Source organism: Roseiflexus sp. (assembly GCF_057785375.1).
Map to the genome: position 1 here is coordinate 1 of NZ_JBYNRX010000107.1, position 57,485 is coordinate 57,485.

Here is a 57,485-nt window from a genome sequence, read left to right on the forward strand (position 1 = left end):
CAGATCAACATCGCTATCGGGCGTCGGGTTGCCATACGCATATGAGCCGAAGAGAATAATCTTCTCCGGGTTGACCTCGCGGACGAGCCTTTCGATGGCGGCAGGCAACGTCTCCGCCACCGGCGGCAGACCGCGTGGCGCGACATTGACAGGGAGTGAGAACGCAACGCGCATCGGAGGTCTCCTCGATCACAAGAGATCAGCGAAATTGTAACAGAAAAGAGTCAATATTTCGTTCATTCACGTGGTAGACTGAAAAAGGCATCTGTCACATAGATGAAGTATGAACGCAACCATACCGTTGATTGGCGCAACCATCGGCAATTACGAAATCCAGGCGCTGATCGGCAGCGGTGGAATGGCGACCGTCTACCGTGGCTTCGATCACAACCTGGGGCGCGCCGTGGCGATCAAAATCCTGTCGGAGGAGGCGCGCGCTCACCCCGGCTTTGTTGACCGTTTTCGCCAGGAGGCGCGCATCATCGCCAACCTGCGCCATCCCAACATCGTGCATGTCTATGATTTTGGCGTCCACAACGGGATGCCGTACATGGTCCAGGAACTCCTGCCCGGACCAACGCTTGAACAGCGGATCATGGGCGCCGTGCGCAACGGCAGTCCTCTGCCGCCCGACGAGGTCGTAGCGATAACCCGTCAGTTTGCGGCGGCGCTCGACGCTGCCCACGCCGCAGGGGTCATCCACCGTGACGTAAAGCCCGCCAATGCGATGTGGAACGCCCTCGGATCGCTGGTGCTGACCGACTTCGGCATTGCGCGCAATACGCTGGCGCCGGGCAACCAGACGCAGGTCGGGATGGTGGTGGGGACGCCGGGCTACCTTTCGCCCGAACAGGCGCAGGGATTGCCGGTGACGCCTGCCAGCGACATCTATAGCCTGGGGGTGGTCGTGTTCGAGATGCTCGCCGGTCGTCTCCCGTTCGATGGTGATACGCCGATGAGCATCGCCATCCAGCACATTCAGACACCGCCGCCGCCGTTGCGCACCCTGCGTCCCGAGATTCCGCCTGCTGTCGAGGCGGTTGTGCTGCGGGCGCTCGCCAAAGACCCGACGGCGCGATTCGAGCGGGCGGAACAGTTCGCTGCTGCGCTGGAGCGCGCATATCTGACCAGTACGCCGGGCATTGCTGCAACCGCCATTCATCAGCAGGCGACGGCGATCTGGCAATAGGGGGGCGGAATGGTCAAACCGGCGTCTCCGTCGCCTCCCGATGCGACGCCCTCGACGCCTGCCGCCAGGACGCCTGTCGGAGCGAAGGGTGAACGCCGCGCCTCGCTGCTGCCGCTGCTTGGCGGCGCGTTTGCCCTGCTGCTGATCGTTGGCACGGTTCTGGCGATGCGCAGCGGTGCATCAACGGCGGGGCAGAGCAGCGCCGCTGCGCCGACTGTGCCCGCTGCGACAACAGCGCCGACCGTCGAGATCGCTGCCACTCCTGTGCCTGAGGTCGTTCTTCCGCCGTCTGATACGCCTGTTGCGCCGACTGCCGCTCCCTCGCCAACTCCTGTCCCACCTGCCACACCGGAGGCGTCCCCCACTCCACCGGTCGCCACCGGGAATGCGCTTGCTGACCTGCGTGCGCTGCTGACATCGGCCGCGTCTGAGGGACGATCGAGCAGAGATGCGCAGAAATGGCTTAAAACCCTGGAGGAGTTCGAGCGTGAGATCAGCAAAGGCGACACCCGGAGGGCGGGCGATAAACTGCGCGAACTCCAGCGCGAGTTGACGCAGGCGCAAAGGGCTGGCAAACTATCGGCGGATGCTGCCGGTCAGGCGTTGCAACATGTCCAGACGATTGCAAATGCCTATGGAATTGACCTGGGTCGATAAATCATCACAATGGCAACGATTGCCCGTCTGCGTGCGCGCCTCGGCGGTCGCACGCTCGAACTCGAACTGCTGATCACTGCTTTCCTTTTCATCGCGATCTGCCTGGCGGCATTGATCGCGGGCGCCAGTGGGCGCGTGCGCTGGGTCGATCTGACGATCATCGGCGCCTTTGCCGGTCTGTTCCTTACGATCAGTCTGGCGCTGGCGCTGCGTGATTGGGGCGAGGAGCAGATGGTGTTGCCGATCGCGGCGTTACTGGCAGGCATTGGTATGATCATGGCGCGCCGCCTCGAGCCGGATCTCGTGCAACGCTACGGCGAGGTGTACAGCGGGATTGCGCTCAAACAGGTGATCTGGATCTTTGGCGGCGCCGTGCTCCTCGCGCTGGTGAGTTTCGTCCCATGGCGTCTGCAATGGCTCAAACACTACCGCTACACCTGGCTGCTCCTGGGGCTGGCGCTGGTCGGCGCCACGGCGGTGTTCGGCGTCGAGCGCAACGGGGCGCGCCTCTGGCTTAGCCTGGGGTTCTTTCAACTTCAGCCGGTGGAAATGCTGAAGGTGTTGCTGGTGATCTACCTGGCCACCTACCTCGATGACCACCGTGCCTTGATCGGGCGCGGCGTCTACTGGCTCGGTCCGCTGAAACTGCCGCCGCTGCCATACCTGGCGCCAATCGTGATTATGTGGGGGGCGACGATCGGGTTGATTATCGTGCAGAAAGACCTTGGCGCTGCGTTGCTTTTCTTTGTCATCTTCCTGGCGATGCTGTACGTCGTCAGCGGTCGGGCGCGCTATGCCGCCGCCGGGTTATTCGCATTCGCGCTGGGTGCAGCGGCGCTCTACCCGCTCTTCGGTCACGTGCGGGTGCGCCTGAATGCCTGGCTCGATCCGTGGTCCGATCCATTCGGCATCGGCTTTCAGATGGTGCGGGCATTGCACGCGCTGGCGGCCGGCGGATGGGCGGGCGCCGGCATCGGCGCCGGCGATCCTACGACGGTGCCCGAAAGCCATACCGATTTTGTCTTCGTCGCAATCGGCGAGGAATTGGGTCTGGCGGGCACACTGGCGCTGACAGCGTGCTACGCGCTGTTTGCGCTCAAGGGGTATCTGATCGCCATACGCGCGTGCGACGGGTTTCAGCAGTTGCTTGCCGCCGGTCTGACGACCGCGATTGCAGCGCAGGCATTCATCATCATGGCAGGGACGACGCACCTCATTCCGCTCACCGGTATCACCCTGCCGTTCATCAGTTACGGCGGCTCGTCGACGCTGATCAACTTTGCGATGGTCGGGCTGCTGCTGCGGGTTTCGGCGGCGCGAAAACCGCCGCGGACGCTGTAACGGGCGTTGAACGTTGTACGTTGCACGCGGGAAGGTGACATGTAGGGGCGCGCCCGCGAAGGTGGAAACGTCCCCGACCTTTGAGGTCTGCGCCATGAAAGGCGCTGCGCCGGAGAGCGCCGCGGGCGGGCGGGAGTTGCGCCGCGGGGGGTGAACCGCGCCGCGACCTCAAAGGTCTTGGCTGTTGACAGGAAACCCACATGCCTGATCGGATTCGAGCACGGATCGCCTGGTTTGCCGGCGCGCTCGGCATACTCATCCTGAGCAGCGGGTTGATGATTGCCAGCGTTATCCAGTGGCGATTGCACCTGCTCGCCGGTCTCTGGCTGCTCTCACTCCCAGCGCGGCGTCTGATCGGTCAGCATGGAACAACGGCCGATCACAGCGTGCGCGGGTTGATGCTCGTGGCGACCCTCGGGTTTGCTGCCATTGGTCTGCAACTGGCGCGCAACCAGGTGACGCAATCAGAGGCGACGCTGCGCGCCGTGGCATCGCTGGCGCAACCGGTCGCCGTCGAACAACCGCAGCCGATCTTCCCCGAAACCGATCCCGCCGAACGAACGTCGCTTGGCAGCGCGCGCACCTATCCCGTTGTCATCAACGTCGGCACACGCGGGCGCATCGTGGACCGCAACGGCGTCGTGCTGGCTGAAACGGTCGATGGCCGGCGCACCTATCCCAACCCTGCGCTCGGACATCTGATCGGGTTTCAGAGCCGCCTCTACGGAACCACTGGACTGGAAGCGCGCTTCGATGCCCAACTCTCCGGCGTGGCGACCCTGTCGCCGACGACCATTCTCGAAGCGCGCCTGTTAGGATCGGCGGTCGAACAGGTTCCCGCCGATCTGACCCTCACGCTGGACAGTCGTCTGCAAGCAGCGGCGCAACAGGCGCTCGGCGAGCGTGCGGGAGCGGTGGTGCTCCTCGATGTGCCGATCGGCGCAATCCTTGCGATGGTCACCTACCCGCGCTTCGATCCCAATCAACTGGTGTTGCCGGAACCGGCGACGCAGGCGGACGTGGACCGGGTGCAGGCGGCGTGGGCGGAACTGAACGCACGCAGCGACGCGCCGCTGCTCAACCGTGCCACGCAGGGGCGCTACCCGCCCGGATCGGTGATCAAAACGCTGACTGCCGCCGCTGCACTTGATAGCGGGGTGCTGGCAGACCCTTCAGCGACCGTCACCTGCCCGAACCTGCTGCCAACCGAAGCCGGCGCGCCACCGGTGCGCAACGCGGTCGATAACCTGTTCCGTCGCACCGGCGACCCCTCGGACCTGGTGCGCGTCTATGCCTTCTCGTGCAATACCGCATTTGCGCAAATTGGTTTATCGCTGGGCGCCGACCGCTTTCTTGAGTACGCGCGCCGCTTCGGGTTGCAGATGACCGACACCCGCTCAGGACCGCCTGATCTGCGCGACATTCCGGCAGAAGTCGGCACGATTGCCAATGAAGCGTCTTTCCTCCAGCGTCCTGCGGCGCTGGCGGATACCGCATTCGGGCAGGGGCAGGCGCTGGTCACGCCGCTCGACATGGCGCAGATGGCGGCGTCGGTCGCCAACGAAGGGCGCCTGATGCGTCCCTACCTGGTTGCCGAAGCGCGCGCCGGTGAGCGTGTCATCTATCGGGCGCAACCGGAGACGTTGCGGCAGGTGGTATTGCCGGAGACCTCGCGGCGCATGCTCGACATCATGCGCACATCGGTCGAGATCGGGTATGCGCAGCCGATTGCACTGCCAGGGATCAACATTGGCGCAAAGACCGGCACCGCCGAGACGCCGCGCGGTGTGCCGCACTCCTGGATTGTTGCGGTTGCGCCGGTGGAACAACCGCGCTATGCAATCGCCGTGATTGTGGAATACGGCGGAGAAGGGAGCCGTTCCGCATTGCCGGTTGCGCGCGAGGTGCTGGCGGCGGCGCTGGAGGTGACGCCATGAAACGTGGCGCCATTGAGCGACGATGGCAGGGACTGGCGCTGATTGCGCCACTCATCATCCTGGCGGCATGCACCGAGCCGCTGGTCGAACCGCGCGCGCCGCGCACGCCGACCGCAGTTATCGACCGGTACAACGCAATCGTGGCGACTGCCGAAGCGGGCGATGATCTGCTGGAACGCGCCAAAGCCTACTATGATCGCGGGAATATCTGGTTCGATCAGCAGAACTACACCGAAGCCATCGCCGACTACGATCGCGCGCTTGCGCTCGACCCCTCGATGTCGCGCGCCTTTCACAACCGTGGTCTGGCGTATGCGATGCTGAAGGAGTATGACGCTGCGCTGCGCGATTATGCCCTGGCCATTCGTCTCGACCCCGCCTACCGTCGCGCCTACGAGAACCGGGTGCGGCTTTTGGAGCAACTCACCGCCAGTACGCCGGACGAAACCCTTCTCCAGCAACTCGCAGACGACTATGGCAGCCTTGCGCAACTGATCCCGGAAGCGGAAGCGCCTTACCGATACCGACAGGGGGTGATTCTGGCGCGGTTGGGAGACCGAACGGCGGCGCGTGAGGCGTTCGACGCTGCGCTCCGCGCCCGACCGCAGCACGTTGATGCGCTCTACGAACGCGCGCTGCTGCACTATGCCGGCGGCGATCTAAACGCAGCCCTTGCCGATCTCGATGCCGCGCTGCGCCTGAGTCCACGCGCCGCCAACGCCTACTATGTGCGCGGGTTGATCCGCCGCGCGCAGGGCGATACCCGCAGCGCCATCGCCGATTTCGGGCAGGCGCTGTTGCTCCAGCCGGCGTACCCTGAAGCGCTGATTGCCCGTGCTACGGCCTATGCAGAGCAGGGGAACACGACCGCCGCGCAGGCGGATCTTCAGCGTCTCGACAACCTGCAACTCGACCCGACGCTCCAGCAGGCGCGCGAGGCGTTGCGCGCGCGCCTGGGCGCACCCTGACTCTTGTTGGAATAGTCGTGAGTTGACGGAAGAACTGCAACGACGGGGCGTTACGGAATATAGATGCGGCCGACACCACGGTAGTTATCGAGATACATCCCGATTTCAATCAGACGATCAGCACAGGCTTCACGATAACTTCGTTCAATTATGCGGTCAGGACGTGCGATCGTGATAACCGGTAATGCTGCCGGGTGGTTTTCCTCGCGGATGGTTTGTTCGAGCGAGTCTGCGCCGTCCATATTGCGATTCCCCGTGAGCAAGAGCATGCCCTGCTCCTGGACGAAGCGCCATACCGCACGGTCGGTGCTTGCAAACGGAAGTCCAGTATCCGCGAAGGTCATCAGGCGCACGAGGTCGAAATCGAGCCAGCCGCTTGTCGCCAGGGCGCTCCAGAGGAGGAGCGCCTGCCCCTCGATATTGTGATCCGCGAGCACCAGAATCATTGCGTGCCACGCGCGGCTCTTCGCGCCTGGAGCCTGGCATACACGGCTTCATAGCCTGGTTTGGGGGGCAGCTTCGCAATTTGCTCAAATCGTTCGCGGTTTCGTTCTTCCCAGTAGTGTCGGTTTGCTTCAGCATGTTCCAAGACCAGTTGATACTCAGCCTCAACTGTATCGCGATGTGCGGTGATGTATGCCAGCGCATCAGCAATCTGCTGCTCGGTCAGATTGAGCCAATGCTGAATGAGGCGAGGCGGCCAACCAGCCTCGAGGTACTCCATGATATCGTAGAGGGTAATACGTGTCCCTGCCAGGGAAAGACCACGCTCAGTGCGAACAATGAGCGATGAGTCTGTCAATTTCTCAGCCATATGCCTGTTTCCCGCTATGTCTCCTATGTATTGTACCACACAGCGCCAGGCTGAACGTGGAAGGCGATTTATTCAGTCTCGTAGCATCGCAGCAATCTATGTCGCACAGCGAGATAGTTGCGGGGAGCCGGCTGCGAGCGAAGCGCGGGTGTCGCAGTGACCGACGTGGTCTTCTTATGACGTGGGGAGATGGCTTCGCTTCGCTCGCAATGACACCGCCTCACCCGTTATTCGGCAAGGCTCTTCGCTCCTACCGCTGATCGATCGGCACATAATCGCGCCGCTCGTATCCAAGATAAATCTGGCGCGGGCGCGTAATCTTCTGCTCTGGATCGTCGAGCATTTCGAGCCACTGCGCCAGCCACCCCGAAGCGCGCGGAATGGCGAACAGGAACGGGAAGTACTCCATTGGGAAGCGCAGCGCCTGATAGATCAAGCCGCTGTAGAAGTCCACATTCGGGTACAACTTGCGCGAGATGAAGTACTCGTCCTCCAGCGCCACGCGCTCGAGTTCTATGGCGACATCGAGGAGCGGATTCGTCGTCGTTGCGGCAAACACCTCGTGTGCGATCCGGCGAATAATCTTGGCGCGCGGGTCGTAGTTCTTGTACACGCGATGCCCAAACCCCATCAGGCGCATCTCGCCCTTCTTCACCCGCTCGACGAACCCTGGCACATTCTTTGGATGCCCGATCTGCTGGAGCATGCGCAGCACCGCCTCGTTTGCGCCGCCGTGCAGCGGACCGTACAGCGCCGCTGCCGCCGCCGAGAGGGCGCTGTAGGGATCGGCGTGGCTCGAACCAACGCTGCGCATCACCGAGGTCGAACAGTTCTGCTCGTGGTCGGCGTGGAGAACGAAGAGCACATCGAGCGCCTTCGCCAGCACCGGATTGACCTCATAATCGCGATGGTTCATGTAGTCCATCATGTAAAGCAGGTTGGCGGTGTAGCTGAGCGAGCTGTCGGGCAGGTTGAAGGGCCGCCCGATGCGGTGGCGGTAGGCAAAAGCGGCGATGGTCGGGATCTGCCCGATAATGCGCCAGATCTGCTTCTCACGAACGACCGGGTCCTGGATATTTTTCGCTTCTGGATAGAGGGTGGACATTGCAGCGACCGAGCTGATCAGAATGCCCATCGGGTGCGCGTCGTAGCGAAATGCCTGGATCAGTTCGACCAGGCTGTTGTGGAGGAACAGGTGGCGGCTGATACGATACTCCCACCACTCCAGGCGCTCTTTTGACGGCAACTCGCCGTACAGCAACAGATACGCGACTTCCAGGTAGGAACTCTGTTCGGCGAGCTGCTCGATGGGATAGCCGCGGTACTCCAGAATGCCCTTGTCGCCGTCGATGTACGTGATCCGGCTGATGCATGACGCAGTGTTCATAAATGCCGGGTCGTAGGACATCAAGCCAAAATCGTCCGGGTCGGTCTTGATCTGACGCAGGTCGGTGGCGCGGATGGCGCCGTGCTCGATGGGGATCTCGTAGGTCTTCCCGGTGCGGTTGTCGGTAATGGTCAGGGTGTTCTTCGTCATGGCAGTGCTCTTTCTTCATTGACCCGACCGGCATACTCATCAGTTGAGCCGAAGCCGACCGTGAGCTGAACGGCGCGGTGCAATCACCCGCCGACAACTCCCAAACGCCTCGACGTTGAGGCGGAGTTGCGCACAATTTGATGACTGTATTGTACCAAATGTTGTTACATCCGGCACAGATTTTCGCTTCGGTTCTTATAATCAAACTTTAGCGAAATTTTAAGAATCCGATATCATAGTGTTAATGTGGGCGCGATATTATAAATGTGTGTTTAGATACATGCAACATGCCCTATGCAGCCGTATCCTGGAGTCTATCCAGGCGCTATTCACTGCCGTTTGCAGCCGGTGGAGCGCTTGTCGCAAGCACCTCGTCGCAAGCGCAGCACGGTGAAGTGTGGTGATGGCTAATGCAATCTTCGGTTAGCCGAGGATTGCTTCGCAATGACACTCGACCATCACGGACGTGGAGCGGCTGATGTTGGCTGAGCCTGTCGCAGCCAACGTCAGCCGCAAGACGGTCAACACAGGCATGATTGTGCACCATCTGATTGTTCGCTCTACTGGTTCGGCTTGTGCCGCGAGTTGTCGCAGCAAGTCGTACCATTCACTCGTGTGTAGCAGATTATCCTGAGACTCCCGACGTGTGCTTGCATAGAGCATTGTCTGTCACGTACAGACATGAAACAGCGTGTATCTGAACGGGGAGATTGCATAGACATAATAGGAGATCAAGGTATGCGGCAGCAGGTTATCCGAGTAGTTTCCGTTCTGGTGGCGCTAATAATCGTAGCATCAGCAGTTGCAGTTGCTACGCCGACACAGGCTCAGACGCAGCCAACTGCCACCCCGCGTCCGCAGGCTACGCCGACTCAGCGTTCGCAAGCCACCCCGACGCCGCGCCCGCGTCGCACTCCGACGCCCCGCCCGCAGGCTGCCACGCCAACGCTAGTCCCTACCGCTCCGCGCGCCTGGGCGCCGCGCCAGATTAGCGGCGTTTCGTTGCAGGGATCGGGGGCAACCTTCCCTAATCCCCTCTATCAGGCATGGATCAGCGTGTACAAGAATATCGTTCCAGGCGTTACGATCAGTTACCAGGCCGTCGGTTCCGGTCAAGGGCAGCGCGACTTTATCCGCTATCTGACCGACTTTGGCGGAACGGACTCGGTGATTCCTGATGAGCGCATTCGTACAGATGCGCCGGATACGCTGCATGTGCCAATGGTGATCGGCGCCGTTGTGCCGACCTACAACCTGCCGGGCTTGCCTGCCGGCACTGTGTTGCGCTTCTCGCCGGACTCGCTGGCGGGCATTTATCTGGGTGAGATTACCCGCTGGAATGATCCGCGCATTGTGGCTGACAATACCGGCGTCGCTCTGCCGGACTTGCCGATTACGGTCGTCTATCGCTCAGATAGCTCCGGCACCACCTCGATCTGGACGGATTATTTGTCAAAGGTGAACGAGCGCTGGCGCACAACCGTTGGCGCTGGTACGACCGTTCGCTGGCCTGTTGGAATCGGCGCTCCGGGTAACGCTGGCGTTGCAGGAACAGTGGTTCGCACCGAAGGCGCGATAGGCTATGTCGAACAGGCATTCGCTATTGGCAACCGGTTGCCTGTTCCAGCAGTGAGGAACCGGTCCGGCAACTATGTGCTGCCTACGCCGGAGACAGTGTCGGCAGCTGCGGCTGGCGTACCGATCCCGGACGACCTGCGCTATTCGATTACCAATCCGGGCGGTCCAAACTCCTACCCGATCGCTGGTCTCACCTGGATCCTGATCCATGAGCAGACGTATACCGATGTTCCAAAGGCGCAGGCGCTCACCGATTTCCTCTACTGGGCGCTGACTGAGGGTCAGGGCGCTGCTATTCGCCTGGGGTACGTTCAGTTGCCGACGGAATTGCGCATCAAGGCAATGCGGCAGTTGAACAAGGTCCGTGTGGGCGGCCAGCAGGTCTTCACTGAACCGCCGCGCTAAATAAGGTCTGCGCCGGTTGCGCCGATCCGTACTGACATGAACTGACGATCAAAGCAGGGCCTCTTTGCTCCCCTCGCTTCGTCGAAGCGAGGGGAGAAGCCTTCAATAGCGCCAATCACACCTTATGGATATTTTTGGGCAAGGAGAGAAGAAGCCTTATGGCAGGAGCGAAAGCGCAAACGACAACCAATTTCCGAGAACGACTCGCGCAGCGCACACAGCACGGCGATAGCATTTTCTGGGCGGTCACGCTCTTTTTCGCTCTGGCGGTTATTGCGCTCGTGGTCGCCATTGGGTGGGTAACATGGAATGACTCGGCGCTTGCGCGAGAAAGGTTTGGCATTGGATTTTTTGACTCATCTGAATGGAATCCTGTTGAAACTGAGGTTTCACCTGAGAGTTTCGGCGCTGTACCGGCAATTGTCGGAACGCTGATCTCCTCACTCATTGCGTTGATCCTCGCCGCTCCCATTGCGATTGGCATTGGCATTTTCCTGGCTGAACTCTGCCCGCTATCACTGCGTACCCCGCTGTCGTTCATGGTCGAATTACTGGCGGCAATTCCAAGCGTCATCTACGGCGTGTGGGGCGTGATGGTGTTTGCGCCGTTCTTTACGCAAAATGTCGCAATGCCCCTCTCAGAAAGCATGCGAGAGATCATCCCCTGGCTTTCGAGTAGTCAGGTCGCTGCCGGTCGCGGCTTGCTCATCGCCGGCATCATTCTGGCGATTATGATTCTGCCGACCATTGCAGCGATTACGCGCGACGTGCTGACCCTCGTTCCCCACACGCAGCGTGAGGTGCTGCTGGCGCTTGGCGCCACGAAATGGGAAGTGATCTGGCTGGCGGTCGTCCCCTACGCGCGAGCTGGCATTGTCGGCGGCGTGATGCTGGGACTGGGGCGCGCTCTCGGCGAAACCATGGCGGCCACGATGCTGGTCGGCAACCGGCCGCAGGTGCCTGGGTCGCTGCTCGAACCGGCCACAACAGCGGCGGCGCTCATTGCCAGTGAACTGATCAATGCACAGAGTTTGCTGCACGAAAGTGCTCTGGTGCTGATTGCTCTGACACTCTTCGTGATTACGCTCCTGTTGAATCTGATCGCTCGTTTGCTGATCTGGTTTGTCAATCGTGGTCCAGTGGGGAGTGTGCGCGCATGAGCCTGAAATCGAGCCAAATGCCAAACTACCAGCGCCGTAAAGTGACAGATGCGATCATGCGCGGACTTGTGCTGTTCGCCACAGCATGCGCCATCGTGCCATTGGTTCTGATTATCGGGTATGTGGTCGTTGTTGGCGGCAGCGCGTTAAACTGGGAGTTTTTCACCGATGTCTATCAGCCGCCCATGACAGTGACGACGATGGACATGATCGGCGCTGCGCCAACAGGCGATGCCCCGTTTGACCCCAATGATCCTTTTGCCAACCTCGATCCCGAAGCTCTGATCGGCGCTGAAGCTGGCGATGAGAAGGGCGCCAATATTCTGGAAGCGCCGGCGCGCGGCGGCGTCTTCCACGCAATTGTTGGAACTCTGCTGGTCACATCGCTGGCAGTCCTTATTGCTATGCCGATCGGGATTCTGGCGGGCGTGTTTCTGTCGGAGTTTCCCGACAATTCTGTTGCGATAGTTGTGCGCTTTGCCTGTGATGTGCTCTCCGGAGCGCCATCCATTATCGTCGGCGTTACTGCGTATATCCTGGTTGTGAATGCTACTAACCCCAACACCGGTCAACCATACGGTTTTAGCGGCATCGCCGGCGCTATTGCTCTCACCTTCCTGATGGTGCCGACCATTACGCGCACAACGGAGGAAGTGCTGAAACTCGTGCCGGAGGCGACCCGCGAAGCAGCGCTGGCGATGGGCGCGACAACCTGGTACTCGACATTCACGGTTGTTATTCCAACGGCGCTCTCCGGCATCGTCACCGGCGTTATGCTCGCTTTTGCCCGCGGTGCGGGCGAAACCGCGCCCCTGATCCTGACAGTGCTGGGCAGCAATGTTCTGGTGACCAGTCTGCTGCAGCCAATCGCTGCATTGCCACTCGTCACCTATCGGTACACCGAGTCGCCGTTTCCCGGCGAAAATACGCTCGCCTGGGGCAGCGCGTTCGTGCTGATGATGCTGGTGTTGCTCGTCAATATCCTGGTGCGTATTGCTACCCGGAATCGGTTGCGAACGCATTGAACCACCCCGACTATAGGAGACCTCGGTTGCTATGACGATAACTTCGCTGCCGACAGAGGCGACAGTTGAGATCCGCAATCTTAAGCCCTATTATGGAAAGCGGCTGGCTGTCCGGTCCGTCAATATGACGATCGCCCCGAACAAGATCACAGCGATTATTGGACCATCCGGGTGCGGAAAGAGCACGGTGCTGCGTTGCATCAATCGTATGCACGAAACGATTCTTGGGGCGCGCGTCGAGGGTCAGGTGCTGCTTAATGGTGAAAACATCTATGCTTCCGACGTCGATCCGATGCTGGTTAGGCGAAAAATCGGCATGGTGTTCCAGCAGCCGATTGCGCTGCGCACCCGTTCGATTTTCGAGAATGTCGCTATCGGTTTGCGGCTGGCAGGCATCAATAATAAACGGGTGCTGGAGGAGCGCGTCGAGGCCAGTCTGCGTGCAGCGGTCTTATGGGACGAAGTGAAGGATAAGTTGAACCAGGCGGGTACGGCGCTTTCCGGCGGGCAACAACAGCGTTTGAGCATCGCACGCACGATTGCGGTAGAGCCGGAGGTTATTCTGTTCGATGAGCCTTGCTCAGCGCTCGATCCCATTTCGACGTTGAAGATTGAAGAATTGCTCCTCGATCTGCGCAAACAGTACACGATCGTGATCGTAACGCACAACATGCAGCAGGCGGCACGTATTTCCGATAATACCGCTGTCTTTATGGTCGATACCGATGATGGCGCACCAACCGGCGTACTGGTGGAGTATAATCCAACAGCAAAGATCTTTGCCCAACCCGACGATCCGCGCACCGAGGATTATATCAGCGGGCAAGTGGGATGATCGTATCTACATCTGTAGAGGAGCGCATGGAAGAAACAACCCAGGGATCATCACGATTGTTGAACGGATTCGCCGAAACAGTTTCACCTGCTGGGGAGCGCGTAGCGCACACGGCAACTGAAGCGAAAATTGAGGCGATTGGTTTCAACTTCTACTATGGGACGTTTCAGGCGCTCAGGAATATCAATATTCGCATTCCGCAAAACCGCGTGACTGCGATCATCGGTCCGTCGGGGTGCGGAAAATCAACGTTTCTTCGAGCGATCAACCGGATGCATGATCGCACGCCTGGCGCACGTGGCGAAGGACAGTTGTTGCTCGGCGGCGCCAATATCTACGGCGAGATTGATCCGGTCAAGCTGCGCCGGCGGGTCGGCATGGTCTTTCAGCGTCCCAATCCGTTTGTCAAATCGATCTACGAGAATGTTGCTTATGGCTTGCGCGTGCAGGGCGTGCGCGATCGGCGCGTGATCGATGAGAAAGTCGAACTGGCGCTCAATCGAGCTGCACTGTGGGACGAAGTGAAGGATCGTTTGCATAAGGCGTCTGGTACAGCGCTCTCCGGTGGGCAGCAGCAGCGTCTCTGCATTGCGCGCGCAATTGCGGTGGATCCGGAAGTGGTGCTGATGGACGAACCGTGCTCGGCGCTCGATCCGATTGCGACCATGAAGATCGAAGACCTCATTCACAAGCTGCGCGCTAACTTTACGATTGTCATCGTGACGCACAATATGCAGCAGGCCATGCGTGTTTCGGATATGACCGCCTTCATGCTTATGGATAGTGCAACACGTGCAGGCGAACTGATTGAGTTCAGTCCAACCGCTGAACTTTTTACCAATCCAAAAGATCAGCGCACCGAAGATTATGTGACAGGGCGGTTCGGATAACGATTGAACGTGCAGCAGTTCCGTTGCACGCAACGGAACGAATCTGTAAAACAAACAACGCCGCACTTTTCAGTGCGGCGTTGTTCCGATCATGTCCAATCCTATCAGGCCACCAGTTCTTCTTCCGGCGCGTACTCGCGGATCGCCGGCGCCTGCCGCGCCCGGCGGCGCGCCTTGTATTCGACCACCGCCAGCAGTTCGTCTGGCGTGACGGATGCTTCCGCTGCGGCAATATCCAGTGGCATCGCGTTCGATGCGCTGATGTGGTATGAGCGCAGAACATGGCGCGCCTCGGGTACCCGCTCGGCAACTTCTTTGACCGTCTGCTCTTCGTAGTTCTTGTTCATGGCATCCTCCTGGCTTGCTTTACCCCATTACTCGGAGGGCGTCGCCTGCGTCGCCGCTCCTGATCGTCTTCCGCATCGCTGCGGTTTCGTTGCTTTGAGTATAGCATACGGTATGGTTATTTTCAACAAGAAAACTCCCATTTTTATTGTATGTTTTGTACAAATTCAAACTGGTGTGCGCGATGTGGTATGATGAATACACGACGCGGTACGTCACACAAAGGAGGCACGGGTATGGATTTCGCGCTCAGTGAGCAGCATGAGATGTTGCGCCAGACGGTGCGCGCATTTGCTGAGCAGGAGGTGCGCCCCACGGCAGCGGCGCGCGATGAGGCGATGGAGTTTCCGGTTGAGCTGGTCAAGAAAATGGGGCAACTCGGCTTGATGGGCGTGGCGGTCAGCGAACAGTATGGCGGCGCCGGGCTTGATTATATTTCGTATGCGATTGTGATCGAAGAACTGTCGCGGGTGGATGCCTCGCTTGGCGTGATTGCATCGGTCAACAACTCACTTGTGTGTTATGGCATCGAAATATTTGGTACGGAAGAACAGAAGCGCGAATTGCTGACGCCGCTCGCCGAAGGGCGCATGCTCGGCGCGTTTTCGCTTTCTGAGCCAGGGGCGGGTTCGGATGCTGCGGCGCAGAAAACGACGGCGGTGCGCGATGGCGACTATTATGTCATCAATGGCATCAAAAACTGGGTGACGAATGGCGATTATGCCGACGTGATCATTCTGATGGCGATGACCGATCCGGCGAGGGGGCATCGCGGCATCACGGCATTCCTGGTCGATCCGCGCGATCCAGGGTGCAGCATCGTCAAGGTCGAGCACAAACTGGGCATCCGCAGCGCGCACTCGTGTCAGATGGCATATGACAATTATCGCCTGCCTGTGTGGCGACGACTCGGCGAAGAAGGTCAGGGGTTCAAGATTGCCATGACGATTCTGAACGCCGGACGGATCGGCATTGCGGCGCAGGCGGTCGGCATTGCGCAAGGGGCGTATGAAGCGGCGCTCGAATACGCCAAAATCCGCGAACAGTTCGGCAAGCCGATTATCGAAAATCAGGCGATCGGGTTTACCCTGGCGGATATGGCGACTCGCATCAAGGCGGCGCGCCTGCTGACCTATGAAGCCGCCTGGCGCAAGGATCACCACCTCGATTTTGTCAGCGCGGCGTCGATGGCGAAACTGTACGCTGCCGAAACTGCCATGTGGACGGCGACCAAAGCCGTGCAGGTGTTCGGCTCCAACGGCTACTCGAAGGAGTATCCGGTTGAGCGCTACTTCCGCGACGCCAAAATTACCGAGATTTACGAAGGCACCAGCGAAATCCAGCGCCTGGTCATTGCGCGTGAGATTGCGCGATAGTGCGGCATATGCGTTCTCTTGCCCGTCTCACCCGAATAAGCATGGCGCTGTGCGTCGTACTGGCGTGCGTACTGAGTCTCCAGTTGATGGGGCTGGCGTCGGTCGATCGGCCGCGCGGCTCGCAGTGGGTGGAAGCGCGCGCGCGTTGGAATGCGCAGGCGCTTGACTCGTATTACCTTGTGGTGCGGATTGAGGCGCTGGGGAATGTGTGCGTCCAGCGCCTCGAGGTTCGTGGCGTATGGGTGCGCCGCGTGATTGAGAATACCTGCGATACGCTGTGGGTCGAACCAATGACCGTGGATGAGTTGTTTGCGCTCGCCCGTGATATCGAGAATATTCCGGCATCACGCTGTACGCCGTCGCCGCACGACTGCCCGTGCCACCGCGTGTTCACCCTGCGCCGCATCGAGTATGATGCCGAGTACGGGTTCCCCGCCACCATTCTGGCGCGCTCGGAGGTGCGCTTCCATCCCACGGCGCGCGATTTCTGGGAATATCTCTGGGAGGAACGCAACCTGCCCGTATGTCAACCGGCGCGACGCCGCTTCACCGTGCAGGTGTTGTCGTTGACGCCGCTCACGCCTGTTGATCCGACACAGATATCCTCGGCAAGGCGAGTGAAGTAAGAACATGTTCGAAAAATCGCCGACCGAAGTGCGACGGGCAGGCGAAGGCATTGCCTTCGCCTGCCCAACGAGCTTTTCCGAATAGGGACCCTAAGATCGAATACCAATGCGCGGTCATTTGTCCCCTACTGCCGGGGCGATACGGGCTAAAGCCCTTGCTAAGCATATGAAAGCCCCGGCGGGGCTGCTGATGCCAGGGCGCAGTCTGCGTCCACGACACGAACTGCTGGTGCGCGTTGACGGTTGCGCCTTGCCCAACGAACGCGCGAATATCTGGTCTGACTGACCGCAAGTTAGTATTAGAAGGCGCCGCAGCGCAGCGCGCGGATGGTCGTATACGATTTTCCTATGCAGGCTCTTCGAGATGGGGCGAGTTTCACAAGCCCAGATGTCGTCTGGTTTCAGGCGCGATGGGCGAGAACGTTCGCTGCTGGACCACGGCGCGGGTGACGCCGCTATTCGTTCAGCAACTCGTGCGTTGCCGTGGCGAGGTAAATCGCCCGCTCGGCGATATTCGTCGCGCGGTCGGCGACCCGTTCGAGGGCGCGGGTGATTTCGATAGAGGCGACGGCTGCATCGAAGAGGGAAGCATCATTCAGCACTGCCTGACGAATGGCGGCAATGATCTCATGCCGGCGCGCATCGATTTGGTCATCGAGCGTGGCGATCGCTCGCGCCGCTGCGGCATCCTCGGCGAGAAATGCGGTAAGACTCGCGGAAAGAATGCGCTCAGTCGCTGCGCCTAACTCCAGCAGATCCGCCGTCATCATCAGGGGATGCTGTTCACTTCTGGCGCGATGCACGTGCGCCGCCACCTGTTTGGCATAGTCGCCGATGCGCTCGAGTTCGCCGGCGACGGCGAATATCGCCAGAACGCGCCGCAGGTCGCGCAGGACCGGTTGCCACTGAGTGATGAAGCGCGCGACGAGGTCTTCGATATCCTGCTGCAGCGCATTGATGTCGGGGTCGTCGTGGATAATCTGATCGGCGCCAATAGTGTCGGAGCGCCGCAGCGCCTGGAGACTATCATGCAATGCATGCTGCACCCGATGCGCCATTGCATCGAGGGTATGGCGTAAATATTCGTGATCGCGCGCCATACTGTGGAGTGCGCCTATTGCTTACCCGAAGCGTCCGCTGATGTAATCTTCGGTGCGTTTGTCGTGTGGTGAGGTGAAGATTTGCTCAGTCGGACCATATTCGACCAGCTGACCGGCGCGGTCGGAGTCCATCAGGAAGAAGGCGGTATAGTCCGACACACGGCTGGCCTGCTGCATGTTGTGAGTCACGATGATGATCGTGTAGTTGCGCCGCAATTCGAGCATCAACTCTTCAATCTTGAGGGTCGAAATCGGGTCGAGCGCCGAGCACGGCTCGTCCATAAGGATCACTTCGGGTTGCACTGCCAGGGCGCGCGCAATGCACAGGCGCTGCTGCTGGCCGCCAGAGAGCGCCGTGCCAGGCTGATTCAGCTTATCCTTGACCTCATCCCAGATCGCGGCGCCGCGCAATGATCGTTCAACCAACTCGTCCGCCTGCGCTTTAGTGCCGCGCCAGCCATTAATGCGCGGACCAAACAGGATGTTGTCGTAGATGCTCTTGGGGAAAGGGTTCGGCTTCTGGAACACCATCCCAATCCGTCGCCGCACCTCTACCGGATCCACATCGGGATCATAGATGTTCTTGCCGTGAAACAGGATTCGCCCATTGAGGCGCGAACCGGGGATCAGGTCGTTCATACGGTTGATGGCGCGCAGAACGGTACTCTTCCCGCATCCCGACGGTCCAATGAACGCTGTGATTTTCTGACGTTCTATCTGAAGACTAACATCCTTCACCGCGCGGAACGAGCCATAGTAGATGTGTGTATTCTCCAGTTCAACGGCATACTTGCCGTTGAACTGCGTCGGATTGACTGAAGAGAGGTTTGTTGTAACCGTCATCAGTAACTCCTCTTGAAACGATTACGCAGTAAGATCGCAGTAGCATTGAGCAGCAGTAGCGTGACGAGCAATACGATAATTGCGGCGGCGGCAATGCTGCGGAACTGTGCGCCGGGCTGCGAGGTCCAGTTATAAATCTGGATCGGAATGACGGTAAACTTATCGAACACGCTATCGGGGAAAAACACCACGAAGGTCGATGCACCGATCACGATGAGTGGCGCGGTTTCACCCATTGCGCGCGATACGCTCAGAATGGTGCCGGTCAAGATGCCGGGCAAGGCATTCGGCAGCACGTGGTGCCAGACCGTCTGCCATTTGGTTGCGCCCAGGCCATACGATGCCTGACGGAGCGACTGTGGCACGGCGCGAATCGCCTCACGCGCATTGATGATCATGAGCGGCAACACCAGCAACGCCATCGTCAGGCCGGCGGAAAGAATCGTGCGCCCATTCGAGTCGGTCACGCCAAATGCAGCGCCGCTGGTAAAGGCTTCGAGCGCGCGCACGAAGACAGCCAGACCCAGGATGCCATAGATGATCGAAGGCACGCCCGCCAGATTATTGATATTCGTCTCAATCAAACGATAGTACCAGGTGTCGCTGGCGTACTCTTCCAGGTACACGCCGCCCAGAATACCGATAGGAATAGCCAGCGCGATTGTGATGGCAATAACCCACAGGGACCCAAGGATCGCATTGCCGACGCCTGCCAGAATGGGAACGCTGCTCATTGGTCGGGTCAGAAACTCACGATTGATCCACGAATGGAACTCGAGTTCGGCGCGGGGAAAACGTTCACGCACTGTCGCCTCGATCCGTTCACGTTCCAGCAACGACTCAGTCAATTTGTAGGCAGCGACCACCTCACGACCAATCACGCGCTCCTCAATCAATTGAATGACGCTTTCCTTCGACCGTTCGCTAAACGGCTTATCGCGGTCGAATCGGCGAAAAAGACCTGCGGAAACATTAGCGCGCAGGATTTCGATCAGTTCTTCTTTCGACAACTCCTCGAGCGGACGATCCGACAGTTCTTCCGGATCAATCCTGGTTTGCACTGCAATGTATCCGAACGTGTCGTCAACGATGGTATAGAGCAATGTGGCGAGCGCCAGCAGACCGATGAGCAGCGATGAAAGGAAGATCGTCTGCCAGACTTTGCCGCGCAGACGGCGTGCTGCAATATTGCGATTGATATCGGCGCCTTCTGGCAGATAGCCGGTCGAACGCTCGCGCGGATCGATTGTCGTGCTCATTCGTAAACCTCCCGAAAACGTCGCACGACCCAGCCGCTCAACAGATTGAGCAGCAGCGTCATAAAGAAGAGAACCAGCGCGATGGCGAAAATACTGGTGTACTGAATGCTGGCGTAGCTGATATCGCCGCCGCTAATGCGGGCAATATGGCCGGTCATCGTTTCTGCCGCCTGCAACGGATTGAAGGTGAAACGGGGTCCGGCGCCGGCTGCCAGCGCCACGATCATCGTTTCGCCGACGGCGCGCGACATTGCCACGATCACCGCTGCCAGGATGCCGGACAACGCCGCCGGAACCACCACGCGCACCGATGTTTCGAGCCGCGTTGCACCGAGACCATACGAGCCTTCACGGAGCGACCGGGGCACGGCGCTCAAGGAGTCTTCGCTCATCGAGGCGACCAGCGGCAGAATCATGACACCCATTGTTATGCCTGCCGACAGCATGTTGTAAATCTCAACGTTTTCTTTGCCGAGCAATCCCTGGAGAATAACCGGCGTCACGAAAGTCAGCGCGAAGTAGCCGTAGACGACGGTCGGCACACCTGCCAGCACTTCGAGGATCGGCTTGAGGTAACCGCGCGCAGTTGGCGAGGCGTATTCACTCAGATAGATCGCAGCGCCCAACCCCAACGGAACTGCCACCAGCAGCGCAACGAAACTGGTAATCAGCGTCGACGTCATCAGGGGCCAGATGCCAAAGCGCCCGGTCTCCGGCTGCCATGTGGTGGTGCCGAAGAATTCTGTAAGGTCCACCTCGGGTGAGCCAAAGAACATCCATGCTTCTTGGAAGAGCACAATAACGATGGTAGTGGTGGTGAAAATCGATATAGCGCCACAAATGAATACAATCGTTTCGATGATATTTTCGCCAAACCTTGGTTTGCCACGCAGGCTGATTGTTTCAGCCGAGGTTGTAACCGGGCGTTCAACATTCACGCGCGCTTCCTGTTCCACAGGTTCACATCTCCTCAATTGCGATTTCTGGAAAAGATCGTTTGCGTGATCAATAGCCAGTATAGCATGCTTAACCACTGCCACGGCAAATGACTAAAATGCGAGATCATACCGCATCAAAACGAAGGCATGGACTGTGAAAGCAGTGCAATATCTTCTGGTATGTATGCCCGTCGTGAATTCATACGCGGATTGGGGCAGGAGCATTGCCCCTGCCCCCAATTGTTGACACTATGGTTTCATCGCCCCTAGCCAGTTCAGCTTGGCGACATTGATCGCCTGCGTTGACGCCGGGAAGTAGCCGACGCCGAGCACTTCCTCATTGACATAGGTCAGGTAGAAGTTGATGAACGCGGCGACCTGCGGCTTTTCCTTCATAATCTTGGCGTCGGAGTAGATGAACAGCGGGCGCGCCAGCGGGTACGTCCCGCTCTCCGCCGTCTGGTCATTCGGTTCGACCCCTTCGACCTTCACCGCCTTCAGGCGATCCTTCTCGGCAACGAAGTAGGCGTAGCCGAAGTAGCCAATCGCATTCGGGTCGCCCTCCACGCCCTGCACCAGCACGTTGTCGTTCTCGCTCAACTGGATGCCGGGCGCGTTCAGGATCGCCTCCTTGCCCTTCTTCTCGAACGCCGGGTCCATCACGACTTCGACGAAGAAGTCGAAGGTGCCGGAGTCCGAACCGGGGCTGAAGAGTTTGATCGGGTTGGCGGGCCAGGCCGGGTCCACATCTTTCCAGGTCTTGGCTTTGCCGGAGAAGATGTCCGCCAGTTGCGCCTTGGTGAGACTCTCGACGAAGGTGTTGGCGGGATTGACCACCACGGCGAGCGCGTCGGTGCCGACGCGGAACTCGATCGGTTCGCGTCCGATGGCGCGACAATTGCCGATCTCTGCCGGCTTGATGGGGCGGCTGGCGTTGGAGATGTCGGTCTCGCCCGCCTTGCAGAAGCGCTCAAAGCCTGCGCCGGTGCCGACGGAGTCGATCGTGATGCTGCCGGCGTACCCTTCGTCCTTGAAGCGCTCAGCCATACGCTGCGTCAACGGGAAGACGGTGGACGAGCCGGCCGTCACGATGTTGCCGGTCACGACGCCCGGGTCGACTTCGGGCAGACCATCATAATCGATCTCGGCTTCTGGCGCAGTGGTCGGCGCTGCGGGCGCGGCGGTCGGCGCTTCTGGCGCAGTGGTCGGCGCTGCGGGCGCGGCAGTCGGTTGAGTCGTCTGTCCGCCGCCACAGGCTGCGATGAGCGGTACGATCAGCGTCAGCATCAGCGCCATGGTGAAGAAACGTGTCTTTGTACCCTGCATACGTCTGATCCTCTCCTTCTTGACAATCTACAAAATGCCTCCGGAAACGCAGGCTTACCGCCATGCTTGATTGGCACAATAAGCCTTCACGTTTCCAAACCGGAACGCCATAGAGTATACCCGGATGAGGTTAAGGACAAAGAGTCGTTGTGTTAAGCCCGCGTTAACCATTGCCGTTTTGTTTGCATACCGATCAAAAACTGACACACTGGCCATCCGGTGAGAGTGGTACACTAGTGGAGCGATCACCCAAAACCTGGACAACCAAGGTGGGGCTGACGTTGACTGAGCCTGTCGAAGTCAACGTCAGCCGCAAGACGGTCAACACAGGCAATGATGGTGCAACACCGGATGATCGCTCTCTTCTACAAGAGGCGTGATTCTGGCAAACAGCGACGAAGACGCCGTGCTGCGCATCTGAACGATACATCGTTGTATTGCACTGAGTTGTGTATGAACATCACACTATCCACTCCCATCTCAGCCCGCAGTCTCTCGTTCACGCTTGCCCTGGCGCTGATCAGTCTGAGCGTCGTTGCATTGCTGGTGAGCAATTCCCTGCAAATGGCATCGAACTGGCAGGTGCATGCGCGTGCTCTGGCTCAAGAGCAGCAATCACACGCGCACGGCGCCGCCATTGAAGTGCGCACATTTCTTGAGATGCGCTGGAATACGCTGATGACCGCCAGCAAAGTGGCAAGCCTGGCGAATGCGTCGGCGGAGCAGCGTACCGAGACGCTGGAGCGACTGCTGGTCCTCGATCCGCTGCTCGAGCAACTGGTCATTCTTGACGACGAGCGGTTCGTTGTCGCAACAGCCAGCCAGAATCGTTCGAAGACGGTCAATTTCCTCGATCCGGCGCTTATCGACGATATCATGCAGCAAACGATGCTGCGCAATCGTTATGTGAGTTCGTTGCGCATCGACGCAGCCACCGGCGAGCCCGGCATTGTGCTGGCGCTGCCGCTGGTCGATGCGTTCGAGAACTATCATGGCGCACTGATTGCGACCATCAATGCCCGCCTGCTGTGGGAAACGATGAAGCGGCAGACGACGGATGCGGCAAGCCTGGCGTATATCGTTGATCGCCAGGGGAACCTGTTGGCCTGTTCCGATGTGACGCGCGTGTTGCGCGGCGAGAACGCCGCACACGTTGCGATTGTCCAGCAGTTTACCCGCGAGCGTTCCACATCGGTCCAGACGATGCACTACACCGGTCTCTCCGGCGTTGAGGTGGTCGGCAGTTACGAAGCGCTCAGCGATCCAGCCTGGGCAGTGGTGATCGAAACGCCGCGCGCCATCGCCTATGCTCCTGTGATTGCCGCTCTCGGCGTTTCCGGGCTGGTGCTCGTGGGTGCGATCATCGCGTCCGGTGGTATTGGCGTCTTTCTGGCGCGCTGGTTAATGGCGCCGCTGGTTGATCTCACCCGTGTGGCGGAGTGCATCGCAGCAGGTGAGCGTGATGTGCGGGTTGCTGTGGGCGGTCCGCGCGAAATTCAGGTGTTGGCGCGCGCCTTCAGCACAATGACGGCGCAACTCGAGGCGCACCTGGAAACGCTGGAGCAACGGGTCGCGCAGCGCACCGCCGATCTCCAGGCGGCGCTGGCTGAAGTGGAAACGAAAGCGCGTGAACAGGCGCGGCTGCTGGAGGAGATCGCGCAGCAGCGCCGGGTGATCCGTGAATTGAGCGTTCCGGTGCTGCCGGTCACCGATGATGCGCTGGTGATGCCGCTGATCGGCGCCATCGACACCGAGCGCCTGGCGGACATTCAGGATCGCGCATTGCACGCACTGCAACGTTCACGCGTGCGTTACCTGCTCGTCGATATTACCGGCGTGCCGGTGGTTGATAGTCAGGTGGCGCAGGGGCTGATCGCAATCGCCAGCATGTGTCGGCTGCTCGGCGCCGGGATGGTGTTGATCGGCATTCGACCGGAGGTGGCGCAAACGATCGTCGGCCTGGGGCTGAACCTGTCGGCGTTGCGCACGGCAGCGGACCTGCAAACGGTCCTGCGCGATCTTGCCGGACAGCACGATGATCGCGTCGGGCGCAATGGCGTAGCGAATGGACACAGGAGCAGTTTCGATCTATACTTTCGATAAGCAGACGAAAGAGTTTGCCCGTTCTAAAACCACCCGTGCGCGAATCGTTGCTTTCGTTACGAAACTGGTGAAAGGGTCGTCTTGTGACCGATCCTGACCGTGAAGGGCATATTCCCCACACAGCGCAACGTGGCAACCAACCATCGCGGGGCGGCGGGCGCCGATCGCGCATACTGATGGCGCTGGCGGGATTGCCGGTCATTCTAGCGTTCGGTTGCCTGGCGTTCGGTTTCGTCACTCTCTTTATATACCCGACGGGTCAATTGTTTTCCGCTATGAAAGCGGTGGATGTTGCGACGCCTATCCTGACGCCGCCTGTGGGTGCGCCCATCCTGCCGCCATCACGCGCGATCATTACTCCCGCAAATGCTGCCAGCGTGAGGTTGCTCGCTCACTTTGGCAAGAGCCCGATTGTCGCTCTTGCGTTTGGGTCAGACAGTCAAACACTGGCGGTCGCTTCCCCTATCGGCATCTCACTCTATTCCTCCTATAGTGGAATATTGCGCCGTCTCTCAACCAGCAGCGCCGTTTCCTGCCTGTCGTTCGCGCCGGATGGTCAGACGCTGGCGGTAGGAATGGGTGATGGAAAAGTGCGGTTGCTGCGGGTGGCCGACTTCACGCTGATCCGCGAACTGGCCGGGCACGATGATGGAGTGGCGAGTATGGCGTTTGCACCCAACGGATGGATGCTGGCGAGCGGGGCGCCTGATGGCACAGTGCGGCTGTGGCGGGTGACCGATGGGGCGCTCCTCTACGAACTGACGGGCGCACTGATGTGGTCACGAGTGTAGCGTTCTCTCCCGACGGGGAGATGCTCGCGTTCGGGTCACACGACCAGACCGTGCGCTTGTGGCGAACAGCCGACGGTGTGCTGATCCGCGAACTGACGGGGCACACTGATGTGGTCACGAGTGTAGCGTTCTCTCCCGACGGGCAGACGCTCGCGTCCGGGTTACACGACCAGACTGTGCGCTTGTGGCGAACAACCGACGGCGCACCGATTCGCATTCAAGAACTGTTCTACGATGATCGGGTGACCAGCGTGGCGTTCTCTCCCGACGGGCAGACGCTAGGCTATGGAACATTTCACGGGTTTTTGTGGCTGGCAGAGGACGTCAACGGCTCTGGATTTGCGATCGTCTCTGGAGTTGCAATATATGACTATGACATTATACATATGGCGATTTCACCCGATGGGCAGATGATTGCCTCGCTAACGAGTTTCAGTGGCAACATGCGATTGTGGCGGCTGGTTGACGGGATCTTGTTGCAAGAACGGGGGGAAGGGCATGTAGATGGAGTTGCGAGCCTGGCATTCTCTCCTGACAGCCAGATGCTCGCTTCAGGAGGATCGACAGATGACTGGACTATCCGGCTGCGGCAGGTGCCCAACGGTCCGCTCCTGCGCACGTTGATAGGGCATTTCGGTGAGATCAGCAGTGTAACGTTCTCTCCCGATGGGCAGACGCTGGCATCCGGGTCGGAGGATAAGACGGTGCGACTGTGGCGGGTGACCGATGGGGCGTTGCTCCACGAACTAAAACTAAATGGACACCTTGATTGGGTGACCAGCGTGGCATTCTCTCCTGACGGGCAGACGCTCGCTTCTGCGTCGAAGGACAAGGCAGTTCTGCTATGGCAGGTAACAGATGGACGGCTGCTGCGCGTACTGAGAGGGCACACTGATGAGGTTACGAGTGTGGCGTTTTCTCCCGACGGGCAGACGCTCGCTTTTGCGTCGAAGGACAAGGCGGTTCTGCTATGGCAGGTAACAGATGGACGGCTGCTGCGCGTACTGAGAGGGCACACTGATAAGGTTACGAGTGTAGCGTTTTCTCCCGACGGGCAGACGCTTGTCTCCGCATCGGACGGGGTGTTTTTGTGGGGTGTAACCCCATAAGCTCAGGAAGCGACGTTTCATAGCAGGAAACCATGGGGTGGCGACGATGGCGGAAAAACGTTCGCGTCAATCTTCCGCGCCGCGTGGCGCCATTGGGCGGCTCCGCGGCTCGGCAGGCGCCGCCGAGCAGTCGCTGCGTGGACGCACCGAGCGCATCAAGCGTCTGACCCCTCCGCCACCTCCGCTCCCCTCTACCCTCGAACGCGCCCTGAGCGTTGGCGGGTTGCCGTTTCTTTTGGTACGCCTCTTCTGGTACAATCTGCGCGAGGTGAGATTCTGGTGGCCTGTCGTGCTACCGCTGCTGGTCTGGACGGCATGGCGCACCTACCATCGTGAACGCGCAAAAAGCCAACGTAACGACGGTGCTGCGCAGATTCGCGCTTGACAACCCCTCTCCTCAATGTAAGAATACTGTGATATATGGCACAGTCGCATCCGGTGCACGGCTGTGTTCGTCCGGCTCAATCCGGCGTTTCCCAACCGGGGTGCGCTGCACAGCAGAAGTTGTATGAGCGCTTCCGTACAATCGGACATTCAGGCTGGTCTGAAGGCGCATATTCAGGAAATCGCGCTTCATCTTTGCGCTATGGCGGGCGCAAAAGCGTGCTATCTAACGATGCGCGAACGTCCGGTGGCGCCGCCCCGCTTTATTGGCGCCGTCGGTGTGCAGGGCGATCCTCCCGACTGGAATGAGATCGATGGCGCTCGCATGGTGCGTCGGATGGGTCATAAACGTGCAATGACCGTCACAGAACGGTCACTGCACGCGCTGTTGCTGGCGCTCCCGGCGAGCGGTCGAGACATTGGGGCGGCTATCCTCCTCTTTGACACTGAACCGCCGCCGGTATCGGATGCTATCGTCGCAGCGGCGCACCTGGCCGGTCTGTCGCTGGAGTCGGTCTGGCAGCTTGCTGCGCTGCATGATCAGGCAGAGCAGATTGCCGAACGCACCCGCCTGCGTGAGATTCAGTTGAGCCGTAACCTCATTCGTGGAGTGATCGACAGTGTGCCGATGGGTCTGGTGTTGATCGATCCCACAGGGTATGTGCTGGCAGCCAATCGCGCACTTGCAGGACGCTTCGGTCTCGAACCGGCAATGCTGGTGGGAGGGTTCTACGGCGATGTTCTGGGGGAGTGGAACGAGTCGGCAGCGGCGCACACCTTTGCCACCCGCCAGCCGCAACGATTGCGACGAACCCTGCAACGTCCCGGCGGTGGCGAGGCGCTGATCGAAATCGCCGGCATTCCGCTGTTCGATGTGTCCGGCGCGGCATATCAAGCCGTCGAGGTGTGGGAGGATATTACCGAGCGCGTGGCGCTGCAAACGCAACTCGTGCGCGCCGAGAAACTTGCGGCTATCGGGCACCTGGCAGCCAGCATCGCTCATGAAGTCGGTAATCCGCTTCAGGCAATCCAGGGATTTCTGGCGCTCTTCCTGGAACAATGTCCCCCGGAGACGCCCAATCAACATTTTCTCCAACTCGCGGAGGAGGAAATCGAGCGGATTGTGCGGGTGCTGGAGCGGTTGCGCGATCTCTGTCGCCCACGCGCCGATGTCTTCACCAGCGTTGGTGTCAATGAGTTGATCGAAAACGTGCTGCTGCTCACCGGCAAACAACTCGAACGTTCGCGCATCCGTGTGCTGCGCGAACTGGACCCCGCTCTCCCTCCTGTCCAGGGAGTCGCCGATCAACTGAAACAGGTGCTGCTCAATCTGGTGCTGAATGCGGCTGAGGCGATGCCGAACGGCGGCACGTTACAGGTGCAAACGTATCGCCACCATCTTGTGGAAGGGCATGAGACTGTGGCGATTGCAATCACCGATACCGGCATCGGCATCCCGCCCGATCAATTGACGCGAATCTTTGATGGATTGCATACCACAAAAGAGCGTGGCATGGGGTTAGGGTTGTATACCAGCAAGGCGATTATTGAGCGGCACCTGGGCCGCATCAGCGTCCAAAGCATTCCAGGCGAAGGCACCACCTTCGAGATCGTGTTACCGATCAGGCACGAGGAGATCCGTCATGAGACAACCGGCGAAAATCCTGGTCGTTGACGATGAACGCGCGGTGCGGCTCATGCTCGAAACAGCGCTGCGCGCGCATGGATACCGGGTCGAAACGGCTACCAGCGGCGCCGATGCTCGAATGCACATCGAGAATGAGGAGTTCGATCTGTTGCTGCTCGATCTGCAATTGGGCGATGTCGATGGCATCAATATCTTGCGCGAAGTTAAGGAACGGTGGCCGGTAACTGAGGTTATTCTCCTTACTGCTCACGGTTCGATCAATAGCGCCATTGCCGCCCTGCGCTATGGGGCATTCGATTATCTGCTCAAGCCTGCTCAGGTGACGGAAATCCGTGAGCGTGTCGAACGCGCCTTGAACAACCGCCGGATCAATCTTCAGCGCACGGAGTTGCTGCAACGCATCAGTGAAAGCGCTCGCGCGCTCGGCATGATCGAAAGCAGCGGAACTATCACTCCGTCGCCATCTGTGTCGAGCGACCATCTGACCGTCGGACCGCTGGTGCTCGATTTGCGGCGCCATGCCGCCTATCTTGGCGAGCATGTGCTGACGCTGACGCGCACAGAGTTTGCACTGCTGACGGTGCTGGCGCAGAATCCCGATACAGCGCTCAGTTATACGACCCTCTCCGAGGCGGTGTATGTCCGGGCGCAACCGGAAGACGAGGCGCGCTCGCTGCTGCGCCCGCATATCGCGCGGCTGCGCCAGAAACTCGATGCAACCAAAACGCCAGGCATCGCGCTGATCAGTATTCGGAGCATGGGGTACATGCTGCAAACCGAAAATGCGCCCGTACCCTGATCGGCGTGCTGTACGGGGAAGAGGCGGGCAGTGATACCGCCCGATCACAAGGAGGTGACGATGATTGCTGATCCCCGGTTGCCTGGTGCAGTGTCCATTCGCGAAGTTGGCCCGCGCGACGGTTTACAGAACGAAGACGTGATCCTCAGCACTGCGCAGAAAGTGCAGTTGATCGACCGCCTTGCCGATGCCGGTCTGACTCTTATCGAGGTTGGCGCTTTTGTGCGCCCTGCTAATGTGCCGCAAATGGCAGACACTGCGGAAGTCTTTGCCGCGCTCTCCCGTCGTCCCGGCGTTGTCTACAGCGCCATTGTGCCGAATGTGATCGGCGCGCGGCGCGCCGTCGCCGCGCGTGTCGATGCCGTTCAGGTGTTTCTCAGCGCCAGTGAAAGTCATAACCGCAGCAACGTCAACATGTCGATCGAGCAGTCACTGACACATGCAGCCGATATTGCAGCAGTCGCCCGTGAGGCCGGGGTGCGGTTCGAGGCAGTGGTGTCGGTGGCTTTCGGTTGCCCGTTCGAGGGGGATGTGCCGCTTGATCGCGTGATGGACCTGACAACGCGGCTGTTTGATCTGGGCGCTGAGCAGGTGACATTTGGCGACACGACCGGCATGGGGCATCCGGGTCTGGTGCGCGCCTTGATTCAGGCGTTCTATGCGCGCTTTCCGCAGGCGCGTCCGCGGTTGCACCTTCACAGCGCGCGTGGCGCGGGGTTGGCCAATGTGCTGATGGCGCTCCAACTTGGCGTTGATTGTTTCGATGCCAGCGTCGGCGGAATCGGCGGGTGCCCCTTCGCGCCCGGCGCTCCCGGCAATATCTGCACTGAAGACCTCGTGCATATGCTCCACGAAATGGGCATATCGACCGGCGTTCATCTTCCGGCGCTGCTCGATGTTGCGCGCATGCTCGAAGGCATGCTGGGGCGCACCGTGCCGGGGCAGACGATCAAAGCCGGCATCTGCAAGCATTTGCCCCTTGATGGCGGTCCGCGCCGATGAGCGCACGCAGTGTGGGAGGCGCAGAGCACCTGCGCCCGTCGCATCATGTCGAACGAAGAACTCGCTGGTGTTTTTGATACTAATGCGCGGTGATGCGACCACGATTGCCGGGGCGCGCGGCGTTGCGGGCTATCGGGTGGAGCCTGCGCAGGCAGACTTCGCCCCCGTAGCCTGCGGCTTCAGTCGCCGGGCGCAGATCTGCGCCCCAATGCCCCCTGCTCTCAAGTAGCGCGTTTTTTGGATGCGCAGCGCATTTTCGGCGTCTCGACGCCCTGGTTGCGTTCAGGAAAGAAATTGCAACAGGAGAAAAATCACCCCCCCGATGATTACCAGGGAGATGACGAACCGGATGATTCCGGTCAGGATTTTGAAGACGATATATACGGCAATGGCAGCGATAAGAATGACAATGAGCGACTCCATCGGGGAATTCTCCTTCTGATCCAGCGTTGCAGAGCACGTGAGAAGTATGATACAATACTAAGCGTCATGGCGTGCGAAGGCACGCCAATCATTTAGCCTGGAATGCTAGCACTCACCGGACGAGAGTGCTAAAGACAGGTCGGGCAGGTTCTGGAAGAAACGCGAGGCGGGAAGAGAGACGCAGAGACCAGGCCAGAGGAACAGTCTATGACGACCGATCTGACTGATCGCCGCCAACTGATCCTGAAACTGGCGATCCAGGAGTTTATCGAGAGTTCGCAGCCGGTCGCCTCTGAGCTGCTGGTGCGCAAATACAAACTCGCTGTATCGCCTGCGACCGTGCGAAATGAATTGGCGGCGCTGGAGGAGCTTGGCTATCTGACACACCTGCACACATCGGCCGGACGTGTGCCGACCGATGCCGGGTATCGCTATTTTGTGGAGAACCTGATGGATCGCACGCCGCTCTCGGCGACCGAGCAGCGCACCATCCGGCATCAGTTCTATCAGGTGCGCAGCGAGCTCGACCAGTGGATTCAACTGGCGGGCGCGGTGCTGGCGCGCACCGCGCAGAATGCCTCGGTGGTCACGCCGCCGCGTGCGCAGCAGGCGCGCCTGAAACATCTGGAATTGATCTCGATCCACGATACGACTGCACTCATGGTGCTGGTGCTGCACGATGGCACCATTCGCCAACAGACGCTCACGCTCGATGTGGCGCTGTCGCAGGAGGAATTGAGCCGCTGCGCAGCGCGTATCAACGAACGCTGCGCCGATGCGCCGGTCGAGCGGGTCGAAGAGTTCCTTAAGCACGAACGCGCCCAGGAATCTCCGGGCGGTGATGCCCTGGTCTGCCAGGTGCTCGACCTGGTCGTGAAGGCGATGCATCAGTTCAATGAGCAGCTCAACAGTGATATTCACAGTGATGGGCTGATCGAGATTTTGAACCAGCCGGAGTTCTCGCAGGTCGAACGGGTGCGCCGGATGGTCGAGATTTTGCAAAGCCGACGCGCGCTGGGGACGCTCATTCCGCGTGCGCTCTCCAGCAGCGGCGTGCAGGTGGTGATCGGCGGCGAGCATAGTTACGATGAAATGCGCGAATATAGCGTCGTGCTCTCACGGTACGGCGGCGGCGAGATTGTCGGCGTGCTCGGCGTGATCGGCCCGACACGCATGGCATATCCACGCGCCATCTCGGCAGTGCGCTATATCTCTGCTGTGATGAGCGACCTGCTGGCGGAATTGTACGGCATCGAAGGCGCAAGCCGGTGGGAAGCGGAGCCGTAAGAAGAAACATCCCTATGAGGGAGGGTGATGCCCATGTCTGAAGAATTGCAACCAGTGCCACATCCTGAGCAGCCGGAAACGCCCCCCGACGGGCAGGAGGTTGTTGCGACCGAGGCCGAGGCGCCGGTCGCAGAAGGCGCGGCGCCTCCCAGCGTCGAGGATCTCCAGGCGCGGATTGCTGAACTGGAGCGCGAGAAGGCCGAACTGCGGGACAACTGGCTGCGCGCGGTGGCGGATTATAAGAACTTCAAGCGCCGCACTGAACAGGAGCGCGCCGATCTGATCCGCAACGCCAGCGCTGCGCTTCTGCTCAAGTTGCTGCCGGTGATGGACGATCTCGAGCGCGCTATGGCCAGTGTGACGCCTGAAGTCGCCGAGACGCCATGGTATGGCGGGTTCAAACTGATCCCGCAGAAGTTGCAGACGATCCTCGAAAGTGAGGGGGTCAGCCAGATGCAAACCGTCGGAGAGGCGTTCGATCCGAATCGCCACGAAGCGATTATCTACGAGCCGTCAGAAGATGGTGAGGATGGGAAAGTGATCGCCGAACTCCAGCGCGGCTACATGCTGCGCGACCGCGTGCTGCGACCGGCGATGGTGAAGGTTAGCCAGGGGCGAAAGCAACCATCAACTTCTGAGACAACGAATGAGTAAAATCATCGGTATCGACCTTGGAACGACCAACTCCGTCGTCGCGGTGATGGAAGGCGGCGAACCGGTGGTGATTGCTAACGCCGAAGGGAGCCGCCTGACCCCCTCGGTTGTTGCGGTCAATAAGACCGGGGAACGGCTCGTCGGGCAGACTGCCAGGCGGCAGGCGACGGTGAACCCGGAGAACACCATCTTCTCGGTCAAGCGCTTCATCGGGCGCAAACTGTCCGACCCGGCAGTGCAGAAGAGTCGGGCGCTGGCGCCGTATCGCCTGGTCGAAGCGCCGAATGGCGACGCCTGGGTGCAGATGGGCGGGCGCGATTACAGTCCCCAGGAGATTTCGGCGTTCGTGCTGCAAAAACTCAAAGCCGACGCCGAGGCGTACCTGGGTGAACCGGTGACACGAGCGGTTATTACGGTTCCCGCCTATTTCAACGACAGTCAGCGTCAGGCGACGCGCGACGCCGGTCGAATCGCCGGGTTGGAGGTGGTGCGCATCATCAACGAGCCGACGGCTTCGGCGCTGGCGTATGGTCTCGACCAGAACACGCACAACCATCTGATCGCCGTCTACGACCTCGGCGGCGGCACGTTCGATATTTCGATCCTGGAACTTGGCGATGGAGTCTTCGAGGTGAAAGCCACCAATGGCGATACCCACCTCGGCGGCGATGATTTCGACCAGCGCATCATCGAATGGATGGCAGCCGCGTTCCAGAAGGAGCACGGCATCGACCTGCGCACTGATCGGGCGGCCCTGCAGCGGATGAAGGAGGCGGCTGAAAAAGCCAAACAGGAACTTTCAACCGTTGTGCAAACCGAAATCAGTCTGCCGTTCATCACCGCCGACTCCAGCGGTCCACTCCATCTGAATATGATGCTGACTCGCGCCAAACTTGAGCAACTGACCGCCGATCTGATTGAGCGCACGGTCGGTCCGATGCGCCAGGCGCTCGTCGATGCCGGCGTGCGCCCGAATGACATCGACGCCGTGATCCTGGTTGGCGGGCAGACGCGCATGCCGGCGGTGCAGGAGATGGTGCGACGGTTCTTCAACCGCGAACCGCATCGGGGGTTGAACCCGGATGAGGTTGTGGCGATTGGCGCGGCGATCCAGGCTGGCGTGCTCGCAGGGGAGGTGGGGAATGTGCTGCTGCTCGATGTAACACCGCTGACGCTGGGGATCGAAACGCTCGGCGGGGTGATGACGCCGCTCATTGAGCGCAATACGACGATTCCAACCCGGAAGGGCCAGGTTTTCTCCACTGCTTCGGATAACCAGAGCAGCGTCGAGATCCATGTGTTGCAGGGTGAGCGCGCCGAAGCGCGCGCCAACAAGTCGCTCGGTCGGTTCGTCCTCGATGGCATCCCGCCGGCGCCGCGCGGCGTACCTCAGATCGAAGTGACATTCGATATCGATGCGAACGGCATTTTGAACGTCTCGGCAACGGATAAGCGCACCGGCGCGGCGCAACACATTACGATCACGGCATCATCGGGTCTGTCTGAAGATGAAATCCAGCGCATGATCGCGGAGGCGGAGCAGTACGCCGAAGAGGATCGCCGGCGGCGTGAGTTGATAGCGGCGCGGAATGCGGCAGATAGTGCGATCTATAACGCTGAACGCCTGTTGCACGACACGGGGAATGCTGTTGACGAAACGCTGCAAACGCATGTGCGCGACCGAATCACAGCGGTGCGACTGGCGATTGAAGGCGACGATACGAATGAGATTCGGAATCGGACGGCGGAACTGACGGTTGCGGTGCAGCAGGTGATGCGCACAATCGACATGCGCGGCGCCGACGGCGACTATGCGGAGAGCGACAACGACACGCGATGAGCGTTGCTGAGGCGATATATGGCAGTCAAACGCGACTATTACGAAGTGCTGGGCGTTCAGCGCAACGCCTCACAGGACGAGATCAAAAAGGCGTTTCGTCGCCTGGCGCGTCAGTATCACCCCGACGTCAACAAAGCAGCGGACGCAGAGGCGAAATTCAAAGAGATCAACGAGGCGTATGAGGTGCTGTCCGACCCGGACAAGCGCAGCATGTACGACCGCTTTGGTCATGCCGGTCCCACGGCTGCGCCAGGCTTTGATCCGTTCGCGGGCGCCGATCCGTTCAGTTCGATCTTTGAGACGTTCTTCGGCGGAACGATGCGCGGGACGCAGCGTGGTCCGCAGCGCGGCGCCGATCTGCGCTACACGTTGTCAATCTCGTTCGAAGAGGCGATCTTCGGCGTCGAAAAAACGATTGAGTATCGCCGGATGGAAACCTGCCAGACGTGTCACGGCAGCGGCGCCGAGCCGGGCACCGAACCGGTGCGCTGCCCGAAGTGCGGCGGTCTCGGCGAGATCCGGCAACGCGCACCGCTGTTCAATATGGTGACAGTCACGACCTGCGATATGTGTCGCGGCGAAGGAACCGTCATCGCTATTCCGTGCCGCGAATGTCGTGGCGAAGGGCGCGTCCGTCAGACCCGTAAGATAACGGTGCGCATCCCGCCCGGCGTCGATAATTCCTCACAGATTCGGATCAGCGGCGAGGGCGACGCCGGTCCACGCGGCGGACCATATGGCAATCTGTACGTTGTGATCGATGTTCAGCCGCATCCATACTTCGTCCGCGAAGGCAACGACATCATTCTCGAATTGCCGCTTAATGTGGCGCAGGCTGCGCTTGGCGTCGAGGTTGATGTGCCGACGATCGACGGGAAAGAGCGTCTGACTATCCCGCCCGGCGTTCAGAGCGGCGCCGTCTTCCGTCTTCGTGGCAAGGGTGTGCCGTTCCTGCGCAGCAGCGGGCGCGGCGATCAGATTGTGGTCGTGCGTGTCGTTGTGCCCACAAACCTGAATGACCATCAACGCCGCTTGTTTGAAGAACTCGCACGCTCGCTCGATAATGAGCCGATTGGCGCTCAGCGCGATGAGGGTTTCTTCGGACGCATCAAGAATGCACTCGGCCTGTAACGTTGAGATGGCCTCTTATGGCTGATTTACTGTACGGTCGCAATGCAGTGCGCGAGGCGCTGCGCGCGCGACGACGCACCTTCCAGCGCATGTTTGTTTCGGCTGGCGCGCAGGAGACCGGTACGCTCGGGGAGATTGTGCGCATCGCTGGTGAGATCGGTGTGCCGGTCGAGCGGATCGACCGGCGGGAACTCGACCGGCGCCTGCTCGATGCCAACCATCAGGGCGTGGCGCTTGAGTGCAGCGACTATCCCTACGTCGAACTCGACGAATGTCTGGCGCTCGCCGATGAACGCGGCGAACCGGCGCTCCTCCTGATGCTCGACCACATTCAGGACCCGCAGAACGTCGGCACGCTCCTGCGCACGGCGGAAGTCGTCGGCGTGCATGGTGTGGTGCTCCCCGGCAGACGCGCGGCGGAGGTCACACCGGCTGTGGTGAATGCATCGGCAGGCGCCGTCGAGCATCTGCGGATCGTGGTCGTCACCAATCTGGCAGCGACGATCGAACGGGTGCAGCATGCCGGTGTATGGGTGGTGGGGGTTGAAGATGATGAGCGCGCAAAAGTGTTCGATGAGGTCGATCTCGATCTTCCACTGGCGCTGGTGCTCGGTGCGGAGGGACCGGGGCTTGCGCGCCTGACGCGCGAACGCTGCGACTTTCTCGTGCGGTTGCCAATGCGCGGGCAGATCGCCTCGCTGAATGTGGCGGTCGCCGGGAGTATCGTGCTCTACCATGCGTGGCGTGTGCGGGAGCGGAGAGTAGGGGGTAGGGAGTAGGAAGTGGGCGCATAAGCGTGTCTCACGATGTGGAGGGGCGGTATGGCGCTGACGCTGGCGGAACTGGTGCGAGAGAAACGCGCTGACATCCTGGCGCTGGCGGCGAAGCACGGGGCGCGTAACGTGCGCGTGTTCGGCTCTGTGGCGCGTGGCGATGCCGATGAACAGAGTGATGTTGACTTTCTGGTGGAATTCGATCCAGGTCGCAGTTTACTGGATCACGCGGCATTGTTACTGGATCTGCAGGACTTGCTGGGGCGCCCGGTCGATGTGGTAAACGAGCGCGGATTGAAACCACGCTTACGTAACCGTGTGCTTGCAGAGGCAGTGCCTTTATGAGAGACGCCCGTACGCATTTGCAGGATATACTTACTGCGATCGAGCAGATTGAAAAGTATCGCGCTCACGGGCGCGCCGCGTTCGATCAGGATGAGTTGATCCAGGTCTGGATGGTGCATCACCTGCAGATCATCGGCGAAGCAACAGCGCAACTCGGACGGGATTTTCATGAAGCCTATCCATATGCGTCGTGGGCGCAGATCGTCGCCATGCGCAATATTCTGGTCCATCAATACTCGGGCGTTGATCTCAATGAAATCTGGAATGCGGTCGAACACGATGTTCCGGCCCTACGCCAGGCGGTCGAGCGGCTATTGCACACGCTGGATACTGCAGATACATCCGAACGGAGGGAGACGTGACGTACACTGATCGCGCGTTTGCGATCCTGCACGAGTGGGTGCAGGGCGAACAACTGCGCAAGCACTGCTATGCCGTCGCGGCGTCGATGCACCACTTTGCGCAGTTGAACGGCGCCGATCCCGACCTGTGGCGGGCGATTGGTCTGCTGCACGATATGGACTTTGAGCGCTATCCACAGATGCCGCCGCCAGGCGACAGCACAACTGCGGCCTCTGAAGCCATTCTGTCCGGGCAGGTCACGGAGCCGCCGTTGCAGATGCACCCGTTCGTCGGGGTGACCTACCTGCGACTGAACGGCTGGTTGCCGGAGGTGTGCCGCGCTATTCTGTCGCACGCGAACTACAGCGGCGTGCCGCGCGAGACCGTGCTGGAAAAGACCCTCGCAGCGGTCGATGAGCTGTCGAGTTTTGTGGTGGCGGTGGCGCTCGTGCGCCCGACGAAGAGTGTGTTTGAGGTTGATGTGACGGCAGTGCGCAAGAAGATGAAGGACAAAGCATTTGCGCGCGCCGTGAGCCGCGATGAGATTACCCACAACGCCGCGGCGCTCGGCATGCCGCTCGATGAGGTCATCGGGCACGTCATCGATGGGTTGCGCGCCGATGCGCCGCGGCTGGGGATCGCCGGGCAGGTGACTGACCGCGGGTAAGGTGACTGTCACCTCCTGGCAGATGAGCGTTCCTGTGCAGGGGCGCAGGGGTGGGAGAGGTTCGCGGAGGGCGGCGTACTCGCTGCGGTGACAGTCACCTGCTGGCGCAACCGCGCAGGGGTGGGAGAGGTTCGCGGAGGGCGGCATACTCGCTGCGGTGACAGTCACCTGCTGGCGCAACCCGGCGGCGCTGGCATCCCCGTTAGTCGAGCGCCCAACCCGCAGCGGTGACCCTCACCGCTGGAGGAACCGCCTGGCGGCGCCCCGCTAACCCTGGTGCAACCCGGCGGCGCTGGCATCCCCGCTGGGCGAACGCCCAACCCGCAGCGGTGACCCTCACCGCTGGAGGAACCGCTCGACTTCGGCGTGCGTTGGCAGCGCCGGAATGGCGCCCGGTCGGGTGCAGGTCAGCGCACCGACAGCATTGGCGAAGACCAGCGCCTCACGCACAATGCCGGGATCGACGCGCGCGAGTGATCCTGCTCGCTCACGCTCCGGTAACAGGCGTGCGATCATCGCCGCCATGAATCCATCGCCGGCGCCGGTTGTCTCGACGACCGGCACGGAGGGCGGCGCCATCTCGATGCGATACTCGCCGTTCGTCGCAATAGCGCCGCGCGCTCCCCGGCTGACGACCAGCAGTTCGACGCCTTTTGCCAGTACGGCTGCGATGCCGGCGTCAACGTCGCGTTCGCCGGTCGCCGTTTCCCACTCTTCATCGCTGATCTTGGCAAGATGACAGAAGCGGAACGAGTCCTGGATCACAGCGCGCGCGGTATCGGCATCGCGCCAGAGGGTCGGGCGATAGTTCGGATCGTAGGTGATCATCAATCCGCGTGAGCGAGCGATGTCGAGCGCGCGGCGCTGCGCCGAAGCGCACGGTTCGTCGATGAATCCGATCGAGCCGAAATGGAAACAGCGCGCCCCATCGACGATCTGCTCGTCGATCTCTTCTGGCGCAAGCAACATGTCGGCGCCGGGGTTGCGGTAGAAACAGAGGTCTTTGCGTCCATCGTCCCATACCGCCACAAACACCGCCGTGGTGCGCGCTGTGGGGTCAACCCGCAGAAAGCGGGTGTCCACCCCTTCCTGCGCCAGGCTATCGCGCAGATAGACGCCGAATGGATCGTCGCCGACTTTGCCGACGAAACGCGCGCTGACCCCCAGCCGCTGCAAGCCGACCGCAACATTGGCAGGCGCTCCGCCGGGCGCTTTGATGAAACCGGGCACGTGCGCCAGTGGCGTGTTCGGTTGTGTTGCCACGAACTCGACCAGCACCTCGCCCATCGAGACGACATCAGCCATAGGCGCATCACTCCAGATCGATGCCACGCTCGCCGAGACCGAGCGGCAGCGGCTTGGGACGGGTCATCGCGCTATGCAGGATAATATGGTGCTCCTCGCGCGACGCATCGTGAATGGCGTGCATAATGTCGAGTACGTGATACGCCAGTTCGCCGGAAGCGCGGTGCGGTCTGCCGGTTCGGATAGCGGTTGCCATATCCGCCACGCCAATACCGCGACTGTTGCGGGTGAAGCCATGCGACAGCGGCACGCTCGACCACTCGCGCGCCCCTGCGCGGCGCAACAATACCGGTCCGTCAAAGGTGTTCGGGTCAGGTACGCTCAGGGTGCCTTGTGAACCGTAAATCTCGATGCGCGGCAGTTGCGCACCCCAGACATCGAAACTGGTGATGATCGTCGCAATGGCGCCGGAAGCGAAATCGAGCACGCCGGCGACATGCGTCGGGGTGTTGACCGGAATCTTTGCGCCATAGTTGTGCTCGCTGGTCACGGTACGCTCTGTGAATGACGCGCGCGCCGAGCCGGTCACCCGCTGCACCGGACCAAGCAGCACGCAGAGCGCCGTCAGATAGTACGGTCCCATGTCGAACATGGGTCCGCCGCCGGGCTGGTAGAAGAAGGTCGGGTTCGGATGCCAGCTTTCGGGACCGTGGCTCATCATGAAGGCAGTCGCCCCGATCGGCTCGCCGATCCAGCCATCGTCGATCAATTTGCGGCAGGTCTGCAACCCGCCGCCGAGGAACGTGTCAGGGGCGCAGCCGACACGCAATCCTTTGCGATCGGCGAGGTCAAGCAGCGCGCGCGCCTCGCTGCGGGTAACGGCGAGCGGTTTCTCATTGTACACATGCTTCCCTGCGTTCAATGCCGCAAGCGCCACCGGACCGTGGGCGTCGGGGGTGGTCAGGTTGATAACGATCTCAATGGCGGGATCGCCCAGCAACTCCTCGACACTGCACGCTTTGGGGATATGGTACTCTGCCGCGCGCGCCTGCGCCCGATCCGGGTCGATGTCCGCTACGGCCACGATGTTGATCGCATCGAAGATCCCGCCGTTTTCCAGATAAATGCCGCTAATGTTGCCACAGCCAATAATGCCGACGTTGGCAGGGGTCATCATAATGGTTCCTCGATGAAACAGGTCTGCGAATAAACGGAATGAGGCGTTACGTGTCACATTGAACGTTCGGCGTCGTGCCGGCTTGCCCAGAGCATACCGCGCTGCACCAGTTCGCGCGCTTCAGGGACATCGAAGTCGCGCGCAACGTGCCCCAGCGAGCAGTAGGAGACGCGCCCCTTGCCCCACATGCGCGTCCAGACGACCGGCATGACCACTCCGTCGATCCAGGGACAGTATTCGCCGCTGAATGTTGTGGTCGCCAGCACATTGTTGCTCGGATCGACGTGCATGTAGTACTGTTCGGAGTGCATGCGAAAATCGTTCAAACCGGCGGTGATCGGGTGGTTGTGGTTGGTGATATGCACCGTGTAATCGATGATGTTGCCGGGATGCGCAACCCACTGCCCGCCGACCATGAATTGATAGTCGGTATTCTGGCGGAATGCGTCGGCCATGCCGCCATGCCAGCCGGCAAAGCCGACGCCGCTGGCAATGGCGTCGAGCAGCCCCTGCTCTTGCTCGCGGGTGATTGTCGCCATGGTGTAGACCTGAACAATGAGGCTGTAGGAGTGCATGCGTTCACGGTCGAGATACGAGTCGAGCGTATCGCTGATCGTCACCTCGTACCCTTCGGCGCGCAGCAGCGGCGCGAAGATATCGACGCACTGCTTTGGTTCATGCCCTTCCCATCCTCCCCAGACGAACAGAACCGGCTTCATAGCGAACCTCTTGATGGTTGTTCCAGATAGTGCGTCCATCATAGCATAAGTTGAGTGCATTCCGGCTTCTACGCTCATATGCATAATTGCTGCGGGCTGACGCCCTGGCTGAGGACGTGGTTCGGCCGTGCTCACCGCAAGTGAAAGCCCCGACGGGGGCTGTGCGCACTGGGAGATGGTTCCACGACGAGGAGCAGGGAGCAGGAGGGCTGCGGGGGCGCCCGGCGTCAAGGCGCGCAGCGCCTGCCGTGCATCCGTAGTCGTTTGACGAATGCCCGCGATATGCTATACTTTTAGTGTCAGATTGACAACGCCCAACACGTGCATCGCATTCTATTCCTGGAAGCGGTCGGTAAAGCAGGCAAATCACGCCTTGTAAGGAGACAAGACCATGACCACTTCGACGACGTCGCAACGCAGCGGGTTGAGCAGCACTGCGCTGGCGTTGATCCCCATTGCCATTGCCATCAACGTGGCGCTGGGCCAATTGGTACAGAGCGTCTTGAAGTTGCCCATCTATCTCGATTCGATCGGCACGGTGCTGGTTGGCGTGCTGCTCGGTCCCCTGGCAGGAGCGATCACCGGCTTGCTCGCCAATGTCATCTGGGGGTTGACGCTGGCGCCTTCGGCCTTGCCGTTCGCTGCGGTGGCGGCGGTGATCGGTCTGATCGCGGGATATGCAAGGCAGTATGGCGCGATGTACTCGTGGTGGAAGATGGCGCTCACAGGGGTGATCACCGGCGTCGTCGCCGCTGCGATCTCGGCGCCGATTGCGACGTATGTGTTTGGCGGCGTCACCGGCGCCGGCACCGATGTGCTGGTGGCGATGTTCCAGAACCTTGGCGCCAGTGTGTTGGGCGCGTCGTTTATGCAGGGCGCTGTGTCCGACCCGCTGGACAAGACGATCACCTATCTGATCGTATGGGCAATCATCAGCGCATTGCCCAAACGTTTGCTTGCACGCTTCGGCGCTGCCGACCAATAGCCATTTCGCTGCCGTGCAACGCACCGGTCTGTTTATCGAACGCGCCGGTTTTCTCCAGCGGCTGAACCCGCTGACGAAAGTGACCGGCGTGTTGTTGCTGATTGGAGCGACGTTTTTGCTCCCTGCGCCGCTGACGGGGGCGGCGCTGCTGGCTGGCGTGCTGCTGCCGCTGGCGTTTGTATCGCTGATAGGGCGACGTTTTCTCGATATTCTGCTGAAAACGCTGTTGCCGGCGCTGATCTCGCTGGTGTTGGTGCAGGGGTTGTTCTTTCCAACCTCTGATCCGACCACGGTTGCGGTCGGTCCGCTCCTGTTCCGCCACGCCGGGCTTCAATTCGCGCTCAATACCGGCAGCCGGCTGCTGGTGGTCGCCGGGGCGCCGTTGTTGTTGTTTCAGACAACCCACCCCGGCACGCTGATTCAGGGGCTGATCCAGAGCGGTATGCCGCGTTCGATGGGGTATATTTTGCTGGTGGCGCTCCAACTCATTCCAGCAATCAGCGAGCGCGCCGTGGGAGTGGCGGAAGCGCAACGCGCACGTGGGTTGGAAACGGAAGGACATGTGCTGCAACGCATCCGCGGGGTGCTTCCCCTCATCAGCCCGCTGATCGTCGGCGCGCTGGTCGAAGCGGAGGCGCGCGCCATGGCGATTGAGGCGCGCGCCTTCAATGCGCCTGGTCCCAAAACCTGGTTGCGCGACATTCCCGATCCGCGCGCCGAATATGCCGCACGGATCATGATGCTGGCAGCGCTGGGAGCGCTGATCGTGTGGCGCATTGCGTGGTTCTTCTCTGGATGATGCACGGATCGACCTGTCTTCTCCACAGCTCCTTTATGCTGAAATGAACGCTGTTCTGCAACCGTACACTCCCATTGCGCTGCGCAATGTAACGTTCACCTACGCGGGCGCGACGGAACCGGCATTGCGCGATGTGACGCTCGCGGTTCCTGCCGGTCAGATCTGTGCGGTCATCGGCAGGGCCGGCGCCGGCAAAAGTACATTGTGTGCGCTCTGCACCGGGTTCGTACCGCATTTCTTTCGCGGTCGACTGAGCGGCGACGCAGTGGTGGATGGATTATCGATTGCAAGCCATCCAATCGCCGAACTGGTGCGCCATGTCGCCCTGGTGAGCGGCAATGCCTTCAGCCAGATTTCTGGCGCGCGGTTTACCGTATACGACGAGGTGGCGTTCGGGTTGGAGAACCTCGGTGTGCCGCGCCCAGAAATGATCGAACGTGTCGAATGGGCGTTGCAGGCGCTCGGTATCGACCACCTGCGCGACCGTTCGCCTTACGATCTCTCCGGCGGCCAGCAGCAGCGCATAGTCATCGCGGCTGCACTGGCAATGCGCCCGCCGGTGCTGGCGCTCGATGAACCAACCTCGCAACTCGACCCGCCGGCGATGGCGGAACTTGCCGATGTGCTGCGGGCGCTCAGCCGGCAGGGCATAACCATGCTGGTCGCCGAGCATCGCCTGGAGTGGATCGCCGACCTGGCTGAGCGCGTGGTGGCGCTGGATCGCGGCGCCATTCTCGCTGATGGCGCCCCTGCCGATGTGCTGACCGATCCGCGGCTATGTGAGCATGGCATCGGCTGGCCCCGTCCGGCGCAGATGGCAGCACGGGCGCGCGCCGAGGGTCGTTGGGCGCCAGATCGTCCTTTGCCGATCACGGTTGCCGGCCTTGCAGCGGGATTGCGCGCTGCGGCGTCAGACCAGGACTCGGTGAATGGACAGGACAACGACTCACGTTTACCTGCGATGCGCCCTCAGAACGAATTGGACGGCGCATTGCCGGTAGATCGAGATGCCGAACCAATCGTGACGCTCGATGAGGTGCGTTTTACGTACCCGACCGGCGTTGCGGCGCTGCGTGGCGTGTCGCTGACGGTGCGGCGCGGCGAGCGGATTGCGCTGGTAGGGCGGAACGGCGCGGGAAAAAGCACGCTCGTGCGCCATTTGAACGGTCTGTTACGCCCGTCACAAGGACGTACCCTGGTAGGCGGCGTTGATACGCGGACGACCACCGTCGCACGTTGCGCCCGCCATGTTGGCGTCGTCTTCCAGGATGTGCGCAATCAACTGTTTGCCCGCACTGTGCGTGATGAGATCTGTTTTGGACCGCACAACCTGGGATTTACGCCCGAAAAAGTCCATGCGCTCGTTGAAGCCGCTATCGATGCACTGGACCTGCGCGATGTCGTTGATGAGCACCCGTATGATCTGCCGCTTGCGCGCCGTCGTCTTGTGGCGATTGCCGCAGTTCTGGCAATGGACACAGCGCTGCTGGTGCTCGATGAACCGACTGCTGGACTCGATAATGCCAGCATCGGGTTGCTGATGCGGCTTATCGACGATCTTGCCGCGCGCCAGCGCAGTGTGCTGGTGGTCAGTCACGACCTCGATTTCTGTTACGAGACGCTTGATCGCGTCGTTCTCATGCGCGACGGACAGATTGCGCTCGATAGACGTTTTGCGGAACTCGACGACGCCGAGATGGAAGCGCTCGATGAGGATGTCGGGTTGCCGATCGCGTTACGCTTGCGTTACGTAAGCATGTAAAAGTCCACCAAGGACACGAAGCGCACGAAGAATAAACATGAAGCGCATTTCCTTTGTGTAGTGACCTTCGTGTTTAACAGCTTTTTGCAGTGAAGTCATGTAAGAAATGGGCATATTGATGGGTTCACCCGCGGCACGAAGTGGTGTACAATGCCTGTACTATTTGTGACGCAGAGAGGCGTTTATGACAATACCTGCCGATCCCAACATCCCTGCCCCGCCTCAAACCGGTCGCACCCAGACAGAGCGCACCCGTGAGGAGCCGATCGGTCTGTGGGCGCAACTGTTGACCGCGTTTCGCGATCTGAGCGGCGCATTCGATGCATTTGCAAATGACGCCCACCCCGACGTGCGCGCCCTGGGGCGCGCGGCGCGCGCGCGCCGTCCGCCGCAGGCGACTGATTACTTCGTCATCGGCGACCTCTGCTCCCGCTTGACTGCTCAGGGCACGACGCTCAGCCAGACGTATGCCGCCAAGACGGTTGCAGCATATGCCAGAGCCGGGGAGTTGTCGAGCCGGGAATTGCCTGCCGCTCGACGCGCCATCCTTGCCTTTGCGTTCTGGATTGCCGATGCGGCGCGCATCCTGGGCAACTACGAATCGCTCGAGACCGCCCTGTTGATCTGCGAACAGGCGCGGCGTTTGATTGCTGGCGCAGGATTGGGCGATGACGAACGGCGCCTGCAGATGACCGAGGATCGCCTGCGCGAGCAGGTGACGCGCATGTTCGAGAGTGAAAGCGCATCTGCGGATAAACGCGCCAGCGCCGAACAGGAAAGCCGGATGCTCTGCGACCAGGGGCAGATCCTGTTGCGCCAGGGGCGCCCTCAAGAGGCATTCGAGCGCTTCGAAGCGGCGCTGGCGGCGTCGGACGCCAATCAGAGCGCCTGGCTCTGGCGCGCGATGGCGCTCACCGATCTCGGGCGCTTCGATGATGCGCTCACCAGTTATGATCGGGCGCTGGCGCTCGAACCGGAGAGCGCCGGGGTGTGGAACAACAAAGGGTCGCTGTTGATGGAATTGGGCCGCCTGGAAGCGGCGCTGGAGTGCTTCAAGCGCGCTATCGATCTGGCGGCGCCGGTTTCCACCGTGAAGGCGGTCTACTGGCTCAATCGCGGGAAGGCGCTCTACATGCTGGGGCGCTACGCCGAAGCGCGCGATGCGCTGATGCACTCGCACGAACTCGAGCCCTCTGCTGAAAGCGCAGCGGGAATCGCCGCCTGTCGTGAACGTCTTGAAGGTTCTGCCGGGTCTTGAGTTCTATTACTACCTTGCGGTCAGTCAGACACGATGTTCGAGCGCCCGGTTCGCACGGCGCAACGATCCACAACGCGCACCGGCAGTCGTGGACGCTGCCGCGCCCTGGCATCAGCAGCCCCAGCGGGGCTTGCACGCGCCTCAGCGAGGGCTTTCGCCCGCAGCGTTCCGGCAGTGTTGTACGAATGACCACACATTAGTATATGATCTGGATCCACTGGTTTCGCCGCGACCTGCGTGTGCGCGACAATCCGGCGCTGCACACCGCTGCCGTTCGGAGTAATGGGCGCGTCATCCCGCTCTTCATTCTCGACGACTCCATCCTGCACGCATCACGCACCGGCGCAGCACGCATAGCGTTCATGATCGATGCGCTGCGCGACCTCGATGCCAGCCTGCGCACACGCGGCAGTCGTCTGGTGATAAGGCGCGGGCGAACGCTCGATGTCATCCGTGATCTGGTGCAGGCAACCGGCGCGACCGGCGTTGCCTGGAACCGTGACTACACCCCCTTCGCGCGCCGTCGCGATGCGCAGGTTGAAGCGTTGCTCCGCGATCTGAACGTCGAGACGTTCAGCGCCGAAGACGCGATCATTCTTGGTCCTGATGATGTGCGCACCGATGCAGGACGACCATACACCGTCTATACGCCCTACTGGCGGCGCTGGCGCGCGCTGGTGGAACAACGTCGTGATGCGTTGCTGCACGAGTTCGATGCGCCGCTGCTTCACCCGGTTCCCGATCATGTTGTCGATCTGGCAATCCCAGATGGGGCAGACCTCGGTATCACCGTCTCTCAGCGGATTCCTCCCGGCGGTGAAACTCCCGGCGCTGCGCGGCTGGCGGCATTCATCGATCTGGCTGGCGACTATAGCATCGCAGGGTATGCAGAGGGACGCAATCTGCTGGCGGAACCGGCAACCTCGCGTTTATCGCCCTACCTGCGGTTCGGGTGTGTAGCGCCGCGGCAGGCGCTGCGCGCGGCGCTGCGCCTGCTCGATCAGCGGGATGACAATCAGAACATTGCACGAATTGCCAGATCGATCGAGACCTGGATTGGAGAACTCGCCTGGCGCGATTTCTACTATCAGATCCTGTGGCATTACCCGCACGTGCTGCGGCGATCGTTCAAATCACAGTACGATACGCTGGCGTGGGAAAACGACACGGCGCTGTTCGACGCCTGGAAGGAGGGGCGCACCGGCTACCCGATCGTCGATGCCGCCATGCGTCAGTTGAACCAGGAAGCCTGGATGCACAATCGAGCGCGCATGATCGTTGCGTCGTTTCTGACAAAAGACCTGCTGATCGACTGGCGCTGGGGTGAACGCTACTTTATGCAGCAGCTGGTTGACGGCGACCACGCTGCGAACAACGGGGGATGGCAGTGGAGCGCCGGTACAGGCACCGATGCACAACCCTATTTCCGCATCTTCAACCCGGTCAGTCAGGGGCAGAAGTTCGATCCACAGGGTGCGTATGTGCGTCGCTATCTGCCAGAGCTGGCGCAGGTTTCAGACCGCTATATCCACGCACCGTGGACGATGCCGCGCGCAGAACAGCAACGGTGCGGCGTTGTCGTCGGGCGCGACTATCCCGCACCGATCGTCGATCACGCAGAACGACGTATGCGCGCACTATCGCTCTACCGTACAGCATCGGTTGCGCTTTAGGTGCGGCAATGCTATAGTTAGAGTGTAACGGAGCGTCAGGCGTTGGCGCTTGAGCGCCTGATCTGTGATGTGTTTCGGCTGTTTGTCTGTACGTTGACAAGTGATAGGCTCCTCGAACAGCGCAATGGTTCGATATTCCTGCGGCGGTTCATTATTCAGCGGAAAAAGAGGTCCGGGCTGGAGCATCATCGCGTAGCCGGCCTGCACGATTGGCGCCGCAGATTTTACGCGCATTCGCGGGCTTTGGTCTACCCGCAGACGGATGATGCGCAATGATGCCGTAGACGGAATCGAACGCTCCGTACACAGGCGATTCCGCTCAAATGGCATCACCGCGCGTCTGGCGTTCTGAACGTTCTGACGCCCCGCTGTGGAAGGCGCCTGGCTCGCGTCTGATCGCTGGAGCCAATACTTGACGACACTAAGTATCAGGAGAAGATTAAACGACCCATGGCTACCGACAATCTGCGTCTCGATGTCGCTGTGTTCATCGACTTCGAGAACGTCTATGTCAGTGTCCGCGACAAACTTGACGTCAATCCGAACTTTGAAATCATCATGGATCGCGTCGCGGACCTGGGACGGGTGGTGATCGCCCGCGCATACGCCGACTGGTATCGCTATCCGCGAGTGACGAGCGCCCTGTATGCCAACGGCATCGAGCCAATGTATGTGCCGACCTACTACTATGATCGGGATCTGGGGCGGACAGGGCGCGCCATCAAGAACAGCGTCGATATGAATCTCTGTATCGACGCGATGAAAACGCTGTACACCAACCCGAACATCGGCAAATTTGTGCTCGCCACCGGCGACCGCGACTTCATTCCGCTGGTGAATGCGATTCGCCAGCACGGGAAGGAAGTCATCATTATCGGGGTGGGCGGCGCCGCCTCCGGGCACCTTGCCCAGAGCGCCGATGAGTTCATCTTCTACGAGCAGTTGCTGGGCAAGAAGCCGCAGCCGTTGCAGACTGACATACCGCGTGTCCGCGAGGCGGAGCGCGGACGCGACGTTGAGAGCGTCGTGGAACCCGCGCCATCGATACGGATGCGCCAGGAACCCCAACCGGCGGAGCGCACGCCGCCGCCTGAGCCGCCCGCGCCCGAACCCGCGCGCGATGAACCCGACGTCTACGAGACACTCGTGCGCGCAGTGCATCTGGCTCGCGAGCGCGGGTATGTCTGCTCCTTCGGGTCGCTCAAACTCGTGATGAAAGAATTGATGGGCGGCGAGTTCAAGGAGAGCAAGTACCGCGACTCGACCGGCAAGCCGTTTGCAAAGTTCAAAGATTTTGCCCTCGAAGCCGAGCGGCGCGGCAAGGTGCAGGTCTTCACCAGCGGCGCTGTTGTCGAAGTCTTTCTGCCCGGCGAGGATCCGTACAAACTCTCGCAGTTCGCACAAGACCTCAAAGAAGAACCGCCGGTCAGCACTTCCACAACGCCTGTCCACGTCGATGCGCATATCGACGGTCGTCCGGTGTCGAACGGTCGCCGTCGTCGCCGCCGCCGCAGTGGCGCCACGCGCCCAACAACCATGTCTGAAACATCCCCGGCGCCAACGCAGGATTTCGTACTGCACGAGGATGTAACGGACGAATTGATGGCGGAGGCGCTGCACGATGCGGTGAACGGCGAAACCTCCACGACGTTCGAGGAATTGCTCGACCGCCTGGAAGCCGAGCGCGAACGACAGGCGGTGCTCGCATCGTTCGATATGCCGATTGACAACATCACACCGGCGATCGATGAGTTGCCCGATCTGGAGGAAGAGCCGGATCGGACGATGCAGAGCGGCGATCTGGCGAACGAACCGGCGTTAGAAGCGCCTGATCTGGTAGACCGGATGATCATCATCGATACGCCGGTCGGGGCGTTAGAGGCGTTCGAGACGCCTGAAACACCGGTCGGCGAAACGGCGACGCACCCGGCAGAGATGCACCCTTTCACCGATGCTGAATGGCAGATGTTGCACGATGTGGTTGCATCGGCGGGACGGCCGCTGTCGTTCGCACAGATCCATGATCTGCTGCGGAGCGCTCGCAACAACGCCGGTATCTTCCGCACGAACGAAGAATTGCGGTCGCTCATCAAGCAGGCGATCAACACCGGCATCCTCCGTCGCAGCGGCAAAGGCGCTCGCGTCGTGTATCACCTGGCGCCGCAAGAAGCGCTCGAAGCAGTGGAGGGAATTCCACACACGCCGGTCGAGGAAGCGCCTGTGTTTGAGCACGAACCGACTCCTGTGGCAGCGGTCGTCATGAAAGACGTTGCAACGGACATTGCCGGGGCATCGGACGTGTCGGCGCCTGTGGTAGAACTGTCGTCGCCTGAAATTGCCGCTCCCGAAGCGTCTGATCTCGACGTTTTACCGGCAGCGGATATGACCGTCGAAATGCCGGGAGAAGCAGTTCCCGGAATATCAGAGGGCGTCATCGGGGCGGGAACGCTTGAGCCTGTATCAACCGCGCTGGAGGGAACGGCGCTTGATGTGGAAGAGTCCGCTGGTGCAACGGAAGTGTTTGCCCCTGCATTAATCACAGAGGAGAAGGCACACACAGACGATGCAACGGCGCCGGCGATCGCAGGGGAAGGGATCGCGGTTGCAGTGAATGTTCCTCACGAAGCGCCGGTCGCGCCCGATACCGGCGAGGCAACCGGGGCTACGGCGTTGATCGAGGGTTCGCCGGCGGACGCAACGAGCGTCGCTCAACCGAAGCCGTGTCGCCGCCGCACAACTGCACCGGTCAAAGCGGAAGCGGGCGAGACGGAGGATGCAGCGCCTGCAGCACAAACCACGCGCTCGCGCAGCAAAGCCACGGTCGCCGCACCAACCGAAAAAGCGCCGCGTCCGACGCGGCGACGGAAGAAAGCCGAGACAACCGAAGAGTCGTCTGAGGCACAATGACTCTACGGTGAGTGTGTGATGATGATCAAGATCTGCGGTGTGCGGAGGCGCGATCATGCTCTGACGGCGGTCGATGCCGGCGCCGATATGCTTGGGCTGGTGTTCGCTCCTTCGCGCCGTCAGATCACAGTTGAGGACGCTGCATCCATCGCTGATGCGGCGCGTGTCGCCGCCAGAGATTGCGGTCGAGCAATCGCGCTGATTGGGGTGTTCGTCAACGAGACGGTGGAACGCATCCGCGACGTTGCACAGTCGTGTGGACTCGATGGCGTTCAACTGAGCGGCGACGAACCTGTCGCGTATGCCGATGCCCTCGAGTCCCTGCTGATCATCAAAGCCATTCGCTTCGATGATTCGGCGCACGAGCATGCGTGGCTGCAACACAACCGGCCTCATGTACGCCTGTTGGTCGATGCTCACGTGCCGGGCAGCTACGGCGGCGCTGGCGTCGTGGCCGACTGGGTTCGCGCCGCCGAACTGGCGCGTCAGCGTCCCTTACTTCTGGCAGGTGGACTGACCCCGGAGAACGTTGCTGGCGCTATCGCGCAGGTAGGTCCGTGGGGTGTCGATGTCAGCAGCGGCGTCGAGAGTAATGGCGTAAAGGATCACACGAAAATTCGCGCATTCATTGCAGCCGCTCGCGCTGCTATGCGATAACACTATGCTGTCTGCGCTTCGATCACTTTCCCTGGCGCTCGTCGGGGCATGCGCTGTGTTGCTTCTCCGGCGTCGTCTGCACCCGGTGCGCCTGCACCCGACCGGTGAGACCACCCCGCCGATCGGCCCGGACGATATTCGACCTGGAATACGCCGCCTGGTGCTCAGTGATCTGCACATGGGCGCAGGTGATCGCCTCGATGACTTTGCCGCCGATACCGAACTTGCGACGTTGTTGCACTCCTATGCCGCTGACTCTGAGCCGACGGAGTTGATCCTGGCAGGCGACACCTTCGAGTTTTTGCAGGTATGCCTGCCGGATGTACCCGACCTCGAGTGGTCGCCGCGCGCGGCAGCGCGGCGCCTGGAAACAATTCTGCATGCGCATGATCAACCGGTGGCGGCGTTGCGCGCCTTCCTGACGCAACGCGAGAATCAGGCGACGGTCATTATTGGGAACCACGACTTCGAGCTGCACTATGCGAGCGCCAAGCAGACGCTGCGCCAGGCGCTTGGACTGGCGCCAGATGATCCGCGACTGCGGTTTGGCGTATCCTACGCAGGTGATGGCATTTTTCTCGTGCACGGCAATCAGTTTGATCGCTGGAACCGTTTTGTTCACTTTGACGGCATCTGTGAACCATTCGAGGTTGTGTTCGGCACGCGCCTGATTCGCCAGGCAATCAATCTGCTGGAAGACGAGCCGGTGGAGGTTGCCACGCTGATCGACAATATCAAGCCGCTGTCAGCCATTTTCTGGTATGCCCTGTCGCTGCCGACGCTGCGCAACCGCGCGACACGCCGGCTGGCGGCGCGCGGTCTGGTGTTGCTGATCAACGTGCTGCTGCAAAACACAGCATATGTGCTCGATGATGACCCACGGCAGCAGACGCAGCGTTCGCTCTGGAGGCCGATGTACCGCCAGGTTGCATTGGCGGCGACCTTGCTGGGACGCGCGGCAGGAGTACGGCGACAATCCGGGGTATTTCCCGAGGTTGCATTCCAACGCGCAGCAGAGCGTCAATTACACCGCTCTGTTCGGGCTTTTGGGAGCGCCTCGATCCGCAGTATGGCACGCATGGCACGCGACCCACGGCATCAGGCGACCAGCCTCTTCATCTGCGGGCATACGCATCAGGCGCAAATCGTGGCATTGAACGAGCGCCAGACGTATATCAATACGGGTACCTGGACCGATGTGGTTGTCGATGTCGTCACCTCGCAACGTCAGCAGCAGCGTTTTCCCTATCTGGAAGTCACCTATCCGGCGCCAGGCGCGTTGCCTGATTGGCGATTACTGGTGTGGCGAGGCGCCGGCGAATCGCCATCTCCGTGGCACGATGAGCGAGCGCCGATGTTGGACAGCGTCGAATACCCGGTATAATAGAGCGTGTGTGAGAACTGAGAACTGAGGATCGAGAACTGAGGATCGAGAACTGAGAATCGAGAACTGAGAATCGAGAACTGAGAATCGAGAACTAAGAACCAGGAACCGGGCAATCTGCACATAGTGATGGGAAACGGTTGTGCCAGCGGACCAGAGCGGCGGTTCCGGGTCTTCCTGCGAAAAGAAGAAACGACGGCGGAAAAGCCTCGGCGAGCGCCAATGAATGTCGTCTGCCGACCCAAGGCGTCTCTCACAGGCAACACATCAATAACAGGGATAACAGAGGAGGTTACACGCATGAAACTCGTTCTTCGTCTTCTTGGCGTAGCAGCGTTGATCGCGCTGGGTATCGTTATCTATCGCGCTGTTCGCCAGTATCGTGAAGACAGCGTCTTCGACCTGGGCGCCAATCCGCAATCGCCGCCGCCATCATCGTCTGGCGGAGAGCCGCGCAGCATCAGTCCTGAGTTGCTGGCCATCCTGGCAGACCCCGGCGATAAGGGACCGGTAGAGTTGATGCGGGATAACGAAGGTAAAGAGTGGCTGGTCAATCGCCGCAATGGGTACCGCTACCCGGTTGAGGACGGCATTCCGATCATGTTGCTCGAAGAAGGTGAGAAAAACCGCGATGAAAGCCTGATCATCCGGCAGGAATAGAGGGTTAGGGGTTAGGGGTTGCGAGAACCGGGAACTGAGGGCGGGAGTCGGGGCTGAAATGGAAGCCCTTCATTGTATGCTTCGCACCCGGAAGGGTTCTGTCTGTTTCCAGACTCTTATACTCATGCACGGTCATTTGAACTATACTGCCGGGGTGCGAAGCGGGATGCCGGGGCGCTGCAGGCGAAAGCCCTCGCTGAGGACGCAGTTCGACCATGCTCACCGCACGCAGTTCGACGGCGCTCACCGCAAGTGGCAGCCCCGCCGGGGCTGCTGATGCCAATGCGCCGTCTGCGTCCACGACATGCCTGCCGGTGTGCACCAACCGTTGCGCCTTGCGAGCTGGACGCTCGAACAGTTTGTCTGACTGAACGCCGCCTGGTATTAGTTCTCAGTTCTCGGTTCTCGGTTCTCGGTTCTCAGCCATGCAGACATTCCTCGGTGGCGCCTTGTATCCGCTGCGCGCTCTCGGTGTTCTCAGGCGCCATCCGGCGCTCTGGCAGTATATTATCGTACCCATCTTCCTGAATATTCTGGCGGGCGTCACTCTGTACGCCGGTTTGCTCGTCGCTGGATTTCGCGTTATTGACGGGTTTATCGCTGGTCTCCCCGAATGGATGGCGTTTATCACGTGGTTACTGCGTGTGCTGCTGGTCATTGCCCTCTTGATCGCCACGGGCTTTGTGCTGGTACGCTTTGGCGTTGTGATCGGCGCGCCATTCTACAGCCGTCTCTCCGAACGGCTGGAAGAACGCTTCGGCAGTGTCGTGTTCGATGCGCCGCCGCCAACTGTGGGGAATGTGGCGCGTGACATTGCCCGCGCCCTGCTGTTCGAGATCAAGAAAGTGCTCCTGGCGTTGATCATCGGAGCGCCAACGTTGCTCCTGAACTTGATTCCGGTTGTCGGTTCGTTCCTGGCAACTGCCGGTGGCATTGCGCTTGGCGCAACCATTTCCTGCCTCGATTTCTTCGATCCGCCGCTTGAGCGTCGCCGGTTGCGCTTTCGTGACAAATTGGGGTTCATTCGACAGGGCTTGCCCGCAACTGCTGGATTCGGGCTGGTGTGCCTTGGTTTGGTGAGCATTCCTTTCATTAACCTGTTTGCCGTGCCTCTCTGTATTACTGCCGGAACCCTCTTCTTCTGCGACAGACGCGGGACCGGGCATGAATTGTCAGGTGGCAATTCGTCTGCACAGGCTCGATCAGATTAAGTGGTTAGGAAATCTTTCTTTTAGATAGAGAAGACGTTCTCTTGACGTGGCGCTAAATTGTGGGTACACTTGCGCCATCCTGATGATTCTCCGTCCAAGCTATCGTCCTCGGTCGAGGATTACTGCGCTCAAGCAATCCCAGCGCGACTCAGCGCTTGACAGATACAACGAAGCAATAGCAGAAAGCAAGTCACGCCGTTTGCCCCATTCGTGCGTCGCAATCGGATGTTTGTCTGCTGTACCCTGTAAACCGTGCCATACCATCCTTCAGGGGCGCAACGGTCAGGAGCGTGATACCTGATACGTGCCACATAGACAGGAAAGGAGTATTCGCATGGTCAAACGAACGCTGGTCATCCTCTGGTCGGTTCTGGCGTTGGGGCTGGCTGCGTGCGGGCAGCCTGCGCCCACGGCGCCCACGGCGGCGCCAGCAGCGCCCACGGCGGCGCCCACAGCCCCTACAGCCGCGCCATCCGGCGAACAACCCACAACGGCGCCCGCTCCGCCTTCTGGCGAAAAACTTCGACTGATCATCGGCACCGGCGGTACCGGCGGCGTGTTTTTCCCCTACGGTGGAGGTCTGGCGCGTATTCTTACTGAAAAGATGCCCAATACCGAAGCGACAGCGCAGGAAACTGGCGGCTCCGTCGATAACATGAAGCTGCTCCAGAATGGCGAAGCGCAGATCGGCTTCACAACTGCGGACTCGGCATACGACGGCATTAACGGTGTGGCGGCGTACCAGGCGACCGGTCCGGTTCCTGCCGCAACGATTGCCGTGCTCTATCAGAGTTTTATCCACGTGGTCGCGCGCGCCGATGCGGGCGTTACGAGCGTTGCCGACCTGAAAGGTCGCCCCGTGTCGATCGGATCGGCGGGCAGTAGCACCGAAACGGCGGCGCTCCGCCTGCTGGAGGCAGCCGGGTTGAAACCGGAGGATGTGATCCGCGAGAACCTGGGCGTGGCCGACTCGGTGGCTGCCATGAAGGATAAGAAGATCGATGCCTTCTTCTGGATCGGCGGTCTGCCGACGGCAGCAGTGACCGACCTGGTCACGACGGAGTCGGTGGTCTTTATCGATACGAGTTCACTCTTGAAGCCAATGGTGGATAAGTACGGTCCGATCTATGCCGCCACCGTGCTGCCTGGCGGCACCTACAAAGGAACCGACACGGATATACCGGGCATTGGTGTGACCAACCTACTTGTGGTGCGCCAGGATATGCCCGCCGATCAGGTGAAAGGCATTCTGACGACCATCTTCGACAACATCGAAGAAGTGCGTCAGATCCACCCGGCGGCGCGCACCCTGTCGCTTGAGACGGCGGTTGCCGGGTCGTCGATACCGTTCCACCCGGCGGCCATTGAGTTCTATAAGGAACGCGGGGTCTGGAAAGAGTAACAGGGCGAGATTGAGGCAAGACGCGGCTTTCCGCTGCGTCTTGCCTCTTTATCTATCATACCGGGTCGTCCATATCTCAATCTCCGCAGCAAGAGGGGTGTCAACGATGAGCATCGCCGCCAACGCTCAGAACGACGACGCGCCTGACAATGAAGTCATTTCGCAGGACAAAGTCGAGCAACTCATCGAGGAGTTCGAGAACGAAGCAGCCACCCGCAAACTGAGTGGCGCCTGGGCATGGATTGCCGGGATTGTCGCGGCTGCGCTCTCGATCTATGCGCTCTACTGGACACAGGCGATCATCACGACTCAGGTCTACCGCGCAACGTTCCTGATGCTCGTCCTGGCATTGACCTTCTTCTACTTTCCGTTGCGCAAAGCTGCGCGCACGAAGGTTCCCTGGTATGATGTGGCGCTGGCAGCGCTTGGCGCTGCCAGTATGATTTATTTGAGCCTCAACTTCCGTGATGCGTTGCAGCGCGTCACTCAACCTACGCCGACTGAACTGGTGATGGGCGCGATTATGCTGTTGCTGGTGCTGGAGGCAACCCGGCGTACCACAGGTATGGCGCTGACGTTGGTGGCGATTTTCTCGATCCTGTATGCGCTGTTCGGGTATGTTTTTCCTGAACCATTCGACCATCGCGGCATCTCACTGCAACGTCTGATCGGCACGAACTATCTGACGTTGCAGGGGGTGTTTGGCGTGCCGCTCGATGTGGCGGCCACCTTCATCGTGCTGTTTACGATCTACGGCGCGGTGCTCGAGTACAGCGGCGCCGGCAAGTTCTTCATCGACTGGTCCTTCGCGGCATTGGGCAAGTCGAAGAGTGGCGCCGGTCCGGGGCGCACTGTAGCAGCCGCCGGGTTCCTGCTCGGAACGGTGTCGGGCAGTGGGGTAGCCACGACGGTGACGCTTGGTTCGCTGTCGTGGCCTATGCTGCGCAAGGCGGGATACGATAAGACGGTCGCCGCCGGTATGCTGGCGGCGTCGGGGATCGGCGCCACGCTTTCACCGCCAACCCTCGGCGCAGCGGCGTTCCTGATCGCCGAATACCTCGACATCTCCTACCTCGATGTGCTGATCATGGCGATCGTGCCGACGATTCTCTACTATCTCTCGATCATTCTCATGATTGAAGCCGACTCGCGCCGCATGAAGACGCAGGCCGTCGAGTTTAAGACCGAACCGCTCTGGGAGTTGACGCGGAAGTTCGGGTATCATTTCTCGTCGCTGTTTGCCGTCGCCATCCTGATGGCGTTTGGTATGACGCCCTTCATGGCGGTCTACTGGTCGATTGTCGTCGCGTTCTTCCTGAGTTTCCTCCGCCCCGAAACACGCCTCTCGTCTCTGAAGGCGCTGGCGGCGGGCGTTGCGCTCATGGCGCTGCTGATGGCGCTGGAGGTGACCGGCGTCCTGCCGCGTATGCGTCCGTCGGTGGCGATCTTCTGGGGATTGATGCTCACCGTCGTGATCGCGGCGGCAATGGCGCTCTACCGGCGAGTACGCGCCATTCCCGGCGAAGATGAGAATATGCGCATCCTGCGGGCGCTAGAGTATGGCGGGCGCAGTGTGGTGTCGATTGCTGCCACCACCGCCTGCGCCGGCATCATCGTCTCAGCCGTGACGCTAACCGGGCTGGGGTTGAAGATTTCGGGCATGATCGTGAGCCTGGGCGGCGGCAATATCTTGATGACAGTCTTCTTTGCTGCGGTTGCGGTCTGGGTGCTGGGGCTGGCGGTGCCGGTCACTGCGTCGTACATTCTGGCAGCAGTGATGATCGTTCCGGCACTCCGGCAGGTCGGTGTGCCGGAACCTGCTGCGCATATGTTCATTTTCTACTATGCCGTGCTTGCCGATGTGTCGCCGCCGACGGCGCTGGCGCCAATGGCTGCTGCTGCTATTACCGGCGGTCGTCCCTGGCCCACGATGTTTATGGCGTGGAAGTATTGTTTGCCCGGCTTTCTGGTGCCGTTTATGTTTACGATGACGATCGATGGCACGAGTCTGCTGCTGTTGTTGCAACAGGTTGGCAAAGATGTGGGCATGGTGGCGCTGGCATTCAAGCCTGCCTGGTATGAGGCGCTTGCAGCGGGCGGATGGGTCACGATCACGGTCACATTCCTGACCAGTTGCGTGGCAGTCGGTGCGCTGGCGGTCACTTTTGGCGGATGGTTGCTCCGTCAGGCGAATCTTTT

The 57,485-nt window shown here is 60.3% G+C and carries 53 protein-coding genes (1 of these 53 running past the window's edge); 39 read left to right on the forward strand and 14 right to left on the reverse strand.

Features of this window, described 5'->3' with window-relative positions:
* Positions 1-174 (reverse strand): nucleotidyltransferase domain-containing protein (locus AC3EA7_RS21375; protein ID WP_488616160.1); only part of this gene is annotated, 174 nt, incomplete at its 3' end.
* A gap of 109 nt (positions 175-283) precedes the next feature.
* On the opposite strand from AC3EA7_RS21375, the gene AC3EA7_RS21380 reads away from it, so the two are divergent.
* The 5 genes from AC3EA7_RS21380 (at position 284) to AC3EA7_RS21400 (ending at position 6,092) form a co-directional block, all read left to right on the forward strand.
* Entirely contained in the window at positions 284-1,189 is a 906-nt protein-coding gene (locus tag AC3EA7_RS21380; RefSeq protein ID WP_488616101.1) for a serine/threonine-protein kinase, read from the forward strand.
* 9 nt (positions 1,190-1,198) lie between these two features.
* Positions 1,199-1,846 (forward strand): hypothetical protein, encoded by a 648-nt coding sequence (locus tag AC3EA7_RS21385; protein ID WP_488616102.1) that lies wholly within the window; start codon positions 1,199-1,201, stop codon positions 1,844-1,846.
* Between the two features lie 9 nt (positions 1,847-1,855).
* Positions 1,856-3,187, forward strand: a complete 1,332-nt coding sequence (locus tag AC3EA7_RS21390) for an FtsW/RodA/SpoVE family cell cycle protein (protein WP_488616103.1) — start codon at positions 1,856-1,858, stop codon at positions 3,185-3,187.
* A gap of 200 nt (positions 3,188-3,387) precedes the next feature.
* A complete protein-coding gene (locus AC3EA7_RS21395; protein ID WP_488616104.1) occupies positions 3,388-5,124 on the forward strand; it encodes a peptidoglycan D,D-transpeptidase FtsI family protein in 1,737 nt (578 codons plus the stop codon).
* Positions 5,121-6,092, forward strand: a complete 972-nt coding sequence (locus tag AC3EA7_RS21400) for a tetratricopeptide repeat protein (RefSeq protein ID WP_488616105.1) — start codon at positions 5,121-5,123, stop codon at positions 6,090-6,092. Before AC3EA7_RS21395 ends, AC3EA7_RS21400 begins: the two co-directional genes overlap by 4 nt.
* A gap of 50 nt (positions 6,093-6,142) precedes the next feature.
* Here the strand turns inward: AC3EA7_RS21400 and AC3EA7_RS21405 are convergent, their stop codons facing one another.
* From AC3EA7_RS21405 to AC3EA7_RS21415, 3 genes are all read right to left on the reverse strand, one after another.
* Positions 6,143-6,538, reverse strand: a complete 396-nt coding sequence (locus tag AC3EA7_RS21405; protein WP_488616106.1) for a hypothetical protein — start codon at positions 6,536-6,538, stop codon at positions 6,143-6,145.
* On the reverse strand, positions 6,535-6,906 hold the full coding sequence (locus AC3EA7_RS21410) for a DUF433 domain-containing protein (RefSeq protein ID WP_488616107.1): 372 nt from the start codon (positions 6,904-6,906) through the stop codon (positions 6,535-6,537). Before AC3EA7_RS21410 ends, AC3EA7_RS21405 begins: the two co-directional genes overlap by 4 nt.
* A 250-nt stretch (positions 6,907-7,156) precedes the next feature.
* A complete protein-coding gene (locus AC3EA7_RS21415; RefSeq protein ID WP_488616108.1) occupies positions 7,157-8,443 on the reverse strand; it encodes a citrate synthase in 1,287 nt (428 codons plus the stop codon).
* 738 nt (positions 8,444-9,181) lie between these two features.
* Here AC3EA7_RS21415 and pstS point away from each other — a divergent pair.
* The 5 genes from pstS to pstB (AC3EA7_RS21440) all read left to right on the forward strand — a co-directional run bounded on the left by pstS (position 9,182) and on the right by pstB (AC3EA7_RS21440) (position 14,336).
* Positions 9,182-10,426, forward strand: coding sequence for a phosphate ABC transporter substrate-binding protein PstS (gene pstS / locus AC3EA7_RS21420; protein ID WP_488616109.1), 1,245 nt, complete (start codon positions 9,182-9,184; stop codon positions 10,424-10,426).
* A gap of 158 nt (positions 10,427-10,584) precedes the next feature.
* The gene (gene pstC, locus AC3EA7_RS21425; protein WP_488616110.1) at positions 10,585-11,586 is read left to right on the forward strand and encodes a phosphate ABC transporter permease subunit PstC; all 1,002 of its coding nucleotides are present in this window, start codon (positions 10,585-10,587) and stop codon (positions 11,584-11,586) included.
* On the forward strand, positions 11,583-12,611 hold the full coding sequence (pstA, locus tag AC3EA7_RS21430) for a phosphate ABC transporter permease PstA (RefSeq protein ID WP_488616111.1): 1,029 nt from the start codon (positions 11,583-11,585) through the stop codon (positions 12,609-12,611). The genes pstC (AC3EA7_RS21425) and pstA (AC3EA7_RS21430) overlap by 4 nt, the downstream gene beginning before the upstream one ends.
* A 31-nt stretch (positions 12,612-12,642) precedes the next feature.
* Positions 12,643-13,446 carry a phosphate ABC transporter ATP-binding protein PstB gene (gene pstB, locus AC3EA7_RS21435; protein WP_488616112.1) on the forward strand — a complete coding sequence of 268 codons (804 nt, stop codon included), beginning with the start codon at positions 12,643-12,645 and terminating at the stop codon, positions 13,444-13,446.
* 26 nt (positions 13,447-13,472) lie between these two features.
* Entirely contained in the window at positions 13,473-14,336 is an 864-nt protein-coding gene (pstB, locus tag AC3EA7_RS21440) for a phosphate ABC transporter ATP-binding protein PstB (RefSeq protein WP_488616113.1), read from the forward strand.
* A gap of 104 nt (positions 14,337-14,440) precedes the next feature.
* Here pstB (AC3EA7_RS21440) and AC3EA7_RS21445 read toward each other — a convergent pair whose 3' ends face one another.
* A complete protein-coding gene (locus tag AC3EA7_RS21445; RefSeq protein ID WP_488616114.1) occupies positions 14,441-14,683 on the reverse strand; it encodes a hypothetical protein in 243 nt (80 codons plus the stop codon).
* Positions 14,684-14,917: 234 nt separating this feature from the next.
* On the opposite strand from AC3EA7_RS21445, the gene AC3EA7_RS21450 reads away from it, so the two are divergent.
* Together AC3EA7_RS21450 and AC3EA7_RS21455 are read left to right on the forward strand one after the other, a co-directional pair.
* A complete protein-coding gene (locus AC3EA7_RS21450) occupies positions 14,918-16,057 on the forward strand; it encodes an acyl-CoA dehydrogenase (RefSeq protein ID WP_488616115.1) in 1,140 nt (379 codons plus the stop codon).
* 8 nt (positions 16,058-16,065) lie between these two features.
* Positions 16,066-16,683 carry a hypothetical protein gene (locus AC3EA7_RS21455; protein ID WP_488616116.1) on the forward strand — a complete coding sequence of 206 codons (618 nt, stop codon included), beginning with the start codon at positions 16,066-16,068 and terminating at the stop codon, positions 16,681-16,683.
* 455 nt (positions 16,684-17,138) lie between these two features.
* Here the strand turns inward: AC3EA7_RS21455 and phoU are convergent, their stop codons facing one another.
* The 5 genes from phoU to AC3EA7_RS21480 form a co-directional block, all read right to left on the reverse strand.
* On the reverse strand, positions 17,139-17,783 hold the full coding sequence (gene phoU / locus AC3EA7_RS21460) for a phosphate signaling complex protein PhoU (RefSeq protein WP_488616117.1): 645 nt from the start codon (positions 17,781-17,783) through the stop codon (positions 17,139-17,141).
* 21 nt (positions 17,784-17,804) lie between these two features.
* Positions 17,805-18,626 carry a phosphate ABC transporter ATP-binding protein PstB gene (gene pstB / locus AC3EA7_RS21465; RefSeq protein WP_488616118.1) on the reverse strand — a complete coding sequence of 274 codons (822 nt, stop codon included), beginning with the start codon at positions 18,624-18,626 and terminating at the stop codon, positions 17,805-17,807.
* Positions 18,626-19,885, reverse strand: coding sequence for a phosphate ABC transporter permease PstA (gene pstA / locus AC3EA7_RS21470; RefSeq protein ID WP_488616119.1), 1,260 nt, complete (start codon positions 19,883-19,885; stop codon positions 18,626-18,628). Before pstA (AC3EA7_RS21470) ends, pstB (AC3EA7_RS21465) begins: the two co-directional genes overlap by 1 nt.
* On the reverse strand, positions 19,882-20,823 hold the full coding sequence (gene pstC / locus AC3EA7_RS21475) for a phosphate ABC transporter permease subunit PstC (protein ID WP_488616120.1): 942 nt from the start codon (positions 20,821-20,823) through the stop codon (positions 19,882-19,884). Before pstC (AC3EA7_RS21475) ends, pstA (AC3EA7_RS21470) begins: the two co-directional genes overlap by 4 nt.
* 249 nt (positions 20,824-21,072) lie before the next feature.
* Positions 21,073-22,149, reverse strand: coding sequence for a PstS family phosphate ABC transporter substrate-binding protein (locus AC3EA7_RS21480; RefSeq protein WP_488616121.1), 1,077 nt, complete (start codon positions 22,147-22,149; stop codon positions 21,073-21,075).
* A gap of 453 nt (positions 22,150-22,602) precedes the next feature.
* Between AC3EA7_RS21480 and AC3EA7_RS21485 the strand changes: the two genes are divergently transcribed.
* The 7 genes from AC3EA7_RS21485 (at position 22,603) to AC3EA7_RS21515 (ending at position 29,985) form a co-directional block, all read left to right on the forward strand.
* Positions 22,603-24,252 (forward strand): STAS domain-containing protein, encoded by a 1,650-nt coding sequence (locus tag AC3EA7_RS21485; protein WP_488616122.1) that lies wholly within the window; start codon positions 22,603-22,605, stop codon positions 24,250-24,252.
* 83 nt (positions 24,253-24,335) lie between these two features.
* The gene (locus AC3EA7_RS21490) at positions 24,336-25,043 is read left to right on the forward strand and encodes a WD40 repeat domain-containing protein (RefSeq protein WP_488616123.1); all 708 of its coding nucleotides are present in this window, start codon (positions 24,336-24,338) and stop codon (positions 25,041-25,043) included.
* Positions 25,028-26,152: a WD40 repeat domain-containing protein gene (locus tag AC3EA7_RS21495; RefSeq protein ID WP_488616124.1), complete on the forward strand. Its 1,125-nt coding sequence runs from the start codon at positions 25,028-25,030 to the stop codon at positions 26,150-26,152. Before AC3EA7_RS21490 ends, AC3EA7_RS21495 begins: the two co-directional genes overlap by 16 nt.
* Before the next feature lie 46 nt (positions 26,153-26,198).
* Entirely contained in the window at positions 26,199-26,537 is a 339-nt protein-coding gene (locus tag AC3EA7_RS21500; RefSeq protein WP_488616125.1) for a hypothetical protein, read from the forward strand.
* Between the two features lie 123 nt (positions 26,538-26,660).
* Positions 26,661-28,211, forward strand: a complete 1,551-nt coding sequence (locus AC3EA7_RS21505) for a two-component system sensor histidine kinase NtrB (protein WP_488616126.1) — start codon at positions 26,661-26,663, stop codon at positions 28,209-28,211.
* Positions 28,180-28,983, forward strand: a complete 804-nt coding sequence (locus AC3EA7_RS21510; protein ID WP_488616127.1) for a response regulator transcription factor — start codon at positions 28,180-28,182, stop codon at positions 28,981-28,983. The genes AC3EA7_RS21505 and AC3EA7_RS21510 overlap by 32 nt, the downstream gene beginning before the upstream one ends.
* A gap of 60 nt (positions 28,984-29,043) precedes the next feature.
* A complete protein-coding gene (locus tag AC3EA7_RS21515; protein ID WP_488616128.1) occupies positions 29,044-29,985 on the forward strand; it encodes a hydroxymethylglutaryl-CoA lyase in 942 nt (313 codons plus the stop codon).
* 282 nt (positions 29,986-30,267) lie between these two features.
* Here the strand turns inward: AC3EA7_RS21515 and AC3EA7_RS21520 are convergent, their stop codons facing one another.
* Positions 30,268-30,408: a hypothetical protein gene (locus tag AC3EA7_RS21520; RefSeq protein WP_488616129.1), complete on the reverse strand. Its 141-nt coding sequence runs from the start codon at positions 30,406-30,408 to the stop codon at positions 30,268-30,270.
* A gap of 207 nt (positions 30,409-30,615) precedes the next feature.
* On the opposite strand from AC3EA7_RS21520, the gene hrcA reads away from it, so the two are divergent.
* The 8 genes from hrcA to AC3EA7_RS21560 are packed head-to-tail and all read left to right on the forward strand — an operon-like array spanning position 30,616 to position 37,447.
* Entirely contained in the window at positions 30,616-31,695 is a 1,080-nt protein-coding gene (hrcA, locus tag AC3EA7_RS21525) for a heat-inducible transcriptional repressor HrcA (protein ID WP_488616130.1), read from the forward strand.
* A 27-nt stretch (positions 31,696-31,722) separates the two neighbouring features.
* The gene (grpE, locus tag AC3EA7_RS21530) at positions 31,723-32,349 is read left to right on the forward strand and encodes a nucleotide exchange factor GrpE (RefSeq protein ID WP_488616131.1); all 627 of its coding nucleotides are present in this window, start codon (positions 31,723-31,725) and stop codon (positions 32,347-32,349) included.
* Positions 32,342-34,189 carry a molecular chaperone DnaK gene (gene dnaK / locus AC3EA7_RS21535; RefSeq protein ID WP_488616132.1) on the forward strand — a complete coding sequence of 616 codons (1,848 nt, stop codon included), beginning with the start codon at positions 32,342-32,344 and terminating at the stop codon, positions 34,187-34,189. The genes grpE and dnaK overlap by 8 nt, the downstream gene beginning before the upstream one ends.
* A gap of 18 nt (positions 34,190-34,207) precedes the next feature.
* Positions 34,208-35,320, forward strand: a complete 1,113-nt coding sequence (dnaJ, locus tag AC3EA7_RS21540) for a molecular chaperone DnaJ (protein WP_488616133.1) — start codon at positions 34,208-34,210, stop codon at positions 35,318-35,320.
* A 17-nt stretch (positions 35,321-35,337) separates the two neighbouring features.
* A complete protein-coding gene (gene rlmB / locus AC3EA7_RS21545; protein WP_488616134.1) occupies positions 35,338-36,099 on the forward strand; it encodes a 23S rRNA (guanosine(2251)-2'-O)-methyltransferase RlmB in 762 nt (253 codons plus the stop codon).
* A gap of 42 nt (positions 36,100-36,141) precedes the next feature.
* A complete protein-coding gene (locus AC3EA7_RS21550; protein ID WP_488616135.1) occupies positions 36,142-36,438 on the forward strand; it encodes a nucleotidyltransferase family protein in 297 nt (98 codons plus the stop codon).
* Positions 36,435-36,800: a HepT-like ribonuclease domain-containing protein gene (locus tag AC3EA7_RS21555; protein ID WP_488616136.1), complete on the forward strand. Its 366-nt coding sequence runs from the start codon at positions 36,435-36,437 to the stop codon at positions 36,798-36,800. Before AC3EA7_RS21550 ends, AC3EA7_RS21555 begins: the two co-directional genes overlap by 4 nt.
* A complete protein-coding gene (locus tag AC3EA7_RS21560) occupies positions 36,797-37,447 on the forward strand; it encodes an HD domain-containing protein (protein ID WP_488616137.1) in 651 nt (216 codons plus the stop codon). Before AC3EA7_RS21555 ends, AC3EA7_RS21560 begins: the two co-directional genes overlap by 4 nt.
* A gap of 336 nt (positions 37,448-37,783) precedes the next feature.
* Here AC3EA7_RS21560 and AC3EA7_RS21565 read toward each other — a convergent pair whose 3' ends face one another.
* The 3 genes from AC3EA7_RS21565 to AC3EA7_RS21575 are packed head-to-tail and all read right to left on the reverse strand — an operon-like array spanning position 37,784 to position 40,588.
* Positions 37,784-38,752 (reverse strand): carbohydrate kinase family protein, encoded by a 969-nt coding sequence (locus tag AC3EA7_RS21565; RefSeq protein ID WP_488616138.1) that lies wholly within the window; start codon positions 38,750-38,752, stop codon positions 37,784-37,786.
* Positions 38,753-38,759: 7 nt separating this feature from the next.
* A complete protein-coding gene (locus AC3EA7_RS21570) occupies positions 38,760-39,869 on the reverse strand; it encodes a Gfo/Idh/MocA family protein (protein ID WP_488616139.1) in 1,110 nt (369 codons plus the stop codon).
* A gap of 53 nt (positions 39,870-39,922) precedes the next feature.
* Positions 39,923-40,588, reverse strand: coding sequence for a ThuA domain-containing protein (locus tag AC3EA7_RS21575; RefSeq protein WP_488616140.1), 666 nt, complete (start codon positions 40,586-40,588; stop codon positions 39,923-39,925).
* A 391-nt stretch (positions 40,589-40,979) separates the two neighbouring features.
* Between AC3EA7_RS21575 and AC3EA7_RS21580 the strand changes: the two genes are divergently transcribed.
* The 12 genes from AC3EA7_RS21580 to AC3EA7_RS21635 form a co-directional block, all read left to right on the forward strand.
* Positions 40,980-41,573: an ECF transporter S component gene (locus AC3EA7_RS21580; RefSeq protein WP_488616141.1), complete on the forward strand. Its 594-nt coding sequence runs from the start codon at positions 40,980-40,982 to the stop codon at positions 41,571-41,573.
* The gene (locus tag AC3EA7_RS21585) at positions 41,545-42,372 is read left to right on the forward strand and encodes an energy-coupling factor transporter transmembrane component T family protein (RefSeq protein ID WP_488616142.1); all 828 of its coding nucleotides are present in this window, start codon (positions 41,545-41,547) and stop codon (positions 42,370-42,372) included. Before AC3EA7_RS21580 ends, AC3EA7_RS21585 begins: the two co-directional genes overlap by 29 nt.
* Before the next feature lie 43 nt (positions 42,373-42,415).
* Positions 42,416-44,134, forward strand: coding sequence for an ABC transporter ATP-binding protein (locus AC3EA7_RS21590; protein ID WP_488616143.1), 1,719 nt, complete (start codon positions 42,416-42,418; stop codon positions 44,132-44,134).
* Between the two features lie 184 nt (positions 44,135-44,318).
* Complete coding sequence (locus tag AC3EA7_RS21595; RefSeq protein ID WP_488616144.1) at positions 44,319-45,392, forward strand: tetratricopeptide repeat protein; 1,074 nt, start codon at positions 44,319-44,321, stop codon at positions 45,390-45,392.
* 203 nt (positions 45,393-45,595) lie between these two features.
* Complete coding sequence (locus AC3EA7_RS21600; protein ID WP_488616145.1) at positions 45,596-47,065, forward strand: cryptochrome/photolyase family protein; 1,470 nt, start codon at positions 45,596-45,598, stop codon at positions 47,063-47,065.
* Between the two features lie 450 nt (positions 47,066-47,515).
* Positions 47,516-49,972, forward strand: a complete 2,457-nt coding sequence (locus AC3EA7_RS21605; RefSeq protein WP_488616146.1) for an NYN domain-containing protein — start codon at positions 47,516-47,518, stop codon at positions 49,970-49,972.
* 18 nt (positions 49,973-49,990) lie between these two features.
* Positions 49,991-50,629, forward strand: coding sequence for a phosphoribosylanthranilate isomerase (locus tag AC3EA7_RS21610; RefSeq protein WP_488616147.1), 639 nt, complete (start codon positions 49,991-49,993; stop codon positions 50,627-50,629).
* Between the two features lie 4 nt (positions 50,630-50,633).
* Positions 50,634-52,013 (forward strand): metallophosphoesterase, encoded by a 1,380-nt coding sequence (locus tag AC3EA7_RS21615; protein ID WP_488616148.1) that lies wholly within the window; start codon positions 50,634-50,636, stop codon positions 52,011-52,013.
* Between the two features lie 300 nt (positions 52,014-52,313).
* Positions 52,314-52,673: a Trm112 family protein gene (locus AC3EA7_RS21620; RefSeq protein WP_488616149.1), complete on the forward strand. Its 360-nt coding sequence runs from the start codon at positions 52,314-52,316 to the stop codon at positions 52,671-52,673.
* Between the two features lie 425 nt (positions 52,674-53,098).
* Positions 53,099-53,884, forward strand: coding sequence for an EI24 domain-containing protein (locus AC3EA7_RS21625; protein ID WP_488616150.1), 786 nt, complete (start codon positions 53,099-53,101; stop codon positions 53,882-53,884).
* A gap of 334 nt (positions 53,885-54,218) precedes the next feature.
* Positions 54,219-55,286, forward strand: a complete 1,068-nt coding sequence (locus AC3EA7_RS21630; RefSeq protein ID WP_488616151.1) for a TAXI family TRAP transporter solute-binding subunit — start codon at positions 54,219-54,221, stop codon at positions 55,284-55,286.
* A 106-nt stretch (positions 55,287-55,392) separates the two neighbouring features.
* Positions 55,393-57,485 carry the 5' portion of a TRAP transporter permease gene (locus tag AC3EA7_RS21635; protein WP_488616152.1) on the forward strand. Its footprint extends 193 nt past the window's final position, so only the first 2,093 of its 2,286 coding nucleotides appear in the window; the start codon lies at positions 55,393-55,395; its stop codon lies off the right edge, out of view.

Excerpts from the sequence above, each read along its gene's own strand:
- AC3EA7_RS21380 (WP_488616101.1), top strand. The coding sequence starts at position 284 with ATGAACGCAACCATACCGTTGATTGGCGCAACCATCGGCAATTACGAA.
- AC3EA7_RS21400 (WP_488616105.1), top strand. The coding sequence starts at position 5,121 with ATGAAACGTGGCGCCATTGAGCGACGATGGCAGGGACTGGCGCTGATT.
- AC3EA7_RS21570 (WP_488616139.1), bottom strand. The coding sequence starts at position 39,869 with ATGATGACCCCTGCCAACGTCGGCATTATTGGCTGTGGCAACATTAGC.
- AC3EA7_RS21500 (WP_488616125.1), top strand. The coding sequence starts at position 26,199 with ATGGCGGAAAAACGTTCGCGTCAATCTTCCGCGCCGCGTGGCGCCATT.
- AC3EA7_RS21520 (WP_488616129.1), bottom strand. The coding sequence starts at position 30,408 with ATGGAGTCGCTCATTGTCATTCTTATCGCTGCCATTGCCGTATATATC.
- dnaK (WP_488616132.1), top strand. The coding sequence starts at position 32,342 with ATGAGTAAAATCATCGGTATCGACCTTGGAACGACCAACTCCGTCGTC.
- AC3EA7_RS21415 (WP_488616108.1), bottom strand. The coding sequence starts at position 8,443 with ATGACGAAGAACACCCTGACCATTACCGACAACCGCACCGGGAAGACC.
- AC3EA7_RS21625 (WP_488616150.1), top strand. The coding sequence starts at position 53,099 with ATGCAGACATTCCTCGGTGGCGCCTTGTATCCGCTGCGCGCTCTCGGT.
- AC3EA7_RS21455 (WP_488616116.1), top strand. The coding sequence starts at position 16,066 with ATGCGTTCTCTTGCCCGTCTCACCCGAATAAGCATGGCGCTGTGCGTC.
- AC3EA7_RS21550 (WP_488616135.1), top strand. The coding sequence starts at position 36,142 with ATGGCGCTGACGCTGGCGGAACTGGTGCGAGAGAAACGCGCTGACATC.
- AC3EA7_RS21385 (WP_488616102.1), top strand. The coding sequence starts at position 1,199 with ATGGTCAAACCGGCGTCTCCGTCGCCTCCCGATGCGACGCCCTCGACG.
- AC3EA7_RS21630 (WP_488616151.1), top strand. The coding sequence starts at position 54,219 with ATGGTCAAACGAACGCTGGTCATCCTCTGGTCGGTTCTGGCGTTGGGG.
- AC3EA7_RS21605 (WP_488616146.1), top strand. The coding sequence starts at position 47,516 with ATGGCTACCGACAATCTGCGTCTCGATGTCGCTGTGTTCATCGACTTC.
- AC3EA7_RS21510 (WP_488616127.1), top strand. The coding sequence starts at position 28,180 with ATGAGACAACCGGCGAAAATCCTGGTCGTTGACGATGAACGCGCGGTG.
- hrcA (WP_488616130.1), top strand. The coding sequence starts at position 30,616 with ATGACGACCGATCTGACTGATCGCCGCCAACTGATCCTGAAACTGGCG.
- AC3EA7_RS21450 (WP_488616115.1), top strand. The coding sequence starts at position 14,918 with ATGGATTTCGCGCTCAGTGAGCAGCATGAGATGTTGCGCCAGACGGTG.
- AC3EA7_RS21620 (WP_488616149.1), top strand. The coding sequence starts at position 52,314 with ATGAAACTCGTTCTTCGTCTTCTTGGCGTAGCAGCGTTGATCGCGCTG.
- pstB (WP_488616112.1), top strand. The coding sequence starts at position 12,643 with ATGACGATAACTTCGCTGCCGACAGAGGCGACAGTTGAGATCCGCAAT.
- AC3EA7_RS21565 (WP_488616138.1), bottom strand. The coding sequence starts at position 38,752 with ATGGCTGATGTCGTCTCGATGGGCGAGGTGCTGGTCGAGTTCGTGGCA.
- AC3EA7_RS21575 (WP_488616140.1), bottom strand. The coding sequence starts at position 40,588 with ATGAAGCCGGTTCTGTTCGTCTGGGGAGGATGGGAAGGGCATGAACCA.
- AC3EA7_RS21600 (WP_488616145.1), top strand. The coding sequence starts at position 45,596 with ATGATCTGGATCCACTGGTTTCGCCGCGACCTGCGTGTGCGCGACAAT.
- AC3EA7_RS21515 (WP_488616128.1), top strand. The coding sequence starts at position 29,044 with ATGATTGCTGATCCCCGGTTGCCTGGTGCAGTGTCCATTCGCGAAGTT.
- AC3EA7_RS21505 (WP_488616126.1), top strand. The coding sequence starts at position 26,661 with ATGAGCGCTTCCGTACAATCGGACATTCAGGCTGGTCTGAAGGCGCAT.
- AC3EA7_RS21390 (WP_488616103.1), top strand. The coding sequence starts at position 1,856 with ATGGCAACGATTGCCCGTCTGCGTGCGCGCCTCGGCGGTCGCACGCTC.
- AC3EA7_RS21555 (WP_488616136.1), top strand. The coding sequence starts at position 36,435 with ATGAGAGACGCCCGTACGCATTTGCAGGATATACTTACTGCGATCGAG.
- pstC (WP_488616110.1), top strand. The coding sequence starts at position 10,585 with ATGGCAGGAGCGAAAGCGCAAACGACAACCAATTTCCGAGAACGACTC.
- AC3EA7_RS21595 (WP_488616144.1), top strand. The coding sequence starts at position 44,319 with ATGACAATACCTGCCGATCCCAACATCCCTGCCCCGCCTCAAACCGGT.
- AC3EA7_RS21590 (WP_488616143.1), top strand. The coding sequence starts at position 42,416 with ATGAACGCTGTTCTGCAACCGTACACTCCCATTGCGCTGCGCAATGTA.
- pstA (WP_488616111.1), top strand. The coding sequence starts at position 11,583 with ATGAGCCTGAAATCGAGCCAAATGCCAAACTACCAGCGCCGTAAAGTG.
- AC3EA7_RS21615 (WP_488616148.1), top strand. The coding sequence starts at position 50,634 with ATGCTGTCTGCGCTTCGATCACTTTCCCTGGCGCTCGTCGGGGCATGC.
- phoU (WP_488616117.1), bottom strand. The coding sequence starts at position 17,783 with ATGGCGCGCGATCACGAATATTTACGCCATACCCTCGATGCAATGGCG.
- AC3EA7_RS21610 (WP_488616147.1), top strand. The coding sequence starts at position 49,991 with ATGATGATCAAGATCTGCGGTGTGCGGAGGCGCGATCATGCTCTGACG.
- pstS (WP_488616109.1), top strand. The coding sequence starts at position 9,182 with ATGCGGCAGCAGGTTATCCGAGTAGTTTCCGTTCTGGTGGCGCTAATA.
- AC3EA7_RS21395 (WP_488616104.1), top strand. The coding sequence starts at position 3,388 with ATGCCTGATCGGATTCGAGCACGGATCGCCTGGTTTGCCGGCGCGCTC.
- AC3EA7_RS21405 (WP_488616106.1), bottom strand. The coding sequence starts at position 6,538 with ATGATTCTGGTGCTCGCGGATCACAATATCGAGGGGCAGGCGCTCCTC.
- AC3EA7_RS21480 (WP_488616121.1), bottom strand. The coding sequence starts at position 22,149 with ATGCAGGGTACAAAGACACGTTTCTTCACCATGGCGCTGATGCTGACG.
- AC3EA7_RS21410 (WP_488616107.1), bottom strand. The coding sequence starts at position 6,906 with ATGGCTGAGAAATTGACAGACTCATCGCTCATTGTTCGCACTGAGCGT.
- AC3EA7_RS21445 (WP_488616114.1), bottom strand. The coding sequence starts at position 14,683 with ATGAACAAGAACTACGAAGAGCAGACGGTCAAAGAAGTTGCCGAGCGG.
- dnaJ (WP_488616133.1), top strand. The coding sequence starts at position 34,208 with ATGGCAGTCAAACGCGACTATTACGAAGTGCTGGGCGTTCAGCGCAAC.
- pstA (WP_488616119.1), bottom strand. The coding sequence starts at position 19,885 with ATGAGCACGACAATCGATCCGCGCGAGCGTTCGACCGGCTATCTGCCA.
- grpE (WP_488616131.1), top strand. The coding sequence starts at position 31,723 with ATGCCCATGTCTGAAGAATTGCAACCAGTGCCACATCCTGAGCAGCCG.
- pstB (WP_488616118.1), bottom strand. The coding sequence starts at position 18,626 with ATGACGGTTACAACAAACCTCTCTTCAGTCAATCCGACGCAGTTCAAC.
- rlmB (WP_488616134.1), top strand. The coding sequence starts at position 35,338 with ATGGCTGATTTACTGTACGGTCGCAATGCAGTGCGCGAGGCGCTGCGC.
- AC3EA7_RS21580 (WP_488616141.1), top strand. The coding sequence starts at position 40,980 with ATGACCACTTCGACGACGTCGCAACGCAGCGGGTTGAGCAGCACTGCG.
- pstB (WP_488616113.1), top strand. The coding sequence starts at position 13,473 with ATGGAAGAAACAACCCAGGGATCATCACGATTGTTGAACGGATTCGCC.
- AC3EA7_RS21485 (WP_488616122.1), top strand. The coding sequence starts at position 22,603 with ATGAACATCACACTATCCACTCCCATCTCAGCCCGCAGTCTCTCGTTC.